Origin of the sequence: Streptomyces sp. 15-116A, from assembly GCF_025290915.1 — a bacterium.
Classification (GTDB): Bacteria; Actinomycetota; Actinomycetes; order Streptomycetales; family Streptomycetaceae; genus Streptomyces.
This window is the reverse complement of the sequence record NZ_JAOCQE010000005.1, coordinates 1-56,523: the sequence shown is the minus strand read 5'-3', so window position 1 is coordinate 56,523 and position 56,523 is coordinate 1. Positions and strand designations below refer to the sequence as shown.

62 protein-coding genes (1 of these 62 only partly in view) are annotated in these 56,523 nt (G+C 69.6%); 30 read left to right on the top strand and 32 right to left on the bottom strand.

Annotated elements, in window-relative coordinates:
- The 6 genes from N4P33_RS02070 to N4P33_RS02045 all read left to right on the top strand — a co-directional run.
- A protein-coding gene (locus N4P33_RS02070; protein WP_260824393.1) for a hypothetical protein crosses the window boundary here: on the top strand, positions 1-74 show its final stretch. 1,027 nt of this gene lie to the left of the window's left edge; 74 of the gene's 1,101 nt are visible here — the last part of the coding sequence; its start codon lies beyond the left edge, outside the window; its stop codon occupies positions 72-74.
- A gap of 233 nt (positions 75-307) precedes the next feature.
- Positions 308-2,248 (top strand): ABC transporter ATP-binding protein, encoded by a 1,941-nt coding sequence (locus N4P33_RS02065; RefSeq protein WP_260824392.1) that lies wholly within the window; start codon positions 308-310, stop codon positions 2,246-2,248.
- A gap of 94 nt (positions 2,249-2,342) precedes the next feature.
- On the top strand, positions 2,343-3,815 hold the full coding sequence (locus tag N4P33_RS02060) for an NUDIX domain-containing protein (protein ID WP_260824391.1): 1,473 nt from the start codon (positions 2,343-2,345) through the stop codon (positions 3,813-3,815).
- A 17-nt stretch (positions 3,816-3,832) separates the two neighbouring features.
- Positions 3,833-5,068 carry a M15 family metallopeptidase gene (locus N4P33_RS02055; RefSeq protein WP_260824390.1) on the top strand — a complete coding sequence of 412 codons (1,236 nt, stop codon included), beginning with the start codon at positions 3,833-3,835 and terminating at the stop codon, positions 5,066-5,068.
- 72 nt (positions 5,069-5,140) lie between these two features.
- The gene (locus tag N4P33_RS02050; RefSeq protein WP_260824389.1) at positions 5,141-6,043 is read left to right on the top strand and encodes an NUDIX domain-containing protein; all 903 of its coding nucleotides are present in this window, start codon (positions 5,141-5,143) and stop codon (positions 6,041-6,043) included.
- 32 nt (positions 6,044-6,075) lie between these two features.
- Positions 6,076-6,816 (top strand): bifunctional 2-polyprenyl-6-hydroxyphenol methylase/3-demethylubiquinol 3-O-methyltransferase UbiG, encoded by a 741-nt coding sequence (locus tag N4P33_RS02045; protein ID WP_260824388.1) that lies wholly within the window; start codon positions 6,076-6,078, stop codon positions 6,814-6,816.
- A 637-nt stretch (positions 6,817-7,453) separates the two neighbouring features.
- On the opposite strand, the gene N4P33_RS02040 is transcribed toward N4P33_RS02045, so the two are convergent.
- A complete protein-coding gene (locus N4P33_RS02040; protein ID WP_260824387.1) occupies positions 7,454-8,299 on the bottom strand; it encodes a helix-turn-helix transcriptional regulator in 846 nt (281 codons plus the stop codon).
- A gap of 308 nt (positions 8,300-8,607) precedes the next feature.
- Here N4P33_RS02040 and fabG point away from each other — a divergent pair, with 308 nt between their 5' ends.
- From fabG to N4P33_RS02020, 4 genes are all read left to right on the top strand, one after another.
- On the top strand, positions 8,608-9,330 hold the full coding sequence (gene fabG / locus N4P33_RS02035) for a 3-oxoacyl-ACP reductase FabG (protein ID WP_260824416.1): 723 nt from the start codon (positions 8,608-8,610) through the stop codon (positions 9,328-9,330).
- A gap of 149 nt (positions 9,331-9,479) precedes the next feature.
- The gene (locus N4P33_RS02030; protein WP_260824386.1) at positions 9,480-9,998 is read left to right on the top strand and encodes a hypothetical protein; all 519 of its coding nucleotides are present in this window, start codon (positions 9,480-9,482) and stop codon (positions 9,996-9,998) included.
- Positions 9,985-11,262 carry an MAB_1171c family putative transporter gene (locus N4P33_RS02025; RefSeq protein WP_260824385.1) on the top strand — a complete coding sequence of 426 codons (1,278 nt, stop codon included), beginning with the start codon at positions 9,985-9,987 and terminating at the stop codon, positions 11,260-11,262. Before N4P33_RS02030 ends, N4P33_RS02025 begins: the two co-directional genes overlap by 14 nt.
- 5 nt (positions 11,263-11,267) lie before the next feature.
- Positions 11,268-11,714 (top strand): NUDIX hydrolase, encoded by a 447-nt coding sequence (locus tag N4P33_RS02020; RefSeq protein ID WP_260824384.1) that lies wholly within the window; start codon positions 11,268-11,270, stop codon positions 11,712-11,714.
- Positions 11,715-11,784: 70 nt separating this feature from the next.
- Here the strand turns inward: N4P33_RS02020 and N4P33_RS02015 are convergent, their stop codons facing one another.
- Complete coding sequence (locus N4P33_RS02015; protein ID WP_260824383.1) at positions 11,785-12,672, bottom strand: helix-turn-helix transcriptional regulator; 888 nt, start codon at positions 12,670-12,672, stop codon at positions 11,785-11,787.
- A 650-nt stretch (positions 12,673-13,322) separates the two neighbouring features.
- Here N4P33_RS02015 and N4P33_RS02010 point away from each other — a divergent pair.
- The 9 genes from N4P33_RS02010 (at position 13,323) to N4P33_RS01965 (ending at position 21,788) form a co-directional block, all read left to right on the top strand.
- On the top strand, positions 13,323-14,219 hold the full coding sequence (locus N4P33_RS02010; protein ID WP_260824382.1) for a helix-turn-helix domain-containing protein: 897 nt from the start codon (positions 13,323-13,325) through the stop codon (positions 14,217-14,219).
- 2 nt (positions 14,220-14,221) lie between these two features.
- A complete protein-coding gene (locus N4P33_RS02005) occupies positions 14,222-14,935 on the top strand; it encodes a hypothetical protein (protein ID WP_260824381.1) in 714 nt (237 codons plus the stop codon).
- 160 nt (positions 14,936-15,095) lie between these two features.
- Positions 15,096-15,737 carry a WhiB family transcriptional regulator gene (locus N4P33_RS02000; protein WP_260824380.1) on the top strand — a complete coding sequence of 214 codons (642 nt, stop codon included), beginning with the start codon at positions 15,096-15,098 and terminating at the stop codon, positions 15,735-15,737.
- The gene (locus N4P33_RS01995) at positions 15,734-17,452 is read left to right on the top strand and encodes a hypothetical protein (RefSeq protein WP_260824379.1); all 1,719 of its coding nucleotides are present in this window, start codon (positions 15,734-15,736) and stop codon (positions 17,450-17,452) included. Before N4P33_RS02000 ends, N4P33_RS01995 begins: the two co-directional genes overlap by 4 nt.
- Positions 17,449-17,640: a hypothetical protein gene (locus N4P33_RS01990; RefSeq protein WP_076683664.1), complete on the top strand. Its 192-nt coding sequence runs from the start codon at positions 17,449-17,451 to the stop codon at positions 17,638-17,640. Before N4P33_RS01995 ends, N4P33_RS01990 begins: the two co-directional genes overlap by 4 nt.
- Positions 17,641-18,224: 584 nt before the next feature.
- Positions 18,225-18,620 carry a plasmid mobilization protein gene (locus tag N4P33_RS01980; protein ID WP_061446781.1) on the top strand — a complete coding sequence of 132 codons (396 nt, stop codon included), beginning with the start codon at positions 18,225-18,227 and terminating at the stop codon, positions 18,618-18,620.
- The gene (locus tag N4P33_RS01975; RefSeq protein ID WP_260824377.1) at positions 18,617-20,359 is read left to right on the top strand and encodes a relaxase/mobilization nuclease domain-containing protein; all 1,743 of its coding nucleotides are present in this window, start codon (positions 18,617-18,619) and stop codon (positions 20,357-20,359) included. The genes N4P33_RS01980 and N4P33_RS01975 overlap by 4 nt, the downstream gene beginning before the upstream one ends.
- Positions 20,360-20,572: 213 nt before the next feature.
- Entirely contained in the window at positions 20,573-21,016 is a 444-nt protein-coding gene (locus N4P33_RS01970; protein ID WP_054100437.1) for a hypothetical protein, read from the top strand.
- A gap of 79 nt (positions 21,017-21,095) precedes the next feature.
- Positions 21,096-21,788: a hypothetical protein gene (locus tag N4P33_RS01965; protein ID WP_061441543.1), complete on the top strand. Its 693-nt coding sequence runs from the start codon at positions 21,096-21,098 to the stop codon at positions 21,786-21,788.
- Positions 21,789-21,959: 171 nt separating this feature from the next.
- On the opposite strand, the gene N4P33_RS01960 is transcribed toward N4P33_RS01965, so the two are convergent.
- From N4P33_RS01960 to N4P33_RS01950, 3 genes are all read right to left on the bottom strand, one after another.
- Entirely contained in the window at positions 21,960-22,781 is an 822-nt protein-coding gene (locus N4P33_RS01960) for a DUF317 domain-containing protein (RefSeq protein ID WP_061441544.1), read from the bottom strand.
- Positions 22,782-22,796: 15 nt separating this feature from the next.
- Entirely contained in the window at positions 22,797-23,087 is a 291-nt protein-coding gene (locus tag N4P33_RS01955; protein ID WP_061441545.1) for a hypothetical protein, read from the bottom strand.
- 105 nt (positions 23,088-23,192) lie between these two features.
- A complete protein-coding gene (locus N4P33_RS01950; RefSeq protein ID WP_061441546.1) occupies positions 23,193-23,546 on the bottom strand; it encodes a DUF317 domain-containing protein in 354 nt (117 codons plus the stop codon).
- A gap of 278 nt (positions 23,547-23,824) precedes the next feature.
- On the opposite strand from N4P33_RS01950, the gene N4P33_RS01945 reads away from it, so the two are divergent.
- Positions 23,825-24,685 (top strand): abortive infection family protein, encoded by an 861-nt coding sequence (locus N4P33_RS01945; RefSeq protein WP_061441547.1) that lies wholly within the window; start codon positions 23,825-23,827, stop codon positions 24,683-24,685.
- Between the two features lie 141 nt (positions 24,686-24,826).
- Here N4P33_RS01945 and N4P33_RS01940 read toward each other — a convergent pair whose 3' ends face one another.
- The 7 genes from N4P33_RS01940 to N4P33_RS01910 all read right to left on the bottom strand — a co-directional run bounded on the left by N4P33_RS01940 (position 24,827) and on the right by N4P33_RS01910 (position 30,633).
- The gene (locus N4P33_RS01940; protein WP_061441548.1) at positions 24,827-25,702 is read right to left on the bottom strand and encodes a LysR substrate-binding domain-containing protein; all 876 of its coding nucleotides are present in this window, start codon (positions 25,700-25,702) and stop codon (positions 24,827-24,829) included.
- Position 25,703: 1 nt separating this feature from the next.
- On the bottom strand, positions 25,704-26,903 hold the full coding sequence (locus N4P33_RS01935) for a low temperature requirement protein A (RefSeq protein WP_061446782.1): 1,200 nt from the start codon (positions 26,901-26,903) through the stop codon (positions 25,704-25,706).
- A 253-nt stretch (positions 26,904-27,156) separates the two neighbouring features.
- Complete coding sequence (locus N4P33_RS01930; RefSeq protein WP_061441549.1) at positions 27,157-27,471, bottom strand: nuclear transport factor 2 family protein; 315 nt, start codon at positions 27,469-27,471, stop codon at positions 27,157-27,159.
- Positions 27,472-27,566: 95 nt separating this feature from the next.
- Positions 27,567-28,316, bottom strand: coding sequence for an SDR family oxidoreductase (locus N4P33_RS01925; protein WP_061441550.1), 750 nt, complete (start codon positions 28,314-28,316; stop codon positions 27,567-27,569).
- A gap of 334 nt (positions 28,317-28,650) precedes the next feature.
- Complete coding sequence (locus N4P33_RS01920) at positions 28,651-29,382, bottom strand: hypothetical protein (RefSeq protein WP_260824376.1); 732 nt, start codon at positions 29,380-29,382, stop codon at positions 28,651-28,653.
- A 162-nt stretch (positions 29,383-29,544) separates the two neighbouring features.
- The gene (locus N4P33_RS01915; RefSeq protein WP_061441552.1) at positions 29,545-30,417 is read right to left on the bottom strand and encodes a DNA ligase; all 873 of its coding nucleotides are present in this window, start codon (positions 30,415-30,417) and stop codon (positions 29,545-29,547) included.
- A 42-nt stretch (positions 30,418-30,459) separates the two neighbouring features.
- Positions 30,460-30,633: a DUF6233 domain-containing protein gene (locus N4P33_RS01910; RefSeq protein WP_258566236.1), complete on the bottom strand. Its 174-nt coding sequence runs from the start codon at positions 30,631-30,633 to the stop codon at positions 30,460-30,462.
- A gap of 1,059 nt (positions 30,634-31,692) precedes the next feature.
- Here N4P33_RS01910 and N4P33_RS01905 point away from each other — a divergent pair.
- The 4 genes from N4P33_RS01905 to N4P33_RS01890 all read left to right on the top strand — a co-directional run bounded on the left by N4P33_RS01905 (position 31,693) and on the right by N4P33_RS01890 (position 34,979).
- Positions 31,693-31,998, top strand: a complete 306-nt coding sequence (locus N4P33_RS01905) for a tyrosine-type recombinase/integrase (RefSeq protein ID WP_313904430.1) — start codon at positions 31,693-31,695, stop codon at positions 31,996-31,998.
- A 548-nt stretch (positions 31,999-32,546) separates the two neighbouring features.
- Complete coding sequence (locus tag N4P33_RS01900) at positions 32,547-34,100, top strand: tyrosine-type recombinase/integrase (protein ID WP_199560838.1); 1,554 nt, start codon at positions 32,547-32,549, stop codon at positions 34,098-34,100.
- Entirely contained in the window at positions 34,003-34,455 is a 453-nt protein-coding gene (locus N4P33_RS01895) for a transposase (RefSeq protein WP_260824414.1), read from the top strand. Before N4P33_RS01900 ends, N4P33_RS01895 begins: the two co-directional genes overlap by 98 nt.
- Entirely contained in the window at positions 34,452-34,979 is a 528-nt protein-coding gene (locus N4P33_RS01890; protein WP_078884524.1) for a DUF6262 family protein, read from the top strand. The genes N4P33_RS01895 and N4P33_RS01890 overlap by 4 nt, the downstream gene beginning before the upstream one ends.
- Positions 34,980-35,332: 353 nt before the next feature.
- Here the strand turns inward: N4P33_RS01890 and N4P33_RS01885 are convergent, their stop codons facing one another.
- The 20 genes from N4P33_RS01885 to N4P33_RS01790 form a co-directional block, all read right to left on the bottom strand.
- Positions 35,333-36,364: a SpaA isopeptide-forming pilin-related protein gene (locus N4P33_RS01885; protein WP_061441556.1), complete on the bottom strand. Its 1,032-nt coding sequence runs from the start codon at positions 36,362-36,364 to the stop codon at positions 35,333-35,335.
- Between the two features lie 33 nt (positions 36,365-36,397).
- Positions 36,398-37,144: a DUF317 domain-containing protein gene (locus N4P33_RS01880; protein ID WP_233520688.1), complete on the bottom strand. Its 747-nt coding sequence runs from the start codon at positions 37,142-37,144 to the stop codon at positions 36,398-36,400.
- 101 nt (positions 37,145-37,245) lie between these two features.
- Complete coding sequence (locus N4P33_RS01875; RefSeq protein WP_061441558.1) at positions 37,246-37,734, bottom strand: hypothetical protein; 489 nt, start codon at positions 37,732-37,734, stop codon at positions 37,246-37,248.
- Between the two features lie 28 nt (positions 37,735-37,762).
- Positions 37,763-38,629, bottom strand: a complete 867-nt coding sequence (locus N4P33_RS01870) for a DUF317 domain-containing protein (RefSeq protein WP_061441559.1) — start codon at positions 38,627-38,629, stop codon at positions 37,763-37,765.
- Positions 38,630-38,657: 28 nt separating this feature from the next.
- The gene (locus tag N4P33_RS01865; protein WP_260824375.1) at positions 38,658-39,287 is read right to left on the bottom strand and encodes an HAD family phosphatase; all 630 of its coding nucleotides are present in this window, start codon (positions 39,285-39,287) and stop codon (positions 38,658-38,660) included.
- Positions 39,284-40,435 carry a hypothetical protein gene (locus N4P33_RS01860; RefSeq protein ID WP_061441561.1) on the bottom strand — a complete coding sequence of 384 codons (1,152 nt, stop codon included), beginning with the start codon at positions 40,433-40,435 and terminating at the stop codon, positions 39,284-39,286. The genes N4P33_RS01865 and N4P33_RS01860 overlap by 4 nt, the downstream gene beginning before the upstream one ends.
- A complete protein-coding gene (locus N4P33_RS01855) occupies positions 40,432-41,676 on the bottom strand; it encodes an acetyl-CoA carboxylase biotin carboxylase subunit family protein (protein WP_061441562.1) in 1,245 nt (414 codons plus the stop codon). The genes N4P33_RS01860 and N4P33_RS01855 overlap by 4 nt, the downstream gene beginning before the upstream one ends.
- Before the next feature lie 50 nt (positions 41,677-41,726).
- Entirely contained in the window at positions 41,727-42,029 is a 303-nt protein-coding gene (locus N4P33_RS01850) for a hypothetical protein (protein WP_054100383.1), read from the bottom strand.
- Positions 42,030-42,058: 29 nt separating this feature from the next.
- On the bottom strand, positions 42,059-43,246 hold the full coding sequence (locus N4P33_RS01845; protein ID WP_289625165.1) for an MFS transporter: 1,188 nt from the start codon (positions 43,244-43,246) through the stop codon (positions 42,059-42,061).
- A 44-nt stretch (positions 43,247-43,290) separates the two neighbouring features.
- Positions 43,291-43,806 (bottom strand): hypothetical protein, encoded by a 516-nt coding sequence (locus tag N4P33_RS01840; RefSeq protein WP_061441564.1) that lies wholly within the window; start codon positions 43,804-43,806, stop codon positions 43,291-43,293.
- Positions 43,803-44,645: a helix-turn-helix domain-containing protein gene (locus tag N4P33_RS01835; protein ID WP_061441565.1), complete on the bottom strand. Its 843-nt coding sequence runs from the start codon at positions 44,643-44,645 to the stop codon at positions 43,803-43,805. The genes N4P33_RS01840 and N4P33_RS01835 overlap by 4 nt, the downstream gene beginning before the upstream one ends.
- Before the next feature lie 47 nt (positions 44,646-44,692).
- Positions 44,693-45,106, bottom strand: a complete 414-nt coding sequence (locus N4P33_RS01830; RefSeq protein ID WP_061441566.1) for a hypothetical protein — start codon at positions 45,104-45,106, stop codon at positions 44,693-44,695.
- 10 nt (positions 45,107-45,116) lie between these two features.
- Complete coding sequence (locus tag N4P33_RS01825; protein ID WP_061441567.1) at positions 45,117-45,560, bottom strand: hypothetical protein; 444 nt, start codon at positions 45,558-45,560, stop codon at positions 45,117-45,119.
- Entirely contained in the window at positions 45,557-46,039 is a 483-nt protein-coding gene (locus tag N4P33_RS01820) for a hypothetical protein (protein WP_061441568.1), read from the bottom strand. The genes N4P33_RS01825 and N4P33_RS01820 overlap by 4 nt, the downstream gene beginning before the upstream one ends.
- A gap of 96 nt (positions 46,040-46,135) precedes the next feature.
- Complete coding sequence (locus N4P33_RS01815; RefSeq protein ID WP_061446785.1) at positions 46,136-46,456, bottom strand: SH3 domain-containing protein; 321 nt, start codon at positions 46,454-46,456, stop codon at positions 46,136-46,138.
- 181 nt (positions 46,457-46,637) lie between these two features.
- A complete protein-coding gene (locus N4P33_RS01810) occupies positions 46,638-47,381 on the bottom strand; it encodes a hypothetical protein (RefSeq protein WP_061441569.1) in 744 nt (247 codons plus the stop codon).
- A gap of 25 nt (positions 47,382-47,406) precedes the next feature.
- Positions 47,407-48,105, bottom strand: coding sequence for a hypothetical protein (locus N4P33_RS01805; RefSeq protein ID WP_061441570.1), 699 nt, complete (start codon positions 48,103-48,105; stop codon positions 47,407-47,409).
- Positions 48,106-48,123: 18 nt separating this feature from the next.
- Positions 48,124-48,609, bottom strand: a complete 486-nt coding sequence (locus tag N4P33_RS01800) for a hypothetical protein (RefSeq protein ID WP_054100375.1) — start codon at positions 48,607-48,609, stop codon at positions 48,124-48,126.
- Positions 48,606-49,157, bottom strand: coding sequence for a DUF4913 domain-containing protein (locus N4P33_RS01795; protein WP_061446786.1), 552 nt, complete (start codon positions 49,155-49,157; stop codon positions 48,606-48,608). Before N4P33_RS01795 ends, N4P33_RS01800 begins: the two co-directional genes overlap by 4 nt.
- Before the next feature lie 251 nt (positions 49,158-49,408).
- Entirely contained in the window at positions 49,409-50,164 is a 756-nt protein-coding gene (locus N4P33_RS01790; RefSeq protein WP_061441571.1) for a site-specific DNA-methyltransferase, read from the bottom strand.
- Positions 50,165-50,676: 512 nt separating this feature from the next.
- Between N4P33_RS01790 and N4P33_RS01785 the strand changes: the two genes are divergently transcribed.
- The 6 genes from N4P33_RS01785 to N4P33_RS01760 all read left to right on the top strand — a co-directional run bounded on the left by N4P33_RS01785 (position 50,677) and on the right by N4P33_RS01760 (position 56,479).
- Positions 50,677-51,798 carry a C40 family peptidase gene (locus N4P33_RS01785; protein ID WP_061441572.1) on the top strand — a complete coding sequence of 374 codons (1,122 nt, stop codon included), beginning with the start codon at positions 50,677-50,679 and terminating at the stop codon, positions 51,796-51,798.
- A gap of 138 nt (positions 51,799-51,936) precedes the next feature.
- On the top strand, positions 51,937-52,251 hold the full coding sequence (locus N4P33_RS01780) for a DUF6112 family protein (protein WP_054100372.1): 315 nt from the start codon (positions 51,937-51,939) through the stop codon (positions 52,249-52,251).
- The gene (locus tag N4P33_RS01775; protein WP_061441573.1) at positions 52,251-52,943 is read left to right on the top strand and encodes a hypothetical protein; all 693 of its coding nucleotides are present in this window, start codon (positions 52,251-52,253) and stop codon (positions 52,941-52,943) included. Before N4P33_RS01780 ends, N4P33_RS01775 begins: the two co-directional genes overlap by 1 nt.
- A 36-nt stretch (positions 52,944-52,979) precedes the next feature.
- Complete coding sequence (locus tag N4P33_RS01770; RefSeq protein WP_061441574.1) at positions 52,980-54,362, top strand: hypothetical protein; 1,383 nt, start codon at positions 52,980-52,982, stop codon at positions 54,360-54,362.
- 81 nt (positions 54,363-54,443) lie between these two features.
- The gene (locus tag N4P33_RS01765; protein WP_260824374.1) at positions 54,444-55,916 is read left to right on the top strand and encodes an SCO6880 family protein; all 1,473 of its coding nucleotides are present in this window, start codon (positions 54,444-54,446) and stop codon (positions 55,914-55,916) included.
- A gap of 101 nt (positions 55,917-56,017) precedes the next feature.
- Entirely contained in the window at positions 56,018-56,479 is a 462-nt protein-coding gene (locus tag N4P33_RS01760; protein ID WP_061441576.1) for a DUF6238 family protein, read from the top strand.
- Positions 56,480-56,523 lie beyond the last annotated feature (44 nt).

Genomic DNA, 56,523 nt, shown 5'->3' with positions numbered 1-56,523 from the left:
CCCTGACAGGCGCGGTCAGCAACGCCGAGCGGGAGCTGGAAAGGCTACTGCAGGCCGATTCCAACCCCGGTTAGGAGGCGGGCGACCTGCGGTGCCGAGGCGTACTGCCCACGCGGTGACGGTGTCGGCGTTTCGGCCATTTCCTGCCCGCAGCCGCTCCAAGCCAGACCAGGGATGTGGCGCCTGCGGGTTCCACGGACGCAGGCAATTACGGGCTTTCCAGCACGACCGAATGACGTGTGTTCGATATCGCAACCGCGTCGTTAGACCTCACGACTCAGCCGCAGCGACCGTCCTAGGGGGAACGATGACCTCGGCCATTACGCAGGACCAGCCGCCGCAACCGCCCAGGGGGACCGCGCCGGACGGCGAACAGCAGGATGCCGGTGTTCGAGAAGAGGAATACCTCTACCGCGACGAGTCCAGGCTCCAGGCCGGCTCCCTGCTGACCTCCCGAACCATGGCGCGGCGCCTGCCCTCGCTGGTGAGGCGCTCGATGCAGATGGCCTGGCGCGTGGACCGCGGCGCCACCATCGGCCTGTTGATGTGCCAGATCGGAACCGGCGTCCTCGCGGCCCTCGGCCTCCTGGCCGTCACGGGCACGATCACCGCGCTGGTCTCCTCGGGCGACATCACCGAGCGGCTGTGGGACGCCGCCCCGCAACTGACCGTGATCGCCACCGCCGCCGGCCTGCGCGCGCTGATGGGCATCGCCGTCGTCTGGCTCACCGGGCGTCTGCGCCCGGTGCTCGGCCGGGCGGCGGAGCTGACGATGATCGAGGCCGCGCTCGGCGCGGAACTGGCCGCCAACAACAAGCCCGGCTACAACGACGCCTACGACATCGCCGACCGCGGCGCCCAGGTCACCCCCGACCTCGTCGAAGAAGCCCAGGACGTGCTCGCAGCGACCGCCACGCTCGCGGCCGGCGCCACCGTCCTGACCGTCCTGCACCCCCTACTCCTTCCGCTGCTCTTCCTCGCGTGCCTGCCGCAGGCCGCCGCGTACGTCCGCTCCGCCCGCGTGCTCTACCTCGCCGGACTGGAGACCTCCGGGCGGCGCCGGATGCTGGGCAAGCTCCGCTGGCACATGGCCTATCAGGAGTCGAGTGAGGAGATGCGTGCCTGCCTGGCCGGCCCTTTCCTGATCGGCCGGTACCGGCGGCTGGCCGCCTCGGTCAACGACGCCGAGCGCAAGGCCGCGAACACCGGTGCCTGGATGGGGCTGGCCGGAGCCGTGGCCGGCGGGGTCGCCTCGACCGCGGTGTGGGCAGCGCTGTTGTGGCTCCTGGCCTCCGGGCGGATGAGCCTGGCGGCCGGCGGCGGCGCCGTCTTCGCCCTGCAGACCGCCACCGGCTCGGTGCGCGGCATCATCAACGGCGGGGCCCGCCTAGTGCGCACCGGCTGGTACGTACAGGACTGGCAGCGGTTTCTCGACAACGCACACGGGCAGGCCATGGCCGACTCCCGCGGCACCACTCCCGTGACCGCAGTACCGGAGCGCTTCGAGGTCCGTGACGTCACCTACCGCTACGACGGCGCCCCGAAGGACAGCCTGAGCGACGTCTCCCTGCATGTGAAGCGCGGGGAGATCGTGGCGCTGGTCGGGGAGAACGGCTCCGGCAAGACGACCCTCTCGCGCCTGCTGTGCGGGTTGCTGCTGCCCACCGAGGGCGACGTGGCCTGGGACCACGCCTCCACCGCGGACCTGGACCCGTGGGGATCGTGGGAGCACGTCGCGCTGGTGCCGCAGAAATTCACCTACCTGCCGCTGACGATGCGCGACAACATCACCTTCGGGCAGGGCGACACCAGCGACGCCGCCCTGCTCGCCGCGTGCGAGGCGTCCGGCGCCGCAGAGATGCTTCCCAGGCTCCGCTCGGGCCTGAACACCCTCCTGACCAGCGAGTGGTTCGGAGGACAGCAACTCTCCGGCGGGCAGTGGCAGCGCCTGGTCCTCACCCGCGCATTCCATCGGAAGGCAGCGCTGCTGGTGATGGACGAACCCACGGCCGCCCTCGACGCCCGCGCCGAGCACCGGATCTTCGCCGGCCTGCGCGAACTGGCCAAGGACCGCGCCATCCTGCTGATCACGCACCGCCTCACCAACGTGGCCGTCGCCGACCGGATCGTGGTCCTGGACGAAGGGCGGATCGTCCAGGAGGGCACCTACGCACAACTTACGCAGCAGCCGGGGCTGTTCCGGTCCCTGTGGGAGCTGCAGCGCCGGATGAGCGGCGACGCCCCTTGATCACCGGGCCGCGCCGGGCCACCGGTCCGCCGGATAGAGGCACCAGCCCGTTCCCGCTACTCCCTCCGCCCCACGTCCCTCTGAGGTAGTCCCCATGTCGTTGTCGCACCAGCACATCCGCACCACCGTCGATACCTACCTCGCTCGCCACCCTCACGAGCGCGAGCAGCTCAGCGTCCTCCTGGACGCCCTCGACCGGCCTGGCGAGGACATCGCCAGCCGCTCGACCTTCACCGGGCACGTCACCTGCGGCGCGATCCTCGTCGACCAGCTCGGCCGCGTCCTGCACGTGCTGCACCTGGCCAGCGGGAAGGTCCTCGCCCCCGGCGGACACACCGAGCCCACCGACGACTCCCTGGCAGCGGCGGCTCTGCGTGAACTGCACGAGGAGACCGGGATCCCGGCTCGGGCCGTCACTCCGTGGCCGGGCTACGAGATCGTGCCGCTGGACATCGACATCCACGACATCGACGCCCATCCGGGCAAGGGCGAGCCCGGACACCAGCACTTCGACCTCCGATTCCTCTTCCGTCTGCAGACGACCGAGGTGCAGGTCGTGCCGCAGGAAGAGGAGGTCAGCGGCATCGAGTGGCGTCCCGTGGACCGGGTGACCTCCCCGACACTGCGCGAGAAGCTGCTCAAACTGCCGCTCCAGGTCGAACCGGAGACAGCCAACGCCTCGGCCCTGATCTACAACGACCGCGGCGAGTACCTGCTCCATCTCCGCGACTACTTCCCCGGTCAGATCTGGGAGCCGGGCATGTGGTCCCTGCTCGGCGGCGGCCGAGAGCCCCGGGACGCCACCCTGGAACACACCGTGCGGCGCGAACTGGCCGAGGAAGCCGGCCTCGATCTCGCCGACCTGTCCCCGTTCGCCACCGAGTACGCCTCCCACGGCGACGGCACGACCGTACCCATCGCCATCTACGCTGGCCGCTGGAACGGCGACCCACGCGAACTCCACCTGACCGAAGGAGTAATGCTCGCCTGGTTCGCCCCCGACGACCTTCACCGCCTGCGCATCGCGGACACGACCAGCGACCTCGTACGGCGCCACGCCGCCAGCTTCCCGGCGGCGCAGAGCGGGCCCGAGCCCGAGGACCAGCGTCTGGCTTCGCCTCACGGCACGGTCCCCCACATCATCGGCGTCCACCTCTACCTGGAACGCCCCGATGGGACGGTGCTGCTCGGGCTGCGCCACCCCGACTCCGCGTTCGCGCCGTCCACCTGGCACGTCCTGGCCGGCCACTGCGAGCAGGAGAACTCCATCGACTGCCTGATCAGGGAGGCGAGGGAGGAAGCCGGGCTGCACATCGAGCGCCAGGACGTGGAACTCGTCCACGTCGTCCACCACATCGGTCAGCCCAGGAACCCGCCCCGCATGGGCCTGTTCTTCCGCGTCCGTACCTGGAGTGGCGAGCCGGTGCTGCGCGAGCCGGACAAGTGCACCCAGTGGAAGTTCTGGGACCCCGCCGCCCTTCCCGATGACCTCGTCCCCTACACCCGACTGGCCATCGAGAAGATCCAGAACGGCGAGCTGTACAGCGAGACGGGCTGGCCCGCATGACCAGCGCATCCAGTCGCGTGCCCACTGCGACAGCGACCGGGCGTCCAGACACCCGGCTCGTGGTGCTCCGCGGCAACTCGGCGTCCGGCAAGTCCAGCGTGGCCCAGGGCCTGCGAGATCACTACGGCCGCGGTATCGCGATCGTGGGCCAGGATGTGATCCGCCGGAACGTGCTCAGGGAACACGACACCGCGCGCGGCGCCAACATCGCCTTGCTGAGCACGATCGCCCGCGCCGCCCTCGACGCCGGCTTCCACGTCGTCCTCGAAGGGATCCTGTACGCCGACCGCTACGGCCACATGATCACCTCTCTGGTACGAGATCACCGCGGCGTCTCCAGCTGCTACTACCTGGACGTACCGCTGGAAGCGACGTTGGTACGGCACGCGTCGAAGGCGGATGCCGCCTACCTGACGCAGGTCACCGACGCCCATCTCACCTCCTGGTACCGCAAGCTGGACCTGCTGCCCGGCGGTCTGGAAACCGTGATCCCAGCCGACAGCACGCTGCGCGACACCGTCGCCCGGGTCGTACGCGAGACCGGTCTGACCGCTGCCGCCCCCGCCTCGCCGCCTCAGCGCAATCCGTCACAGGGAGACTCGGTCATTCCTCCGGTGTTGATGTCCGATCCGCAGGTCGCGGCGATCCCCGTGCGCGAGTGCGGAGAGCCGCTCGTCGACGTGCGCGACCACGACTTCCGCGTCGACCCCCGCAAGCAAGACCCGCTGGGGGCGTTCGCCCACGTCCGTGAAGGCATCCTGGCCCGGTTGAAGCACGCCCGCTCGCTCCTGCCCGCCGGCACCGACCTGCTGTTCATCGAGGGCTACCGGCCACTGGCCCTCCAGCAGCGCTACTTCACTGATTACCGTGCGGAGCTGGCCGCAGCTCACCCAGACTGGACACCTGAGCAGCTGCACCAGGCCGCCAGCCGGTACGTGTCGCCGCCGGAGATCGCGCCTCACTCCGCGGGCGCGGCCGTGGACGTGACCCTCGTCGACCAGGACGGCCACGAACTCGACCTCGGCACCCGCATCAACGCCTCCCCCGAGGAGAGCGATGGCACCTGCTACACACACGCCGTGAACCTCAGCGCCCAGGCGCGCCACCACCGCACCCTGCTGCTCACCGCCATGGAGGGCGCAGGTTTCACGAATTACGGGACCGAGTTCTGGCACTTCTCGGCAGCAGACCGGTACGACGCCCTGATGCGGCAGGAGCCGCACGCGCGCTACGGACCGGTCGAACTGCCGTAGCTCGCCCGTGGACTCATCCACGTCGCGCCCAACGACCGCAGCGGACGGAAAGCATCGAACACGGAGGCACGTATGCCTGACGACACCCAGCAAGCCATCCCAGCCGTCCCGAGCCCGGCGGCCGGAGACGAAACGCCCGAGCATCACATGCACCTGCTCGGGCCGTACTACCGGCAGGTGGAGGCGGGGCGCAAGACGATCGAAGTGAGGGTGGCCACCCCGAATAGGCGCGGCATCAGCGTCGGCGAGACAGTCGTCTTCCACGACCGGGACACAGACCGGGAACTCGACGTCATCGTGCAGCGGATCACCCCCTATCCCTTCTTCGATGACCTGCTCCGCTCGGAGGACACCTCACGTATCAACCCGGACGGGTCGTCCGATGAGCTGCTCGCCGACCTCCGCGGCATCTACCCGCCGGCCAAGGAAGCCCTCGGCGTTCTCGCCCTCGCATTCGACCACCGCCCTGCCCGGCCGGGCCGCCCCCTTCCGATGAAACCCGAGGAGTACGCGCAGACCATCCCCCATCACACGGTGTACGGCTGCCTGTACATCCGCGATGAGCATGACCGTCCTGTCCAGCTCCGCTCGGTCTACGGCTCGAGACTCTGGCAGTTCCCCGGCGGCAACCTAGACGCCCTGAGCGAAGACCCGCTGCAGACCGCCCGACGGGAGACAGTCGAGGAGACCGGACTCGAACTCGCCCTCAACACGCCGCCCCTGCTGCTGACGCACTTCCTTCACGCCGGACCACGCCAGCCGCTGAACAAGGTGGGGTTCATCTTCGACGGAGGCCAGCTGACCGCCGACCAACTCGACCGGTTCCGCCTCGACCCCGCGGAACACGACATGTGGGCCGTCCACGACCTCTCGACGTGGCAGGAGCTGATGGCCCCGCGCGCCTTCGCCCGCCTCGACGCCGTCGAACAAGCCCGACGCGGCGAGGGCCCCGCCTACCTGATCACACACACCTGACCCCTTGAACACCCGCCCACCAGGAGGCAACCATGCCCGCCGAGGACACCAACACCCGGGCCTGGCAGATCTACGGCCAGCGCCAACTCGCTCGGGCCTTCACCCCGCCCGTCCCCGACCGGCTCAGCTGGACGCCCTGGGAAGGCACCGGACCAGGAGCGGAAGTCCTCGGTGACGTCACCGGCCGCCGCGTCCTGGACATCGGCTCCGGAGCCGGCCACCACGCCGTCCACCTCGCCCAAGCACACGGAGCGCATGTCACCGGCATCGAGCTGTCCCCGACCCAACACGAACGCGCCGTCAGCACCCACACGGACCTGAACGGCGTAGAGTTCGTCCAAGCAGACGTGGTCGAGTACCTGGCCGAAACCGAATCGTTCGACGCCGCGTACGCGATCGGGACGCTCGCCTTCATCGACCCGCACCGCTCACTGCCTGCACTGCGCAATGGCCTGCGCCCCGGCGCCCCGCTGATCCTTTCGCTTCTGCACACCGATCTGCACGGCCACGGTCCATCCACGGCAGTGGCGCCGCGCGAGCAGATGATCCTGCTGCGCGACGGCCCGCCGCTGCCGACGCAGATGTGGGTCCTGTCACCGCAGCTGTGGGAGGGCCTGCTCACGGAGTACGGCTTCCGCGTCGAAGCCATCGATCTTTTCCCGCACCCTGACGAGAACGCCACGGTCATCCAGCAGCTCATCCGCGCCCGGCGCCTTCCCGATCGGCCGACGCGCGTCTCCAGCCGACCCCGCTCGACAGCCTCAACCGGCTAGGGCATCGCGCAGTTCCCTGACGACGGGTCCGCGATGGGAACGGTCTGGGATGCAGCGGTACAGGTCCTCTGTCCGCTGGTGTACGAGTCCGGCCGTATCGGGCGCGATCGATAGGATGGCCGGGCTCGACCGCCGGCCCGGCGGCAGGCCCACTCCTCTTGGAGGACCCTGCAGTGAGCCAGCCCCGTTCCACCCGAGCGGCGGTGTTCTCTGCCGGGTCTTGGCCAGGCGGACCAGGTCGGCGATCGGGGTGTCGGCGGGCAGGCTGGACAGCCAGTACTCGGTGGGCGCCTCGGCGTCTTCGGGCCACTCGATCAGTAGCCAGCAGTCGGGCAGGATGCCGTCCCACCAGCCCTGTTCGGCCGAGGCGGCGGCCCGGATCGGACGCTCGCCGGCTTTGCCGGCGGGACGGACGCCCAGGGCGGCGAAGCGGGAACGTAACGCGCCGCGTAAGCCCTGCCGCCAGGTGAGGGAGATGAACGCTTCCTGGCCCGCTGGTCCTTACGCGACACCGGCGCGAACACATCAGCCACGCACACCGCGAACTTCGCCCGGACACGGTTCACTTCATGTGCATCCATCCACCCAACATGCCCCGGAACAGGCCGAACCCGAAGATCTAACGGAGTCCCATTAGTCAGCTCTCAGTGTCTCGACCCCAGCGAGCCGCAACTGACTCTGCGGGTGTAACGGCCATCAAGCGGCAGGACGGGAGTTCCATAGGGGTGAAGGCAAGGAAGCGGACGGTGAATTCTTTTCCGCCTTGCCGCGCCAGGTAGAGGCGCCGCGGCCGGTGAGACGCGGGATGGGTGATGCTGGGTAGGTTCGGAGCGTCCCACAGTTTCCGGGCAGTTGCGTCGCTGCGCACGGTATCGATGACGGCTTGAAGACGTTCGTCGGTGTGGTATTGCTCGGCGTGGAAACGGAGTTGGGCGATCATAGGTAGTGCCCACTCGTCCTGCCAGTCGATGAGTTGTGTACGGGCTTCGGGCCAGGTGAGCACCCATTCCATAACGTTGAGGCCGTACATCATCCACGGGAAAATATCCAGCGTCTTGGCGTTGTAGGCCAGGATGTCCCACCGATGGTCGCTGAGATAGAACGCCCAGGTCTGGGTGTTCTCGACGAGTTCGCGGACCGCGTCAGGAAGCAGGCCGGTCAGCGGGCTGATGGGCGCTTCGGTTGGGGTCTGCCCTCGGGTGATGCGGTAGACGACATGCCATTCCTCTGCGGTCAGGTCAAGGATGCGTCGGACAGCCTGCAGGAGGGTGTCGCTGTAGTTCGCCGGCCGCCCGGATTCCAAGGCGTTGTACCAGCGACGGCTCACGCCGGCCAGCTTCGCCGTCTCTTCCTGTGTGATTCCGGGAGCGGACCTTTCTCCGAATGCCGCCGTGAATCCGGGAATGTCCGATGTGTCACGGCGCGAGCGGGCTTGCCGCAAAATATGGGTGATGATCGACTGCCCTGCCACATCGGCCTTCATAACGTTCCAATAACTGTCTAGGTTGAGGTCCAGATCACATTTCCGGTTCGCACGACACTACCCGAGCAACCTGATCTTCGAGTCAATCGATGCTGCATTTCGGGAAGTTGACGATACTCATCATGTCCGAATGAGGGACCGGAGGCGCGTCTGACCGGAGGAATGGGAACTGTCAGTTCTCACCATCAGGATAAGCACATGCCGCGTGCCCCCGAGGCCCTCGTGATGCCGCCTTAAGGTCACCAACATCACCGCCGGTGCAATACTCGTACGGCGGAATCAGCTCGCTGACCGGTTTAAGGATCTTGATGTCGCGCTCCGTTTTTGTTATTGGTGGGAACCGTGGAATCGGTCATGCCACCGTCCGCGCATTCCTCAAGCGCGGTGACACCGTCGCCTTCACCTACCGCACGGGTGGGCCCGCACCCGATCTCGTCCTGGACGGTGCCATGGCAGTGGAGTGCGACATCACCGACCCCGAGCAGGTTGAACTGGCCTTCAAGGAGGTCGAGGCCGACCAGGGGCCGGTCGAGGTCCTGGTGGCCAACGCCGGCATCACCCGCGACAGGCTGCTGCTGCGGATGTCGGAAGAGGACTTCGCCACCGTGGTGGAGACGAACCTCACCGCCTCCTATCGGCTGGCCAAGCGGGCTACGCGGAGCATGCTGAAGGCCAAGTGCGGCGGCCGGATCGTCCTCGTGTCCTCCGCCGTCGCGCTGAAGGGCGAAGCCGGGCAGACCAATTACGCGGCTTCCAAGGCGGGCCTGATCGGCTTCGGCCGCTCGCTGGCGCGGGAGCTCGGCTCTCGCCAGATCACCGTCAACATCGTCACACCGGGCCTGACCGACACCGACATGGCTGCGGCACTCTCCGAGGAACGCGTTCAGGAGATCCTCCGCGATGTTCCGCTGGGCCGTATCGGCAACCCGAACGAAATAGCCGCGACCATCTCCTTCCTGGCCAGCGAGGAAGCCGCCTACATCACCGGCGCAGTGGTGCCGGTCGACGGCGGCACCTCCATGGGGCGTTGATCTTGTCTCGAGTGCGAGGCGCGATGGGGTGGCCGAAACTTCACGGCGGCCGGGCCCAGTCTTCGGGCACCGGCGAGCCGACACGTTCAGGCGGCCGGGCAGGCTGCCGGCGTACGCTGCGACAGGAATGTCAGGACCTGCTGGAGCAGATGCCGGTGCCGCAGCCGTTCACGTTGGACGGTCTGATCGCGGGCATTGAGGCCGAGCGCGGCCGACGCATCAAACTGGTCGCCATCCCCGACCGCCTGCTGGCTCATACCGACGTGTGTGGCCTGTGGCTCCAACTGGGCGCCGCTCCGGTCGACTTGATTCTCTACGTGGAAGGCACCACGGCCTTCCATCGGATGAGGATCATCCTCCACGAGCTCGCCCACCTGTGGTGCGACGACGTGAGCGAAGCCGGCATCGAGCAACTTGCCCGGCTCCTGTCGGACTGCCCTCCCGACGTCGTGGACCGCCTCACGCAGCGCGGCCGGGTCATGGCCCGCCACCGCTACGACTCCCCGGTCGAGAGGCGGGCCGAGATGCTGGCCGATCTGCTGCACCACGAGGCGTACAACACCGACTACATCGAGGACCCCGTGCTCCGGCATCTCGACGAGGACCTGTCCCGTCTGAACTTCATCCCCCGCTCCCGCACCTTCCGGAAGAACCGTGTCCGTCTCTGATGCGTTCGTCGCCTTGATCATCGGGCTCCTGCTGCTGCAGGCTGCCGTGCGGTCGCCGGCTGTGCTGCGCGGTCGGAACCGCCAGCGCAGCCTGTGGGGTGCCTTCGCCGCATTTGCTCTCGCGTGGTGGCTGCGCACCGACACCGGCCGCGCCGTGATCGACACACTGGGCGTCAACGACTTGCCTACCCTGCTCAAACACACCTTGGCCATCGCCGGGATCTGCGGGCTGCTGACCTACGTCACCGACGTCTACCAGGACGAGGACGCAACTGCCCGCCACATCAAGATCACCTCCGTGGTGCAGCGCACCGCCGCACGCGCCTCGCTTGCGACTGTGCTGTGCCTGGCCGCTGTATTCTTCCTCGCCCTCGACCGCTCGAAAACCGGAGTCGACAACCCGTACTTCATGGGCCGACACGTCGGAGAGCCGACGCTGGTCGTGTACCTCGGCCTGTTCAACGCCTACACCGCCGCGGCCGCCGCGGTGTGCGCCTACCAGTGGGGCCGGGCCACCCGCCTCGCCCGCCGCCGCAGCCTGCGTACCGGCTTGATGTTGATGGCCATCGGCATGACCATGATGGTCCTGTACGCCGTTCTGCGTACCGTCTACCTTGCGGCGATCACCCTCGTCCCGGCCACCGCCACGGCCGGCGCCGCCCAGGAGCACGTCACCGACACCGTGCTGTATGCCGGGTTCCTGCTGTGGCTGCTCGGCTCCATCACCCCCGCCACCCACGCGCTTGGCGCCCGGGCCCGCGCCCTGAAGTCCGTCATCGGACTTCACTACCTGTGGCGCGACCTGGTCCTGGGTATCGATGGCATCGCCCTGCACCAGCCGAGCAGGCTCCTGGGCGGACACCGCGCCGCCTCGCTTATCAACACGGTGCGCGACATCGTCTCCCACGACGCCAGCCCGCAGATCCGCCTCGGCCGCTACGTCACCGAGATCCGCGATGCCACCCACGAACTGCGCCGCCGTGCTCCGGCCGACCTTTTCCAGCGTGCCCACCGGCTCGCCGAAGCTGAGGGTCACACCGCCACGGATGCCGACGCCGCTGCTGAGGCGTACTGGCTGAAGGCAGCGCTCACCACGGTGAATGCCCCCGCCGGCGCACCCGCCGCCTTCCACACCGCCGGCGACGACTTCGCCTCCGAAGTGGCATGGCTCTTGCGGGTCGCCCGCGCGTACCGCGCGGCCTCCCCCCACACCGGAGCGATCATGGATGCCCTGGCTCCCGTCCCCCTCCACAGCGCAAGGTGATAACCATGAGTGCTCTGACTGCATCGGCCGCCGCTCTGTTCTTCAACCAAAACGGCGAGGTCCTCATTGTCAACCCTACGTACAAGGACCATTGGAACCTGCCCGGCGGCGCCGTCGACATCGACCAGGGCGAAAATCCGTACGACGCTGCCGTCCGCGAGGTCCGCGAAGAGCTCGGTATCACCCCGCCCATCGGACGTCTGCTGGTTCACGCGTGGCTCACCGTCCCGGACAAGGGCGCGCAGGTGCTCTACGTCTTCGACGGCGGTGTTCTCAACCACGACACCCAGGCGGCGATCACGTTGCAGGCCAGCGAGCTGAGTGAGTACCGGTTCTGTCCGCCCCACGGTATGGAGGATGGTCTGATCCCGCCGCATCTGGCCGACGTGTGGCAGCAGGCATTGATCGCACACGTTGAGGGCCGGATCACGTACGTCCCCGTGCGTCTGTGACCAGCTGGCGCAGCCGCGCCAACACACGTCGGTCGGGCAGCCCAGCAACGCTGTCAGAACGTCTGCGGGTTTATCCAGGGGTGGGATGATCGCGGTGAGCGAGAGCTTCCGAGCGGGCCTTGGCGACCTCCTTGTTGATGAACGCCAGCAGCTCCGCCGACAGTCCCTCTTCCTCGCCGCCGCGGGCAGCGATCGCGGCAACCTGGCTCTTGAGGACCAGCGTCTCCGCGATGACCCGCTGAACGCCGGCATCGCCGGACCGGAAGATGAGCGGCGTGGTGTCCAGAGCCTCCGCGAGCGCGCCGAGAATCTCGTCGGACGCGTCCGTCGCGGCGCCCGTTCGCAGGCCGCGCACCAGATCTTCCGTCAGAACCTGGGCACCCGTCCTGTCGTTCCCGCGGGCAGCGATCTCGGCATCAGACAACCGCGCCAGCGACTGCTCCAGCAGATACGTGATCTTTCCGCCGAGGGTGGCCGGCAGCGTAGTTCCCTCACCCGACCCGGGATTGGCGGGTTCCGGCTCGTCCGGCTCCGGCACGTCACGCCCGAAGGAGCGCTCCTGCGCCCGTCGCAGCGCCGCCACGCTCACCCCGTAGGCATCGGCGAGCGGCTGCTCGTACTCCTGCGCCAGCCTTCGCTGCCCGTTCTCCGCGGCAGCAACCGGCCCCTGGGTCCTGGTGTTGGTCAGCTCCCGGGTCGCGACCTGGGAGTAGCCGGCATCGGCGCGCAGATCCGCAAGATCGGGACGCCCCTCCCGCGGGAAGAGCCCATCCAGCTCCCGCTTCACCGCCTCCGCCAGCCGTGGCAGCTTCTCCGGGTCCGGCCTCGACCGCCCCGTTTCCCAGGCACTAACGCGGACAGCGCTCACCCCCACGGCGCGCGCGACATCGCTCTGCCTCAAACCTTCCTCGCGGCGTGCGAGCAGCAGGCGCTGGGCGTCGAACCGGCGGGGCGGCATGCAGCACATCCTTCCTGGTCCGATGAGGCAAGCGTTATGTTCCTGCCGCTTGATCGACAGATCAAACAAGGATAGTTTCGTTCCATCGATCAGGGTGACTTGTCAGCTTACCTCTGAGCCGTTGTGGCGCGCACTCAGGCGAAACGCTTCTGCGCGCCTCACGCCGAGGGTCACCGCATGTCCCACCTGGTCCGCTACCGCAAGTACGTCGACCTGGACGACTTCTACAGAGTTTAAGAACCAAGTCTGGATCTTGACGCAGGGTCGTGCGTATGTTCGTCGTCCCCCGGGCAGCCCGCCCGGCATGACAACCACGAGGAGCCACAGCATGCACGTACTTCGGACCTCGTAAGCCGGCATACAGCGACGGCGCCCGAGAGCGGCAACTCTCGGACGCCGAACGCCTCACGGCTGGACCGCCCCGGCAAGGGCGGAAGTCGCCACCATCACCACGCTGATCCCTTCCACGGGGCGTCTCAGCGTGGCAACACAGAAGGAGATTCTTGCATGCGCTCCGCCCTGCGCAAAAGGCTCGACGGACCGGCCTGCGCGGCAGCTAGCTCCGCCTCGGCGCCTCAGCGCCCCGAGCCGGACCGCACCATCCTGGCCCCAGCGAGTCGCTGCTCCCGCCCGCTTCTCACGAGCGGCCGATGAGCAGCGAAGCCCGCGAGTGGGTGTGGGAGCACAGCTCCAGCCGAGGGGCCGCACGTCTGGTCCTGCTGTCGATCGCCGACCGGGTGGCCGACGATCAGTGCATCTCCTGGGCCTCGCTGTCCAGCCTGGCCAAGCGCACGAACGCCTCGGTCTCCACGGTGCGCGAAGCCGTCGAGCGCCTGCTCCTGGCCGGCGAGCTGGAACAGCTCGACGACCTGGTGGGCCCGCAGCGCAGCACGGTCTACCGCCTGCCTCTCGCCGCCGAAGCGGTCGCCCAGGCGCTGAGAGAGCAGCGGGAGGAAGCGGGCGACCCGGCGGTGCCGGACGAGCCCGCTGACCCGGCGAAGCTCCGGCTGTCGGCCCTGCGCCGGTACGGCATCCGCCCGCGTGAGGTGCCGGAATCCCCCACGAGGGTCCGGAAACCGGCAGTACCGGAAACCGGCAGGCCCAGGCGGAAACCGGCACAGCGGCGTACCGGCCACCGGCACAGCGATGTACCGGCCACCGGCACACAGAACCGTAGTGAACCTGATTTGAACCGGAGGTACAGCAGTGGTGGTGCTGCCGTCCTCCCGGCTGCCGAGTGGCAGGTCGACTCCGCCACCCACACCTGGGCCCGCCAGCAGGGACACCTCGACCGCCTCGGCGAGCAGGGCCTGCAGGCCGCCGACGCGAAGTGGCGTGCACACCGGGCAGGACATGCTCCGAGGCCAGCGGAAGCCTGGGCTGCCGACTGGCGAGCCTGGGTCACCCGGGAGCACGCCCCCAGTCGCCCGAACCTCTACGCCGTGCCCGGCCAGCACACCGCCGCGCCCGGTGGCATGACGCGGGCCGAGAAGCACACCGCCGCCCTTCTCGCCGCTCTGGACGAGCCGACCGGAACGGAGGGCTGACCGTGGACCGCCGCGAGATCGCCGCCCTGCTGGCCTACATCGGCCGACTCGACCCCCGCAGCATCCGCACCGACGAGGGCGAGGCCCGCGACCAGTTGGCCCAGTGGCACGAGCTGCTCGGCGACGTGCCGATGGCCACCCCGCACGGCTGGGACGCCCGCGCCGCCGCCCGCCAGCACTACCGCGCCTCGCCATACCAGATCCAGCCCGCGGACGTGGTCCGCCCCTGGGAGAGCTACCGGCGCAACCGCCTGGCCCTCCACTGGGACCCCACACCGTCCGCGGACCCGGATGACCAGGCCGCCTGGACCGCAGAGCTGGTCGGCACCCGCCACGCCGTCGCCGCCGGCACAGCGCAGCCCGCGTATGCCCCGGCCATCACCAGCAGCCAGGAGGGAATCAACCCGAGGCTGCAGGCTCGGCTGGACCAGATCGGCTCCTGCATACCGCCCGCCGCCCGAGCCGCTCTCGCACCGTTCCGGCCCGCCCGGGCAGCACGCGAAGCCGCCGTCGCACAGGGGCTGCCCGATGCCCTGAGCGTGCGATGCGAGTGGTGCTTGGCCCCGGTCGGCGAGCCGTGCCGGCGCCGCCGGATCGGCCCCAACGACGGGGTACGCGCCATCACGCCGCGCGCCACCCCGCACCCCGGCCGTGTGGATCTCGCCGCCCATCAGGCCCAGCACGCCGAGCAGGCCCAGCAGCCCGCCCTGGCCTGACCGGCGCCTCCGGCGCGTGCATCCCGTCTGCTGCACCGCCGCAACCTCACCGTCCCGCACCGGCTGCGGCGCACGCCCACGCGCCGCAGCCGGCGCCCGACGCCGCACCCGCCGCGCACTGCGTTAGCCGGCCGGTGTGGCAGCACATCGGAGACTCGCCTTGCGCCACATCACCACCCACGACGCGCCGGCCACCGGCCTGCGCGGCATCGCAGACACCAGCTGGCACGTCCGCGGAGCGTGCCACGGCATGGACGTCGAGGACGCCGACGCCGTGTTCTTCCCCGGGCCCCGGGATCACGAGGAGATCGCGGAGGCGAAGGAGCTGTGCGGCTGGTGCCCCGTCCGCCGCGCGTGCCTGGGCTTCGCCCTGGAGAACGTGCTCAAGGAAGGCGTCTGGGGCGGGCTCACCGAAGCCGAGCGGCGCCCGCTGCACGACAACCTGCACCGGCGCCTGGACTACCGGCGTGTGACCGCCTTCTTCCAGGGACGCGACGTGCACCTGACGGAAGCCGAGCGGCAGGTGGCCATCGACCACGCCTACGTCCGGGGCTGGCAGCCCGACCGGCTCGCCGCCGCCCTTCAGATCAGCCACAAGCACGCCCGTGACCTGCTCCGGCAAGCGGCCAACAAGGTCTTCGACCGCGACCGCAATTACGGCGTGCCCCGCCGGAAGAAGAAGCGGAAGAAGACCTCCAAGGCCAAGGGCATCCCCGCGCCCGCAGCTCCCGGCACTCAGCAGCCGACAGGCCGCCTGGCGGCGTCGACCCCGGCGCACGCCCCTCTCGGAAAGGCAGCATGACCCACCCTGTCCTCGCCTTCGGTGCTACCTCGGACCTCCCTCTCCTCCTCGCCGCCGTCGTGCCCGCCGCCCTCGCCCTTGTGCTGACCGCCTGGGCGGTCCGGCGCCGGGGGACTCGCTCGCAGAAACGTCTCGGCGGCCCGGCGGTCAAAGTCGCCGCCGTCGCCGCCCTGGGCTGCACCGCCTACAGCGCCGACACCAGCTGGCGCTTCGCCGCCGACTACCTCGACATGGCCGGCACCGCCGAACGCGCCGGCATGTTCGCCGCCGCCGAACTCGCCCTGTTCGCCACGGCGCTGATGGCACGGCAGAACCTCGCCGTTCAAGGCGCCCCCGGCCTGCCGGGCACGCTGGTCTGGGTGATCACCACGGTGCAGGTGATCCCCGCCTACGCTGAGAGCGGCCCCATCGGCGGCACGGTCCGCGCCTTCGTCGGACCGGTCATGGCGGCGATGCTGTGGCACCTGGCCATGGGCATCGAACTGCGCCTGCGCACCCCGGGTGCAGCCTCGCACGGACTGCTCGCCGTCCTGGGCCGGGAGGCACGCGAGCGGCTGCTGTCCCGCCTGGGCATTGCCGCGCGGGACCGGGACGCCGCGCAGATCACCCGGGACCGGGCCACCGCCCGTGCGGTCACCCTCGCCGCCCGCCTCGCCGAGCGCACACCCGAGCAGCAGCAGAGCCGTCGCGGCCGGCGACTGACGCGACGCCTGTCGAAGGCGGTCGGCAGGGCTTCGGTCGGCACCGACCCTCTCCAGCGGGCGCAGCTGCTCGACCAGCTCGCCGCCCGGCGACACGCGCTGGCGCTCGCCACGGTCCCGCTCCCTTCTCCCTGGTCCCCGGCGCACAGCAGCGCATCGGCGGCCACGGTCCCCGCACAACCGACATCCAATGTGACGGTCCCCGCCCCCGGTCCCGACGAGCCGGTCCGGGACCGAGGACCGAGGTCTCCTCGGGGATCCGTCCCCGAGAAGGCGGACCCGGAAGCCGAGGTCGGCGCAAGGACCAAGGGCGACGCAACGGGGACGGCCGCGGGAACCAAGCCCTCTGAAGACGGTGCGGTCTCGGGGACCGAACTCGCCGGACCGGAAGCCGCAGCGCGGGACGCAGCGGCCGTGAGGACCGACCACAGCACGCGTGAAGTAGCAGCTCAGGACCCGGATTCTCATCGGGGACCAGGCAACACGAAGACGGGGACCGAGGCCACCGAGGACCGAGGACCGACTGCCCCACAGTCCGGGACCGAGACCACCCAGGACCGAGGACCGACTGCCCCACAGTCCGGGACCGAGACCACCCAGGACCGAGGACCGACTGCCCCACAGTCCGGGACCGAGACCACCCAGGACCGAGGACCGACCGCCCCACAGTCCGGGACCGAGACCACCCAGGACCGAGGACACAAGGTCCCTCGCCGGAAGCCGACCAGGACGTCCCGGACGAAGAACAAGGACAAGCGTGCCCGGTCCCGCTCTCCGCAGACGGAGCGCCAGGCACGCGAGCTGGGTGAGTCCGAGCGCCAGCTGGTCCGAGAGGTGCGCCCCCATGTTCCCGCCCTGCTCGAACGGGACGGGAACGGTGCGATCACCCGGGTACAGCTGCGCGAAATCATCCGCCGCCAGGGCCTGACGGGTGTCGGTAACGACCGACTCGGCCTGGTCCTCCAGGAGCTGCGGAACGAGGACATGACGACGACGAGGAGTGCCGCCCGATGAAGACCTGCCACCAGTTCAAGACGGTCCGCTCGGAGTACGAGCGAGAGATCGGATTCATGCTCGCTCACTCCGAGCGGCATGCGGGCAGGCCGGCGGCGAAGTCCAGTGCGAAGCAGGCAGCCTCGGCGAAACAGCGGATGGCCCGCGCGCTCAACAGTCACGTCGGCCGCTGCCCCGAGTGCGGCTGAGCTGGCAAAACCCCCACTCAGGGCCCGTATCCGCAAAGGTGGCCCGGCTCAAGCCGGGCCGCCGCCCCTCTTAGGAGGTGCGCCATGATTCCTTGTCCCCCTCGCTTTTCCGGGCCCACCACCGCCGAAGCCGATGCCTGGGCAGACGTCCTCGTCCGCCGACAACTCCTCCACGCCGTCGTCCTCACGCCGACCGGACAGTGGCTCGTCCAGGACCGTCCCAACAAACCGGTCCGCGTCCTTGCCAGCCCCGCCGATGTCCTCGCGCTGGCCGCAACCATCCAGCAACGCACCCGCTCTACGAGGCCCGAATCCCAATGACGAACGCACCCAAGACCGGTACCACCCCGGAACGTGATCCCGACTCCAACTCGGTCTCGGGGCGAGCAAGTTATCGCAAGAGCATTGCTCCCGAGGGGAGCAATGCTCTTGCGTTCCCCGCCCCTGGAGTGGCGGGAGCGGAACGGCACCGGGGGGCGCCGATCCGTGAGGATGCGACCGAGGGCGGCTCGCATCCCGAGGGGCAGGACCAGCACGCCTGCCACAGTGCGCACTGCACGCACACCGCCCCTTCAAAGCCGCATGTGCAACAGCGTGAGCGCCTGCGCGACGAGAACAAGCGCATGCGCCAGCCCAGCTGCCGCATGAACGACGACGAGTACCAACTCCTAGCTCGTGCAGCCGCCGTGTGCCACATGAGCGTCGCCAGTTTCCTCGCCCACGCCGCTCTCAAAGCCGCCCACGATCTCGACCGTACGGCGGCGGAAATCGCCGCCCAACGAGAAGTCCACAACGAGCTCTTCGCTGTGCGCCGGCACCTCGGCCACATCGGCAACAACGTCAACCAGGTAGCTAAGGCCGCCAACTCCGGTGCCGACGTCCCCTACGCCGAAGCCGTACTCGGCGCCGTCCAGCGCGCCACCCAGCGCGTGGACGCCTTCATCCAGCACTACCTCGACACCGAAAGGCGAACCGGTTGATCCCTCGCGTCCACAAGCGTGGCTCGAACACGTTTGGCCTGCTCATCTACCTCTACGGCAAAGGGACTCATGAGGAGCACGTCGATCCGCATCTCGTGGCGGCATGGGACAGCTTCGCTCCCGACCCCGGTCGCGATCCTCAAGCTACGAAGAGACAGTTGCAGCAGCTCCTGGACCAGCCCGTCCAGACGCTCGCGGAGTCGCGCCGCCCGGCCAAGCACGTCTGGCACCTATCCGTCCGGGCCGCACCCGACGACCTGGTTCTCTCCGACGAGCAATGGGGGGAGATCGCCCGACGCATGGTCGCCGCGACCGGCATCGCTCCGGCCGCCGACGAGGCGGGATGCCGCTGGGCAGCCGTGCGCCACGCCGACGACCACATCCACATCATCGCCACGCTCGTCCGCGAAGACGGCCGGCGCCCCCGACTCAACAACGACGCCAAGCGATCCCAGGCCGAAGCCCGCCTGATCGAAACCGAGTACGGGCTCAAGCAGCTCAGCACCGGGGACGGGACCGCAGCACAACGACCGACCAGCGCCGAGCGCCACAAGGCCCAGCGCCAGGGCCGCGAGCGCACCGCCCGCGAGGAACTGCGGGAATCCGTGCGGCGTGCGGTGGCCGGCGCGAGAAGCGACGAGGAGTTCTTCGACCGCCTCGCCGCCGCCGGCCTGCTGATCCGCAAGCGCGCCGCGCCCTCCGGTGACCTGCTCGGATACAAGGTCGCCCTGCCCGACGACCTGAACAAGGACGGCGAACCGGTGTTCTACCCCGGCGCGCGCCTCGCTCCCGACCTGTCCTTGCCTCGCATCCGCGAGCGGTGGTCCGGTGATGCGCAGGATGTCCCTGCGGCCCGGCGGGACGAAGCGATTCGTACGGGGCCGGGCAGTCCGGCCTCCGCGCGCCGCGGCACGGCATCGGCCGTGTGGCAGGCCGTGCTCGTCGGCGACCACGGCGAGGACGGGGTCGCCGCCGCCCACATCGCCGCGGTCGGCGAGGTCCTGGACGCCCTCGCGAAGACGTCCGCCGCTCACACCCGCCGCGAACTGCACGACGCCGCAACGGCCTTCGAACGGGCCTCGCGCTCTCACGTCCGCGCCGTACGCGGGCACGATCGAGCCCTGCGACAGGCCGCCCGCGACCTCGTCCAGGGCGGCCCGGCCCTCGGCCGCGGTGAGGACGGAGCCACCACGGCGATGGCGATCGACATGCTGTTCTTCCTGATCACCGCCACCGCGCACTGGCACGCCCGGAAGGGCCACGCCCAGCAGGCCGAGGCCGCCACCCGAGCCGCCGAACACCTGCGCACCGCTTACCAGGCCGCCTCGGCCCAGCCGCTCGGTGTGCTATACCAGCGCGGCCGACGTCTGAGCCGGCCGATGCTCCAGCGGCAGACCGCGCTGCTGCGCGAGGCGCTCCCGGAACTGGCCGAGCAGATCCTCGCCGAACCCGGCTGGTACGCCCTGGCCGCGACCATCACGGAAGCCGAAGCCGCCGGCCACAACCCGGCCGCCCTCCTGCCCGACGTTGCCGCTCGGCGCGAACTGGGCACCGCGGACTCCATCAGCGACGTGCTCGTATGGCGGATGCGACGGACAGCCGACCTGCCCGCCGATGCCTCCCAGCTTCCCGAGACCAGCACCGCAGCGAACCGGTCCGCGACGCGCAGGGCGACGACCAGGCCCTCCACGCCCGGCAGGCGGCGCAGCGGAGAGGAGTCACCGCGTCAGGCCCGATAAGTACACCAGACGGCACGCAGGCTCCCCGGATCGCCGCTGTGCCGTACCGAGACATGCGTCGTGGCCTCCTCGTCACCCGGGCAGCCGAGAGGCCACACCCGTGCTGACCTGGCCGAAGGGACTGTGGACGTTGTGAATTGAAACCGCCGACGGCGTGGGGCACGATCATGAAGACGCGCAGGACGAGGTGCCGAGGTAGAGGAGGACGCCAGGGTGTTTCACCGAATACGCCGCAGGGCCAAGGGGCCGAGCGAAGCTCAGAAACGGTTCGCCGAGCTGCACGCGCAGATGCAGGGACAGGTCCCGCCCGGCATCGGAGTGCCGGCGCCCGAGCCGCAGCCCGCCGAGCCGACCGCCATCGTGGACGACTTCCTCCCGCCGGAGCTGCGGGTGCCGAGCCACGACCAGGTCGAGGGCAAGATGATGCCGTGGAAGCAGCCCCTGGTCCTCGACGGCGAGATGGCCACCTGCGCCGAGTGCGGCGCGTACCGGGACTGGCTCATCCTCTCCACCCGCGGTGAGATCTGGCTGCGCTGCCGGGCCGGACACCAGCAGCTGGAGACGCGCATCGACACCGCCTGGTACAACCGGCACTCCGGGCCGGCGGACTCGACGCACGCCACGTTCGAGGACTGCCTGCGCCACCTCGGGCACTGACCACCACTCCTACGACCCCACCGGGCCCGCGGGCCCGCACTGACCACCCGTCGCCTAGCACCAAGGGGTCAGTTCCGTCATGCGCGTTCGCGTCGCCACCACCGCACTCGGCATCACCGCCGCCCTCCTCGCCGTGCCCGCCTGCTCCACCGACACCCCCGGGTCCAAGCACCGGACCGCCTCCTCCCGTACGGGAAAGCCGACCGAGGTCGCCCAGGAGCCGGCCGCGCTCTCCTCGGCCGCGCTCGAGTCCCGCCTGCTCGACCCGCGCGACCTCGGCAGCGGCTACCTTCCCCAGCCGGAGCGTCCGGCCCAGCACGATGACGTCACCGTCCTCGGCTGCCCGGCCCTGAGCGAGCTGGGCGGTGACGCGGCGACTGGCGGCACACTCGCCTTCCCGCACAAGGCGAAGGCGGACTTCACCTACGGCTACAGCTCCTCGGAAATCTCCGAGGAGCTGTACAGCGACAGCGTGAAGAAGCTCTCCGACGGCACCGGCCGGATCTTCGATGCCATGACAGGCTGCCCGGCCTATCAGGTCGTCGCCGGTGGCACCCAGGTCGACGTGACCTCGCAGAAGCTGCCCGCGCCCAGCGTCGGCGGTGATGAGCAGTGGAGCCTGCTTCTGACGTACATCGCCGGGGGCCGGAGCACCGTGGTCAAGCAGACCGCGATCCGCGACGGCAACCTGCTGCTGGTCCTCTCCGGCTCCCCGGCCCTCGTCGACCGCCACCTCGACAAGGCCCTCGCCAAGGCCACGGCAACGAGCTGACCTGCGTGCACGTCACGCTGCTGCCTCCGACCGTCGCGGTCGGGGGCAGCAGTGCGTTATGGGCTAAGCACTAACGACCCGACCGGCCACTTCGCCCGTGAAACAAGAAAGTCCGGCACCCCCAACTGGGAGGATGCCGGACTGCGATCGTCGAGAGGGGTGCGCGGGACGTTAAATGGCCGGCGCGCGCAGGAGGCGCTCCTGGGTGGCCTCGGGCAGGACCCGCCGCAGGACCGGTGCGGTCGAGCTGAGGGAGGCGGCGAAGGCGGCGACGAGATCGTGCGGGACACTGGCGGCGAACGAGGCCACCCACAGAAGCGGGGCGCCGAGTACGGGCTCGGCCCACGCCTGCCATCCGGCCGGCCTCGTCTCGTCGTCCCCGGCGGACAGGGCCCGTAGGTCGCCGTCCTGGATGAGGGGCGGCACCTCCCCCAGGCTGATGTGCGAGGTGAACGTCGGGTCCATCGCCGCCGCCTCGGGCTGGTCGATGTCGCGGAACCAGCCGTGGGCGGCGACAGCGTCAAGGACCAGCTCGGGTCCGGCGAGCGCCGAGGCAGGCTGGTTGCTTGCGTCGAGCGCGACGAGGAAGTCGACCACCGCCTCGCCGGGGACGTCACGGGTGAAGTAGGCCGACCACTGGGCGAGCGGGCTGCTCGCCTCGGCGCGAGCGGAGATCTGCCAGGCGACCGGCAGCCCGCCCAGGTGGAACGGCTCGTCCGCCAGCCCCCACTGGGCCCAACGCAAGGCGTCGGGGCTGATGTGCAGGACGGTGCTGCGCAGGACCTGGCGGTCCTCCGGTTCCTCGTCCGGCTCGTGCCGTCCGCGGACGATCGTCAGGCTCGTCCAGCCCAGGCCGGCGAGTGCGTCGGCGACGACGTCGTAGAGGCGTCCGTCGTCACCGGCTAGGTGCCGGGGGCCGACCCAGAACGCGGGCTGGCCGCCGCGCGGGGCGGACGGGTCGGGCGGAAGGTCGGGGTACAGGGGCGCCTCCAAGGGCTCGGTGCGTGTCTAGTTGCCGCCGGCACGGCGGCGAGGGCGGCGCGGGGGCGCCTGGACGGGGCCCTGCCACGTCAGGGCGATGGCGACCTCCGGCGGAAGGTGGCCGAGCTGTGCGTCCTCGTCCTGCCCTTCGGCGAGGTAGACGACGGTCTGGCCGGTCTCGTCGACCGACTGCAGGACCTGCGCCAAGCGGTGCGCCATCGGGAAGAACGGGTTCATGGCCTGGCGGACCGGAGCGCTCCGGTCGCAGCCGGACAACAGATCGATGAGATCGCCGACGGTCATCTCCGGGGACGTCACGGACAGCCTCCTGGGGTTCGAGGGAAACGGGGGCGGTGGAGCCGGGCCGGCCTACGGCACCGCCAGCGCTTATAGGACGGGCGCTATGTATCGGTGGCCGCGCTGTCAGAGGCGGCGTGAGGTCTGCAGCACCCTCGCCACGGTGGCGGCGACGATGTCGGCCGGCGTCTCGGTGTCGAACGACATGTGGTAGCCGCGGACTTGAGCGGTGCCGGTGACAGCGATCTTCCACCCCTCGCCGTCCGTGCCGGGTCGGCCGTGCGGAAACCAACCGAGGTAGAACCGGCCGTCCTTGGAGCTGACGTGCACGTCCGCGCGATCATCAACGATCAGGTGGAAGTCCTCGGCCGAGAACTGGTCCAGGACCAGAGTCGGCTGACCGGGGCCGAGCTGCCACTCCCGCAGTCGCAGGGCCTCGACAGTGGTGGAGAAACCGGGGCCCGCAGGGGCTACGGTCACGAGCAATCACCTCTCTGACCTGGGGTTTCTTGCAAGGTCGTCTACGTTGACATGCCCTCGCGCCCGTTGGCCAGTCTTTCCCAGAACATTCCTGTCTGCCCCCGGCGAACTGCCGTCCGTCGACAGTGTGGCATCTCAGATTCCGTGGCCGAATCTCACGACCAACGGTTAAATCAGCCACAACCACAGACTGGTTGGCTAGACAGGCTCGGCATGGATCAGACATCACCTTGGGAAAAGACAGTGACGGTGTCAGGGTCTGCTCCTATCTTCAGACCATGACCGTCACCGCACGGCGGGAGCTGGTGAGCCCGGCGACCCGCAACGCCTTCCGCTCTCTGGCCACGGACCTGACCGTCCGGATTGTCGCCGAACTGTGGGAGGACCACGGGTTCGCGCCCATCCCGCCAGATGAGCTGAAGTACCAGGATTCAGGCCAGCGGCGGACTGAATTCATGCTCTACGCGGAGGGTGTGGACTGGTCGGATCCGAACCAGGTTCGACGTGTACTCCTGGTCTTCGAGGACTTCATCCGCGCGTACCGGAACCCGGACGATCAGGGAACTCCTAAGTGGCTTGACGACATCAGGGTCCGCTTGGAGCGGGACGGCTTCACTCTCGATAAGGAGGGGAGGATCTCCTGGTCCAACCCGCCAGTGCTGGTCCGCGACCTCAGCACCCTGAGCGACGCCTCCGGCATCACGATCGAGTTGGAGCGCATTCGGAGGGACCTGACCACCGATCCCCATGGGGCCATCGGCGCGGCCAAGCAGCTCATCGAGGCAACGGCGAAGACCGCCCTTGGGGAGCTGAACATCGAGGTCGACCGGAACGCCGCGCTCCCGGCCCTGATCAGCACGGTCCAGAAGTCGCTGAAGCTCGACGCTGGCTCGGCTCCTGATGGGCCGGACGGCAGCAAGGCCGTGAAGAGAATCCTTTCGGGCTCGGTGAACATCGCAGTCGGCGTCGCCGAACTGCGCAACCAGGGCTTCGGCAGCGGTCACGGTCAGGCGAGCGCACCGTCTGGGCTTGGAGTGCGTCATGCCCGCCTGACGGTCAATGCTGCCGTGACCTGGTGCGAGCTGATCCTCGACACGCTCTCGGACCCCGCCGCGCCGTGGCGCAAGACAATGGTCTGATTACTTCGCGAAGAGGGCCAGGTTTCCGGGTGGAGCAGATCGCGCCACCCCGCGGGCGTGAACTCAGCTCGCCGACTTGGCCCTCCCGCCACCGGTCCCGGCGGGCCTACGAGTGGGTCCAGGCGCACCGATAGAGCCAGATTAGATCCTCACGTGGGTGAGGAAGGTGGTGCGGCTGGGGCATGTGGTGTGCGGGAGGTAGAGCGCGTGGAGTGGCGCGTGGATGGGGGGTTCGAGGGTGAGGACGTGCGCTTTGCCGCCCGCTGCGGGGCCCGGTGGTGTGGTGACGAAGGCGATGTTGCGGGTGCCGATGACTGCTGTGATGGGGGGTGTGCCTTGGCGGGCGGTGCGTTCGCTGTTCGGTTCGAAGCCGGCGTTGCGGCAGTGGTCGATGAGGAGGTCGGTGTAGCCGGAGCGGCCGGGGGTGCCCCAGACCAGGAAGGTCTCATGGGCGAGTTCGGGCAGGGTCACGGATGTGCGGGCGGCCAGGGGGTGGTCGCAGGCGACGGCGATGTGCAGGCGATGGTGGCCGAGGGTGGTGCGGGTCAGACCGTGCGTGGGCGTCATTGCGCGGCACAGTCCGATGTCGAGGTCGCCGGCGAGGAGGGCGGCGGTCAGCTCGGAGGGGTAGCGCTGGTGGATCTCGGGGGTGATGTCGGGGTGGGCTTCGGTCACCGGTGCGAGCAGGGTGACGAGTTCGTCGCCGGTGACGGCGGGGGTGTAGCCGATACGCAGGGCCTGGGTCTCGCCGCGTCCGATGTGCCGGGCGCGGCGCAGGGCTGCGCGGGCCATGCCGTTGAGGACACGGGCGTCCTCGATCAGGGCCGCTCCGGCGGGCAGCGTGGTGACGCCCGCGCTGCTGCGCTCCAGCAGCGGGACTCCGACTTCGCGTTCGAGGGCCCGGATGGAGGTGGACAGGGCCTGCTGGGACAGGTGGAGCCGGGCGGCTGCGCGGGTGAGGCTGCCTTCCTCGGCGACGGCGATCAGGTGGTCGAGTTTGTTCAGGTCCAGGCGCACCTCAACGCCTCTCGGATCGATGGCGGACAGTGAAGAGGTTGGCTGTCAGCGTGGCGGCCACCGCCAGGCCCATGCCCAGGATGGCGCCGCCGATTCCCAGGGCGGGTGCGCTGAAGCCCAGAGCCAGGACCACGAGTGCACCGGCGAGGACCAGCAGGGCGTGTCCCACCGCTCCGGTACGGGTGGCCCGGTGCAGTGCCCCCAGCATCAGGAGCGCAATCGCCACGGGGACGGCGACCGACAGTCCGGCACCCCGGGTGGAGAGGTGTCCGTGGTGTTCGGCGGCGTCCAGCGCCGCTTCCAGGCCCGCGCCGATCGCAGCCAGCGCGGCGAAGACCACGTAGTGGCCGTACCCCCAGACCAAGGCGGTGCGCAGCGTGGTCAGTCGCGCTTCGTTTCCGGTGAAGTAGATCCACCACAGGGCGAAGACGAGCAGCAGGCCGCCGATCGCGATCAGGAGAACGGGGGTGGACAGGCCGTGGTCGGCCACGGCGGAGCGGACGGCGGCGAGTGAGCCGAGGATCACCTCGCCCAGGACGATGATGGTGAAGAGGCTGTAGCGCTCGGCGATGTGACCGGGGTGCCAGCTGGTGGGGTGGCCCCGGTATTCGGCCCATGCCGGTACGGCCAGCTCGGCTGCGACCAGGATTAGGAAGGTGGTCCAGGCCCAGGCGTCGGGTGTCCACAGGCGGGCGATCCAGCAGATCTGCACCGCGGTGATACCGGCGGCGTAGTGCAGTGCGCCGCTGCGGCCCTCGGGGTGCTCGATGGCGGCGCGCAGCCACTGAGTGACCATCGCGAGCCGCATCACCACGTAGCCGATCACGACGAGTGTGAAGTCACCGTCCTCGAACACGGCGGGCACACCTGATGCCAGTACGAGCACGCCGGCCATCTGCAGGAGCGTCAGCAGCCGGTAGGGCACATCGTCGGTGTCGTAGGCGGAGGCGAACCAGGTGAAGTTCATCCACGCCCACCAGATCGCGAAGAACACTGCCGCATAGGCGGCCAGCCCGGAGCCGACATGGTCTTCGGCGAGGGCGTGATGAAGCTGGGCCGCTGCCTGGGAGACGGCGACCACGAAGGTCAGGTCGAACAACAGCTCCAGCGGCGTAGCCGCGCGGTGCTCCTCCCTAGGATCCCGCCCGCGCATCACCCGCCGCAGCAGTCCCGTCGGGGCGACGTCAGCCTGGCCGCTCATCACGTCTTCCTTCCGCATTCGGCCGTCGTCATTGACCGGTTTCTGTCGCGCGCGAATCGGCGGCGTGGGTGGCATAGACGACGTACTGCACGCATCCCCCGGTACCGCCTGATAGCCCGCCCGCCCGCCGGCCGCGAGCTGGGCCGGCATGGCACGCCCCCCTGGCCACGAGCTGGGCCGCTGAGCAATCCGTGCTCCCGGGCGGGTGTTCCCGTGGGAGCCCCGTACCCCCCAATGGCAGAGGAAGACCGCGTCAGCCTTGGCCGGTCTCGAAGCGGCTGATGCGGCCGTTGGTGACGGTGAAGGCCCACCGCGTGCGCATACTGCCCCAGGTGGCGTTGGTATACGTGGCTGTCAGGGTCCGGCCGTCGGCGGAGACGTCCTCGACGTCCATGCGGCCGTTCGAGGAGAAGATCTCACGCTCCGCCCACGCGACGAGGTCACGGTCGGTGCCGTCGTCGGACATGGTGGCGTCGTCGGTCAGCGCGGCGAAGAAGGCGTCCTTGTCGCCGGCGTTGACGGCTGCGACGAAGGCGGCCACCGCGGGGTCACTCGGATGTGCGGTCATCACGACCTCCTGGTGTTTCGCGCGAGGCGCCGACGCGGGCGAACCCGGCCGTGCCCGGGGCCGGACGGGTCGCCCGCGTCGGGAGGGGTACGAGGTCAGCGGGTGGTGTAGCCGCCGTTGGGGAACATCGTCTGACCGGTGAACCACCAGCCTTCGGTGGCCAGGAACCTGATGATCGGGACGATGTCCTCGATCTGGGTGAGCTGGTTGCCCATCGCCTGCGACTTGTGGAACTCCACCCGCTCCGGAGTTTCCTGACCGTAGAAGAACGGTGTGTCCATCGGTCCCGGGGCCACCATGTTCACGGAGATCCCGCGGTCCGCGAACTCCTTGGCCGCCGCCCGGGTGAAGTGCTCCAGCGGCGCCTTGCCGCCGGCGTAGGTGGAGTAGCCGTCGGTGAAGGCGGCCAGCAGCGACGTGCCGATACTGATGATCTTGCCGTGGCCGTTCAGTCGGCGACCGGCTTCCTGGATGAAGAAGTACGCCGCCTTGGCGTTGATGCCGAACATGCGGTCGTACTCTTCCTCGGTGGTCTCCAGGATCGGCTTGCGCAGCACCATCCCGGTGGTGTTGACCGCGATGTCGGCGCCGCCGTAGGTGTCCACGGCCGTGTCGAAGAGCCGCCGCACGTCGGCGACCTTCGTCAGGTCGCCCTGGACGGCGACGGCCTGCCCTCCGGCCTCCTGGATCGCCTTGACCGTCTGCTCGGCGTCGCTCTCAGAGCTGTGGTAGTGCACGACCACCTTCGCCCCGGCCTCCGCGAACGTCCTGCTGAGCAGCCCGCCCAGGTTCTTCTCGCCACCGCCGACGACGGCGACCTTGTCCCGCAGCGTGTTCTCAGTCATGCTCCGCACTCCCTCACGTCCTTGTCGGCGATCGTCTTGATCACGTTCCACAGACGAGCCTAGGCGGACATTCCGGGCATCGGGTAACAGAAGTTCTGGGTCGCTCCACAAGCATCATCGGTACCCCCAGTCAGCGGATCGGAGCGCCGGAGAGCGGCTGGCTTCCTCCTTTCTCTCGACGTCGCCCCGACGCCGTCAAAGGTCCATATCCGCAGCTGGCTGTAGACGCCCCCGCCAGTTGCCGCATTTCTGCGGCAGGCGAATCCACTACTGCCTGCGGACCGAGAAGGGCGCCGGGTTAGCAGGCAGCTCGCCTCACGCGCTGGCGGGCTGGTCATGAAGCGCTAGCCCGCCAGGAGCCACGGAGTTCGGCAAGACGCCTGCGCATTGCACCGCGCTGCTCCTCAAGATCCTGCGAGGCGGGAGACAGGAGATAGACATTGTCTCGGTAGGGACGGAACCCCAGGCTCTCCCACCCCTGGGCGATTTTGGCGTTCACGCGGTCCCACTCGGCTCTGGCCGTCAGCCGATGGCTGCTGAGATCGGTGATGCCGGGCGAGCAGGCGACGGCGCGGCAGCCGGCCATGAGCCGGGTGATCACCTCGCAGGCAAGCACGGCCGCCAGGCCGTGCCCGCGCCATGGCGGATCCAGCGTCACGCGATTCATGACGAGCAGCGCTGAGCCGACGTACTCCAACTGTTCGCTGACTTCGTCGGTGAAGGAACCCGTCTCGGGATCAAGGAGGACCTGCGCGGTCTCGTGCAGTTCCTCCGACTCCTCCTCCATGGCCCAGTAGGCGTTGCGGCCCCGGTCGAGGTGCACCCGGTAGAACGTCATGGAGCCGACGGCTACGTCCTCGACTGTGCACGAGGAGCAATCAGCAGTCGTACACCCGCTGGAGCTGACCGGCTCGTGATGTTCACCATGAGCGCGTCGGCGGTGCAGGACGGCCACGTTCCAGCACTCCAGCGTGTCCGCCTGGGGAGTGTCCCAGAGTCCGTCGTCGTAGGAGATGCGCAGGTGTAGCTCGGAGGGGTCGCCTGGCAGCGGGGAGGGCTCGGTCACGGCCGCAGCGTAACGAGGTGTCCGCGCGTTCGTGGATAACGGAGGCCCAGCTCAGAGGTGGCGTGCCCACACCCACGCCGAAGCGAGGAGTTCGTGCGCTGGGACCCGCGGTCCTTCGCCGAGCTGAAGGCCAGCTATTCCTCCCGATTGGTTCGCGGCAGCTCACCGCACGCGCGTCACGGTGACCACGGCATGCCTCGTCGTCCCCGCCAGCACCTCGACGAGTAGTCCGGGCTCCGCCGCCGTGAACGACTCGCCTCCGGCCGCCCGACCTCGCGCGGCCGGGGCAACATCGACCAGCGCCGCCGCGACCTGCGCGGCCAGCTGCGCCCCGAGCCGCTGAGACAATGCAACACGGCCGTCAGGCAACCGCACTGCCAGCGCCCGCGGCCGACCCGCCGCCCCCGTGAACCCCACCACCTCCGCGTCGATCGTCTCCGCGTGTCTGACCTTCTTCCACGACGACGACCGACCCGCCCGGTACGGCGACCGCCCCGACTTCGCCACCACCCCCTCCACACCGGAGCCGGTCAGCGTCTCGTACCAGACCCGGGCGACCTCCACGTCTTCCGTCGCCGACACTGCCTGGATTGGCGACCCCTCCGGCAGCCCGGCCACCATGTCCAGCATCAAGGCGCGCCGCTCCTCATACGGACGCCCCCTCACGTCCCCGGTGGGCAACGACAAAACGTCCCACACGATGAGCAGCGCAGGGTGCCGCGCCGCCAGCTCCCGCGACCGTGCAGGCGAGGAAGCCGCCCGAGCCTGAGCGGCCTCGAACGACACCTGCCCGTCAACCACGACGACTGCCTCGCCGTCCAGGACGACACCAGGCGGCAGGGCCATCCCCGCCACGGCAAGATCCATCCAGGGCGTCGTCACGTCCCGACCCGACCGCGCTTGAAGTCGAACCGTCTCAGCCAGCCGCCACAAAACTGTCCGGTGACCGTCGAGCTTCACTTCATACCACCAGCGCGGCCCGGTCGGCAGTTGCGGCACCAGCTCGGCCAGGGCGACGTCGACAGGGAACTCCACCCCGCCACCCTCAAACGCCGCCCGGACCGCCCGCGCGCCGGACTACTCCAGCAGGCCCAGCCGCGTGTCCGGCCGACACTTCGAGCACGCCGGAACCTGCTGACGTATCGCGTCGCGTGCCTGCTCCCGCGTCGCCGGCATCTGGCGCTTACCCGGGTCCCAGCAGTCCCCCGTGTGCACCGCCACCAGGCTGCTCCGGTCAAGGCCCCGCTCGATCAGCCACTCCGGGGGCGGCAGTCGCCGCTCCTCGGCCTGCCGTCGCTCGGCCTCGCGACGCTCCTCGTCCGCGTTCTCTGGGGGTTCGGGAACCGTGGTGTGACGTCGTGGTCAGCCCCCTCGTTGGGCCTGCTACGACGGTTCTCGGGGGGTGTGGCTCTGCGGCGGATCGTTGCGATTGGCTCGTGGAGAAGAGGTACGGATGCGTGCTTTCCCTGTGCGGATGCCTTCAGGCACCCGGTACTGGACTGTGGTGGACGACGACCTGGTGTCGGTCGACGAGGCGGATCGGTTCCTGCGGGAACTTCGGCTGGGCCGCGGTCGCGCGGAGACAACGACGAAGGCGTACGCGGAGAGCATCTGCCTGTTTTTGACCTGGTGCTTGCTCACCAAGCGTGACTGGGGGACTGCGGCCCAGGATATGGGACTGTTCATGCTCTGGCTGCGGTGGACGCCCGGGAACGGCGGCGAGCGCCGCGTCGTCGTGCCGGGCCCCGGCTCGAAGCCGGTCCGCACCGATGGACGCATCAACAAGGTACTCACTGCGGTCCGCGGATTCCTCGCCCACGGGGTGGTGAACAAGAGCGTCCCGGGTTGGATCCTTGAACAGATCTACGAGCTCGGCGACACGAACGACCTGCCGTCCGAGGCCCGTGGTGAGGACAGCAGTCTGCGCTACCGGCTGCGGGCCCGCCATCGGCTCCAGGAGCCGGAGACCGATGTCGACCGGGCCAGCGACGAGGAGATCGTGGCCATGTTTCTGGCCTGCCGATCAGCCCGGGACCGCCTGATTGTCCTGCTACTGGCCCGAGTGGGCCTCCGTCGAGGCCAGGCAGCGGGCCTGCGGCGGACGGATGCCCACCTGCTGATGGACTCCCGGTCGCTGGGCTGCGACATTGAGGGCGCCCACCTTCATGTCGTCCGGCGCCAGAACGTCAACAATGCATGGTCGAAATCCCGGAAGTCGCACGCCCTGCCCGTGGACTTCCTGGTGGTGCAGGCATTCGACCAATACATGCTTGAACGGCACGGGCTGCTCGGCGCGGCGGCAGCGACTTCATCCTGGTCAATCTCTTCCGCCCGCCCTATGGCTCGCCCGTCACCCCAGACGCGATCGGCGAGCTCGTCGAGTCGCTGGCGAAGAGGGCTGGACTCGGGCGGAATATCGCTCCGCACATGTGTCGACATGCCATGGCCAGCAACGTCAGTGACGCTGGTGGCACTCTCGATGAGGTACAGGCTCTCTTGGGACAGAAGCACCCGAATTCAGCCCGGCCCTACCTGCACCCCAAACCGTCCCGCTTGCGTGCAGCCGTTGAGCGGGTTCCTTCTTCACGGACTGTGATCGACGGGGTGAGGAAGTGAAGGCTTTCAGTGCTTCCCACTCTCCGGTGGACCGTGGGCAATCCGCCCGGGATCTGATGGAGAAAGTGACCCCGGAATTCCTGACCATGGTGGGCTGGGATCCCGCAGTCAGGATTGTCGTCTTCCCCATTGACCACCCGCTTGTCGGTGCCACGACCTGTCTACTATCCGACTGCAAGCAGCGACTGCAACACGCCAAGTATCACGGGCTGTGCGGTGGGTGTGGGAGGAGGTGGGAAAAAAGCGGGCTGACGTTCGAGGTGTTCGTGGCTACAGTCGGACGGCGATGGCGAGGAATCGGGGTCTCCAACTGCCATGTCCCCAAGTGCGCTCGACCTTGGGAGACGGCCCCCGGGCGCTTGTGCTATGTGCATCGTCTTCAGTGCAATCGCTCTCGTCTGTCACTGGAAGAGTTCATCCGAAGCCCGCAGGCTCAGCCTCTGCGGGCGTTTGGCCCTTGCCTGGTCGAGGCATGCCTTCGTGACCGGGCCCGAGAGGCTCCCCCTTACTGCCGCGCGCACGAGCATCGATGGCGCAAACGGCGCCCCGTGGACGAAGATGCCTGGCGGCGGACCGAACCAGCCGTCCCCGAACAGGGCGTCATCAACCTGCGCGGCCTGTCCGACCATGTCGTTTCCGAGTTCCTCTATGCGATGCAGGAATGCCTGGCTGCGGGGGTGAAACTGCATGACTATCAGCTGCGGCCACTCTGCGACGCGGTTCGTCGACAGCAACTTGACTCGCTCGGCCAGTTGGATAGCGGCGATCTCTCGGGCAGCTCAAGAAGGTGGGCCACGACCTTCCTCAAACACGTCACGCATGCCTGGCTATCGGCAGAAACGGAACGGAAAAAGGACACTTGGATCGGGTCGGTCTTTGGCCTGAAGGGCCGCTTGCACTTCGAGGCGATCACCCAACCGTGGTTGCGCGAGGCAACGAAGGCATGGGCTCTGGATGACGTTCCACGTCGTCGGGGCCCGACCGCCACAGGAACGGTCCAGCGACAGATCAATGCTGTGGCCCGTCTCTCCGAGAGTTTGCGGCTCAACCGGTCTGACAGCGGTGCGGATCTGCGTCTTCTCACCAGGGAGGACATCACTCTCTTCCTCAATCGACTGCGGTACCTCCGGGAGAGGGGGGAGATCGCAGCGTCCCGCCACTGCGAAGATGCCCGTGCCTGCCGTCGATTGCTTAGCCGTATGCGGACCCTGGGTCTCACGCAGCGGGGCCAGATCCTCCACGGGCTGGCGGACGACTTCTGTCTTCGCGAAGGAGATATTCCGGATGACCCAGAGGACACTGAGGCTGGCCGGGATCTTCCGCTTGAGGTGATGCGTCAAATCTGCGCCCACCTAGACATGATTGCAGACACGCAGAACCGCACAGCGATTGAGCTGCTGATCGATACCGGTCGGCGCCCGGGCGAGATCGCCAAGCTACCTTGGGACTGCCTTGACAAAGATGGCGATGGACAGCCTGTTCTGATCTATGACAATCACAAGGCACTCAGAAACGGGCGGCGCCTTCCCATCTCCGAAAACACAGCCGCCCTCATCGTGACGCAGCAGCAGCGAACCAGGGCTCGATTCCCTCATACTCCCAGCAAAGACCTCCGGCTGCTGCCTTCCGTGGTGACCAATCCGCATGGCACCAAACCGATGGCGCACAACACGATCGGGGACCAGCACCGAGCCTGGGTGACTTCCCTTCCCGAGATCCTCGTCCCCACCATGGTCGAGATCCACGGCGAGCGGGTGACGAAGATGCTGCCTTTCGACAAGTCGAAAGTTGTTCTCTACGCCTACCGGCACACCTATGCCCAGCGGCATGCCGATGCCGGAACCCCGGTCGATGTCCTCAAGGTCCTGATGGACCATCGCCGAGCTCGGCACTACGCAGCGTTACTACCGGATCGGTCAGGAGCGACGGCGCGAAGCCGTCGACCGCGTCACGACGATGCAATTCGACCGGCACGGCAAACGCGTCTGGCGCACAGCCAAGGCCCTGCTCGACTCCGAGCACGCGCGTCGGGCCATCGGCGAGGTCGCCGTCCCCTACGGCGTCTGCACCGAACCGTCGAACGTCGCAGCCGGCGGCCATGACTGCCCAGTCCGTTTCCGCTGCGTCGGCTGCGGCCACTTCCGCACGGACATCTCCTACCTGCCCGACCTGGAGGCATACCTCGCCGACCTGCTGCGGAACCGCGAACGCCTGGCCGCCTTCGCCCACGCCGACGGTTGGGCGAGGGATGAGGCGATGCCCTCCGACGAGGAGATCACCCGAGTCCGCCGCCTGGTCCGCCGTCTCAAGGAAGACCTCGATGACCTCACCGACGACGACCGCCTGAAGATCCAGGAGGCCGTCACCCTCGTCCGCCGCAGCCGCCAAGTCGTCTCACTCGGAATGCCCCGCATCCGCCAGCCCCTGCCCGACATCCGCCCGGAGCGAACCGTATGACCAGCATGATCGAGGGGCGCCGAGCCGACTCGGCCCGGCGCCGCGAACGCGTCCTCAAGGCCCTCGACGCCGCCCTGCGGGCCGACGAGGCAATCACCGTCGCTTCGCTCGCCCGCACGGCGCGAGTGGACCGCACGTTCCTCTATCGCCACCGAGACCTGCTCGAACGCGTCCATGCCGCCGCTGCGGCCCCGCCGTCGGAAGGCCGCCAAGCCGCCGTGAGCAGGGCCTCGCTCCAAGCGGACCTGGCCAATGCTCTTGAGCGGAACACCCGCCTGCAGACACGGGTCCGACAGTTGGAGAAACGGCTCTCCGAGTCAATGGGGCAATCAGCCTGGGCTGACTCCGGACTCGGCGCCCCCGTTGACGTCGATCAACTGCAACGACAGATCACGAGACTGGAACAACAACTCGCCGATGTGCAGGGCGAGTTGGGTGAGCGAACCGATGAGCTCGACGCGTCACGAGCCGCGAACCGAGAACTGACCCGAGCACTCAACCACGGCCCTCGGGAGACTCGCTGAACTCACCCGATCCGGCGATAGCACCACACCTGTTGCGCTGGATAGAGTCACAGACACTGGCGCTGAGCTGCATCAACGTGAGATCTCTGCCGCGGCAACAGCTCGAAGCCCCAGAGAATCGGCGATCCACCGGTCTAGCTGCCGAAGGCTCGCCCGCGCCTGCTGCTCGACCACGCGGCGCGTGAACTGCAGCAGTTCCAGACGGGACGGAGTATCGCTCACACGTTCGATTATAGAGGGGCGGTTCACAAACACCGAGGCCCCCACATCCAGGAGGACGCTGTTGGCGGTCGCGAACAGCGTGTCCAGCTGGGGCTGCGGGGGCTCCGTGTAGTGAAGAAGGGTGGGTGCGGTCAGCTCCCGGTGTTGTCTTCTGTGTGGCTGTCGGTGCGACTGCGGCGTGCCACGGTGAGGGCGCCTCCACCGGCCGCGATCAGAACGGCCGCGCCGCCGATCAGCCACGGCGTGGCGTCAGCACCGGTGTGGGCGAGGGAGCCCGTCGGCGTCTTCGGTGTGGAGTCGCCGACCGGGGTGGCTGCGATGGCGGAAGTGTCGGTTTCCGGTGTGTCGCTATCCGTTACGGACGGCGTGGCCCTGTCCGTACCGCTGTTCGGCTTGCCTGGGCTGGAGGAGGGTGTGTCGGTGGGCGTGTGCGTGGGCTTACCCGAGGGTTCAGGCTTCGGGGTCGTGGTGGTCTTGGCGTTGGTGACGGTCACGGTCACCGGGTCGCCGGGAGCAGCGGTGAACGTCTTGGTGGGCTTGTACAGGTCGTAGCCGGCAGGGGCTTTGATCTCTTTGACCCAGAACTGGGCCTTCCGGCTCGACATGGGCAGCTCTCCGGAGGCTGTGCCCTTAGCTCCCGTGGTCAGGGTGAGCAGCGTCGAGGTGCCGGTGCCGATGTTCACGGTCGCGCCGGACAGGAGCTTGCCGGTCTTGTCGTCCTTGGCCTGCAGGAGGACCTTGGCGGCCTTGAAGGGATCGGTGATCGTCAGCCGGGTGGTCGCGCCGGGGGTGACGATGACGTCCTGGTCGGCGACGACCTCGTGGAGCGGGCTGCCGGAGGCCGTCTCCTTGAGCCGGTAGACGCCGGGCGCGAGGTCGGAGAAGGTCAGCTTTCCCTGTGCGTCGGTCTTCCCGTGTCCGGCTTCCTGGCCGGCGGAGTCGAGCAGCAGGAACACGGCGCCGGGGGCGCCGGGCAGGGCGTCTCCGGCTGTGTCCCTGGTGGTGATCTCGACGCTGCCCGCGTCCGCAGCCGGAGTCTCGGCAGCGGCGGAGGCTGAGGGGGTCGGTTCGGTGGGCTCGGCACTCGCGGCCGGTGCCCAGGTGAGGGTGCCGGCCGCGGCGACGGCGATGGCGGCGGCGGATCGGACGAGATGTGCGTGCACGAGGAAGGGGACTCCTTGATCGGTCGGGGGAGGTCAGCGGGCGCGGCCGGCGGGGTGGGGTGCGGACGGCAGAGCGGGCGGCAGATGGCTGGGCGGCTGCGGGGTTGCAGCCGGTGCGACGTAGAGGTGACGACGGGTGTGGAAGGGGATCTGCTTCACGGCCCGGTGCAGCGGTTCGGTGGAGATCAGCGAGGCGGTGAAAGCCGCGGCGAGGGTGGTGGGCGCGCCGGCAGAGAACTGGGCCTGCCAGTGCGGCTCGCTCGGGTATCCGCCCCACGCCCGCCAGGCCGGACCGTCGGACCCAGTGGTGGCGTACCGGTGACGCACACCGCCAAGGCCCTCTGGTGGCAGAAAGGTCTGCGTACCGTCCGTTTTGACGCTGTGGCTCCAGCCGTGGGTGAGGAGCGGCGTGTACACCTCGTGCGGGGCCGTCGGATCCTCGACCAGGTGGTTCTTGTCGCTGTGGCGGTCTTCGAGGTACAGGTCGAGCAGTTCGGTGTGGACGTCGCGCAGGAGTTCGGCGGGGGTGGTGGCGTCGAAGGTGATCTCCCAGGCCCGCGGGCCGAAGGGGGCACGGTCCATGCCGATGGTCCACGTGTCTGCGCCTCGCTCCTCGGGCTTGGGAGCGAAGCGGGTCCACAGCCGGGCGCAGGGGCTGATGGCGAACACCATCCCTTCGAGTCCCTGGTGAAGGTGCCATCCGTCGTCGAAGGGGAAGGCCCAGATCGTCTCCAGGTCTGCCTGGCCGGGACCGGCGAGGTGACGCGGGAGAACTCTCACGGTCTGGGCAGGGTCGAGATTGTTGAAGGGGTCGCGTGGTGGGTCGGGCAACACGAGGAGATGCTCCTGCTGAGTAGGTGGCGCGGGGAACGGGACGAGGCTCAGCGGGTGCGGGCCCCGGCGGGGACGGTCGGCGGAGCTGGAGTGCTGCGCGGCGTGGGGCCGGCCGCACGCTTGGGCGCGGAGGCAGCCCAGGCGCCGGGGAACCAGACGGCCGTGTACTGCTCGATGGCGTCGCGCAGCCCGGTGGTGACGGCTCCGTCCCACGGGGGGCGGCCGGGGCGGTGGTAGGTGCCGAAGGTGCCGTACTGCTTGGTGTTCGGAGGGGTGTTGGTGGCTTCGTCGCGGCGGTGGAAGGTTCCGTGGTCCACGAAGCTGAGTGCCACCGCGTCGATCTCCCCGCGTTCCGGGTGGACGACTGCGACACGCAGCCCGCCGTAGGTGTCCGCGTGGATGGTGCGGGTGAAGTCAATCCGCAAACGCAGCGGCGTGCCCGGCACGGGGGCGGCGTAGTAGGTGTTGCCCACGACGGCGTGCTCGTGGAAAGGAAGGCACAGCTCGGTGAAGAACTCGGGAGCCTGCAGGAACACGAGGGTCTCCGGTCGGAGTTGAGTGGAGTCAGCGGCGTTGGCCGGGCAGGGCATGTCGGCTGGTGGTGCTCCAGCGCGGAACGCTGGCCGCGGGAAGCGCGGCCGGGCGGCGGGACGCTGCGGCCCGCCGGACGTCGAGCGGGGTGGGCGTCGGCGGAGAGGGCGGGTGGATCGGGGAAGTCTGGGCGTGGTCCTTGACGTAGCTGGAAGTGTCGTCCCGCCATCGAGGCAGGGGTGCGGGGTCGGCCACGGCCTCGGTCACAGCTCGCAGAAGGGCTGCGGGGGTGTCGGTGCTGGCCGTGGCGTACCAGTAGGGCCGAGCTGAGGAGGTGCCGGCCCACAGGTGCCAGCGCGCGTCGCGGGTTTCCAGCTCGATCGCCGGGTCGAGGTCGCCGGTGGTGTATTCCAGCGTGGCGAGCCCGTCGGGTGCGGTGATGGCGAAGGTCCTTAGATCCGGGCGGTCGAAGCACCAGCCTCGATTGATGAGCGGGTCAACGGCCTGGAACGGGTCACGGTCGGTGCTTCCGGCAAGCGGGCGGGCAAGGTAGCGGTCTGGGCCCTGCCGGTACGCCTCGGCGAGGGCGGTGGTGAAGGCAGTGACGAACTCCGTGGGCGCGCTGTCGTTGAAGCAGACGCCCCAGGCCGGTGGGCCGAAGGCGTCCTTGTAGGCGTTGATGCGCCACAGGCCGTCGTCGTCGCCTTCGGGGAGGTAGCCGAGGCGGACCTTGCCGTCGAGGGCCGTGAGGTAGGCGTTGCCGAGGTGGTCGTGGTGCAGATCCCAGCCGAGGTCGCGCAGCGGGTCGAGGCCGGGGTCGCTGACCGCGGTGGAGCGGGCCAGGTGGCGTGGGGAGACGTAGACGTCGCCGTCGATGGTGTCGTGGTCGTCGTGGGGCACTGAATCCTGGGGGGGAGGAGGAAGCGGGTCAGTTCGGGGGCTGCAGGGCGGCTGCGAGGTCGGTGGGGTGGCCGGTGTAGTGCAGGGTGCGCAGGCCCAGGTGGCGGGCTGCATGGCAGTTGTCGTCTCGGTCGTCCACGAAGAGGACGCGGTCGGGGTCTGCGGCGCCGGTGGCGTTCATCGCGTGCTGGTAGGCGGCCGGGTCGGGTTTGCAGACCTGGAGCCGGGCCGAGTAGAAGGCGTGGCTCATCAGGCGGCGCCACGGGCGGCGGTCGAGGACATCGCTGAGGTGGCGGGGTGCGTTCGACAGCAAGACCAGCGGCAGCCCGGACTCGTGGGCCTGGTGGAGAACATCGATGACGTGATCGTCGATGGACGTCCACGTGTCGGTATCGGCGTCGCGGAGTCCACGCAGCCTGCGGGCACCGGGGTGGTGGCCGAGGACCGTGGCCCAGTACGCGAGGTCGCTGAGGTGGCCTGCGTCGTAGGCGGTGCGGGCGTTCCAGAAGGCGTTCTGGAAGGCGGGGAGGCCGTCCTCGGGCCACAGGGCGGTGCGGGCCAGGCGGAGCCACTGGTCGGTGGTGGGTTGCAGGCCGATGACGCCGTTGTAGTCGAGAATGACGGCGTCCAGGCCCGCGTGGGCAGTGGTGGGCGTCAAGGGGTGGTGTTCTCCAGGGCGCGGTGGGCGAGGACGGCGACGGCGGCTGCGAGGAGGGCGGGCAGCAGCAGGGCCGTGGGCAGGGTGGTGGCGCTGGCCAGGGCTCCGATGAGGGCCGGGCCGGCGAGGAGGCCGAGATAGCCGGTGGCGGTGACCGTGGCCACGGCCTTGGCGCCTCCGGCGCCGGCCGCGGTGATGAGCGAGGGGACGGTGGTGGACAGGCCGAGTCCGAAGACCGCCCAGCCCGTCAGCGCCAGTGGGGTGCTGTTCCCGATGACGCCGATGGTGAGTCCGGCCGTGGCGAGAAGGGCTCCGGCCCGTACGACTGTCGGGGCGCCGAAGGCAGCGGTGAGCCGGTCACCGGTCAGCCGTCCGGCCGCCATGGCCGCGCTGTACAGCGCGAACGCGGTGGCGCTCGCGGCCGTCGGGGCGCCCAGGGTGTGCAGGTGCACGGCGGCCCAGTCAGCGGCGGCTCCCTCGCCCAGCAGGCTCGCAGCGGCCAGGGCGGCCAGAAGCCAGAGCTTCCCCGGCGACGAAAGCAGGGGCAGCTTCCCGGCGCCAGCGCGCATTGCGGGTCGCTCTGCGCCGCTCAGGCTTCGGGTGACCGGCACCGCTGCGACAGCGGCCCCGGCCAGGAGGGCGCCTGTTGCGGTGAAGAGTGTGCTGTGCGGGGCCTGGGCGGTGAGGGCGGCCAGGGCGGCGCCGGCGAGGGCGCCGAGGGAGTAGGCGGCGTGAAGACCAGACATGATGGGCCGGCCGAAGGCGTTCTGGCAGCGGACGGCCGCAGTGTTGGCGGCCACATCGAGGACGCCGTGCGCGAGACCGAACGCGAGAGCCGCCAGCAGCAACGCGGACAGACTCTCGCCTTGTCCCACGAGGACGAGGCACCCGGCCAGGGCGATGGACCCACTGGTGAGCTGGGCTGGTAGCCGCGCCGGGCGGGCGTAGCGGCCTCCGAGCTGCAGTCCAGCGACCATGCCGACGGCGGCGGCCAGCAGGACCAGGGCCAGCCCTGCGGTGCCGAGGTGGGCAGCCTGCTGCACGGCGGGCATCCGGGCGCCCCACACCGCCATGATGGCCCCCAGGCCGAGGAAATAGCCGGTCAGCAATGCCCGGCTATGCCGGTCAGCCGCAGACACCGCGCTCACGCCGCAGCGCTACGGGGGCCGGAGGTCCGGTCGAGGACCGCGGTGACGGCACGAGCAGCCTGGTCGGCGCGTGCACGCGCCTGCTGGCCGGTGGTGGCAGTGGTGATGAGGTAGCCGATCCGGCCGGTGTACAGGTTTCCTCCGTCGGCGGGGAGGAGGAGCTGGTCACCGGGGCGGCACTGGTAGTGCACCCGGTCCAGCCACGTCGGGCGGGGCCCGTCGTAGGTGAGGTGGGTGAGGGTGCCGGAGGTGTCCGGATAGAGGAGCCGGATGGCGGCGGCCGAGGACCTGGTGGGCGTGAGGTCGGGGGTGCGGTCGCAGGCGATGTCGGCGGCGGCACGGACCAGGTCGATGCCGGTGGCGAGACGCACGAGGTGGCCGATCATGTCTCCGGCCAGGCGAGCGTTGACCTCGATGAGGCGGGGCCTGCCGTCGACGAGGCGCATCTCTATGTGGCTGACGCCGTCGGTGATGCCGAGGGCGTTGATCGCCGCCCGGGCGGCCGGCGCGACGGTCTCCCGGAGCGGGTCGTCGGCGTCCACACTGTGGGCCAGCTGCTCGAAGTGCGGCGGAGGGCTGATGGTCTTGCGGTTGACCGCCACCACCGTGGTGGCGCCGCGGTAGGTGACACACTCCACGGAGATCTCCGGCCCGTCGAGGAACTCCTCGACGAGGACGCTGGTGCTCTCGGTGCCCTGACCGGCCGTCCGTTCGGCCGCCCGGTAGGCGGCCGTGAGCTGGTCGCGGTCATCGACGCGGAGCACGCCGATGGCACCCGCGTGTGAGGCAGGCTTCAGCACTACGGGATAGCCGATCCGGTCGGCGGCGGCTTCGGCCTCCTGCCGGGTACGCACGCTCACCGAAGCGGCCGAGGGCACGCCGTGGCGGGCGAACAGCGACCGAGCGGTGGCCTTGTTGCGGCACCCCTGCATCACTTCGGGCGAGGTGGTGGACAAGCCGAGCTGGCGGGCGAGTCGGGCGGTCGGGACCACACTCCACTCGTCCCAGGTCATGACACCGGCGAGGTCGTGGCGTGCGGCCAGGGCCCGGCCCCCCGCCAACAGCGCGGCAGGATCGCTGAGGTCCACGACGGCGTGATCGGTGATGTGTGGCTTCTCCCACGAGGGTTCGGTGCCGGTGAGCAGCACGACTCTGTAGGCGTCGGCGACCTGCTCAAGGCAGTAGCCGCGGTAGTTCTCATCTCCGGGAGCGACGACAAGTACAACAGGGCGAGCGGGCAAGAGGGAATTCTCCGTATCAAGGGACGGCAGGGCAGGGAAAAGGGGGTGTCTCAGGCGGCGCGGCGCCGGCGCAGCTCGAACGCGTGGGACCAGTGGGGGTGGTCGTCGATGAGGCGACGGGCGTAGAGAGCGGTGAAGTTGTTGTTCAGCCCGGCGACGCCGTACGGGAGTTGACGTCGCAGGTCTTCGAAGAGGTCCTTGAGGCTGATCCGGGTGGCGCCGGCGGCCAGGCGGCGGGCGGCCATGCGTTCGAGGGATCGGTACACGTGCGGGTTGCGGGCGTCGAAGGCGTGGAACTGCTCGGTGATGGTGCGGCCGGTCGCTCGGTGCGACCCGAGGGCGGCGATGGTCATAGGGGTCCTCCACGGGCGGGACAGCCGGGTCAGGCGCGCAGGGCAGGGTCGGTGCGCAGGCGGGCGAAGGCGCAGAACAGGCCGAGGGTTTGCAGGGCGGCACAGGCGGTGATGACGTGGCCCAGCGCGTCGGGCGGGGTGAGCGCGGTGAGCACGCCGGCGAGGGGGAAGGGCAGCAGGAGGATGAGGATGGTGGCCGACAGGGTGCTGCCGAATGCCTCCGGGGGGATCAGGCGGGAGCGCAGGGTGCGCAGGACGACCGCCAAGCCGCCATCGGCTGCCATCAGGACTGCGACCATGACCAGGTAGGACAGGTAGTCGGGGGCCAGGGCGGCTGCGAGACAGGCGAGCGAAGCGATGACGGAGCAGGCGACTCCCACCGGCCACAGGCCCAGGCGGTCCAACGCGAACCGACAGACGGTGACGGCCACCAAAGTGGCCGCCGCTGCGGCGGACCACACCAGGCCGACGGCCGTGGTGGACTGCCCGAAGTGCTGGACGACGATCACCGGACCGGCTGCCTGGAGAAGGCCGATAGACAGGTTGGACAGGGTCAGCCCGGCCACCAACCAGCCGAGCGCGGGGAGCGCGCGGATGGTGCGCCACCCGGTGACGAGCCCGGCGCCGGGCCGTCCCTTCGGCGCGCGGGCCGGGGCCACGGGTGAGGGCGGTGTGCGCAGGGCGAGCAGCGCGGCAAGCAGCGAGAGCACGGTGACCACCGCGAGCATCGACGGCGGCCCGGCGAGCAGCAGCACGCCGGCGAGCGCCGGTCCGGCCAAGGTCGCCGTCTGGTCGATGCCGAGCAGGGCAGCCTGGACACGGTGAGCCCGAGGTCCCGCTCGGCGGCCGGCGGCGGCACCTGCAGTCTCGACGGCGATGTAGCTGAACTCAGTGAGCACACCGGTCGCCGCCGCCAGCACCATCACCGTCACGCTCGCCGCAGCACCGGACGGGTAGAGGTACAGCAGGACAGCGCCGGCGGCGAGAGCCAGCGCCCGTCCCAGGGAGGCGAGGTGGAAGACCACCGAGGCGCCGCGTCGGTCGACGATCGGCCCGGCCCACCCGAACGCTGCCAGGCGCGGGATCCACTCCAGGGCGAAGGCGGCCCCTGTCAGTACGGCGGATCCAGTCGTGGCCAGAACGAGCAACGGGATGCCGTAGGTGGACATCGCGAATGCCAACGCGTCCGCCGTGCGCGGCAGGTAAATGCTGCTCATCAGCCCTGCCGTGTGGCGTGCGTGCCGGGGTGTGACCGCTGCGCTCACGCGGCCCGCTCGGGCTCGGCCCTGGTCACCTGGGGGTTGCCGGCCAGCCACTGGATCAGGTGCGTGCGGACGCGCGCTAGGTCCGCCTCAGCCTCCGCGCTGATCGGGTGCGCGTCGGGCAGGGGTGCGGGGCGGTCGGCGTTCCCGGGGGTGAGTGAGGGTGCCAGCAGGCCGAGAACGTGCTGGATGCGGCTGCTGAACTCGCAGACGGCGGCGGGGGCCGAGTGACGCCGCGCCCACCGGGCTAGCGCGTCGTACAAGTCGGCCAGTTCCATCCCGGAGTCCGTGAGTTCCAGACCGGCGCCGGACGCGACCCGGACGAGGCCGTGGGCACGGGCCGTGTCGGATGCACTGCGCAGTTGGTGCGCGGAAAGGTCGGGCAGGGTGCCGGCGAGCCGTCGCGGCGGTATGGCGCCGTTGTCGTCGATCTCGGTGATCAGACGGATCAAGGAGCGTGAGGCCAGCAGGTCGATGACCTGGCGCGCTTCGGCAGGGGGGAAGGAAGTGCTCATCGGCGCGGGCCTCCCGCCGGGATGGCTGCCGTCGGGCGGCCGGTGGCAGCGTGCGAGAAGAGGTCGCGGTGGTGCCACACCGGGGACGACCCAACCGCCCGAGCAGGTGGAAGCGCCACGGGCGCCGGCCGTGACGGGCTGCTGACCCACGGCCTCGGCGCGCTCTTGGCCTGCGGCTGCCCCCAGACGGGGTGGCTGGCTGCCTGGTCGAGGGGTTGCCCGGCGGACCAGGCGGACAGCGTGCCGAGGACGGGGCCCAGGGCGTCGCCGGCGGCGGACAGCCGGTAGGGCCGGCCGTTTCCCTCGGTATCGGCCAGACCGTCGGCAACGAGCTGGCGCAACGGCGGATAGATGTTGGTCCAGTCGCTGCTGGGCATCACGATCCGGGCCAGAACCCGGCCACTGACCTCCTTACGCGACTTGAGCACCCACAGGATGGCGGCAGCATGGCGCCGGGTGAGCAGGGTGAGGCTGTCCTCGATCTGCTCGATCGCGGCCAGCGGGCGCTCCGCCTTCTCCAGGTGCTCTTCGGCCCAGGTGACGATCATCGGCAGGATCGGCAGCAGGGCAGTGGCTCGCTCGGTGTGGCCGTAGGTGACGTGCCGTGCGGTGTGTTCGGTGCGCTCGACGAGACCGGCGTCGCACAACGACTTCAACTTGGGGTGGAGCTGGCCGTTCTGCAGCCAGGACACCTTGGCCGCCAACTCGCTGTAGCGCAGCGGCGGGCCGGAGAGGGCCAGCAGGATCCTCACGTTCCAGCGCGGGGTGATCATGGCGAGGGCCTCGGTGACCCGGGCGATGTCGGCGTCGGCATCGGGGGGCAGAGCGGTGATGGCCAAGGGAGGAACTCCTGGGTGAAAGAAGGGGGAATCGCCTGGGGGTCGGGTCAGCGGCTGTGCGCCGCGCTCTGCGCCATAAGGGGCGCGGCCGGAGCAGGCGGCGCGGGAGTCGGAGAGGCAGACGTCGGGGCCGGGACGCGGGCCAGGCTCTGCAGGACGGCTGCGACCGATGTGGCCTGGGCCTCGCGGACGGCGACGGCTTCGGCGAGCCGGCGGGTGCCGTCGAGGAGGTGGGACACCTCGTGCGGGCCGATCTGCCGCTCGGGGTGGACGAGCCGGGCCAGCTGGTCGCGGTGGAAGTCGATGCTGCGCTCGGCCAGGGCGAGGGCGCCGTGCATGCCGAGCAGGGCGGACAGCATGCCGGGGGGCTGGTCCTGTGCATGGGCTTCGAGGTCGGCGAGCGGTGCGCCGTACAGGTCCTCGATCCGGTCGGCTATGTCGGTGGACGTGAGGTGGGGCAATCGGGGGCTTTCACGGTCGGCGGGCCCGGGCCGCCCCGGCACGCTGGGGTGCCGGGGCGGCAGACGGGGGCAGGGTGGCGGTGGCCTTGAGCTGTGCCGTGCGAGCGGGCCGGGTTTGCTTTGCAGGCGGGGGCATGGTGCGCAGCAGCTCGCCGAGGGCTGCGCGGTAGCCGTCGCGGGCCTCCAGTGCTGCTTCCAGCCACTGCGCGTCGAAGCGGAGCTTGTCCGCCGACAGTTCGCCCATGTCCCGCTCGGGGTCCATGTCGGCATGGACGCGGTCGCGGACGCGGGCGACCTGCTCCTCGGTGAGCGCCAGGAACGAGCGCAGCTCCAGGGCACGGGCTAGCTCGGGTGAGGCATCGTGGCCGGCAGCAGCCTCGTACAGCTCGGGTACCGGGTTCCCGAAGACCTTCTGCAGGTCGGTGTCCATGGTGCTGGCCTTGTCCCGGCTCATCGGGCGAACCTTGCCGGCCGCCACGCCGACGCCGGCGCGGGTGTCCCTGCGGGACGATGGGGAGCGCTGGTCTGCACTGCCGGGCCGCTTCGGGGCCGGATGCGGGCCAGGCGCTCTGCGGCGAGGTCCTTCTTTCCCGGGGCGTCCGGGTCGAGGAGCCACCGCACGACCATGGCCCGGCCGTCGCGGGTGGTGACGGCGGCGTTCACCCGATGGGCGAGGCCCATCGTCGGGTCGTCGACCTCGCTGGGCTGGGTCTCAAGGGCGGCGAGGAGGTCGTCCTCTGCGCGCTCCAGCACGGACTGGGCCTCGACGAGAAGGCCGTGCCACTTGACGACGTCGGTGGCGTCGGGGTTCGCGGTCGGAGCGGCGGCGACCGCGGCCTTCAACTGGTCCATGCCCATGCCGAAGCGGGCCTCGATCCGTTCGGTGAGCACGCCCACGACATCCGCAGACTCCTCGGATATGCCGTCGGTCAAAAGGGATCTCCTGTTCTGGAAAGGCCGGTGCCTGCGGAATGTGAGGGGCGGCTGTACTCGATGCCCCCGCCGCTGGGCGGGACGTGCTGGATCCAGTCAGTCCAGACACATGCGGACGTCGCGGTAGACGTAGGTGCCGGAGACCCAGCCCTTGACGCCGGTCGTCTTGTCCGTGATGTAGAGCCAGTTGCCGCTCTTCTTGGACACGCTGAACTTGTGGCTCTTGTAGAGCACGCCGAGCGCGGTGGACTTCGAGCTGGCCTTGGACCGGATGGTCACGGCGTTGGTGTGCACCGTGTACGGGAGCGGCGGCAGGTTGTGGCAGCTAACGGCAGGGGTGGCGGTTGCTGCGGTGGGTTCGGTCGCGGCGCTGGCGGGAGTGGCGGACAGCGCCGGCAGCGCGAGCGTGCCGAGCATCGCCGCGGATATGGCGATTCGGGTGGAGCGCATGCGGAAGAAACCTCCGTGAAGGCGCAGGGAATGCGGGGAAGTGGCCGCGGGAGTTGTCCCCGGCGGCTGTATAAGAGTCCGGAGAATCGGCGGTTTGGCTAACCGGCGATCGTCGGCTATGTTGCGCCGCCCGCGACTGGAACAGCGCTCAGCGAGAGCGGCCGGGCGGATGCGGGGCAGGGGCCTTCGCTACACCTGCCGGGCGGCTGGGGGTGACTGCCGGGCGGACCGGCGGGAGCGGCCCGGCCTTGCCGGTGAGGCGGTCGTCGCACCACTGCAGGGCCTCTCCGGCCGTGTCGAAGCCGCCCTCCCGCAGGGTGTGCGTCCACGTCTCGGTATCGACCTCCTCGACCACCACGCGGAACGGGCTGGGGACTTGCTCGTCCTGTGCACGCAGTACCACGACGATGACCATGTCGTCCGGGTCGTCGCTGGTGTAGGAGTAGCCCATGGCGTAGTGGTCGCCGTCGCCGACGAGGCGTCGCTCTAGTGCTCGCGTGGCCTCGTCCGCCGGTGGCGGGCCCAGTTCGGGGTGGAGGCCGATGGCTTCGGGCGGGCAGCCGCGGTGGATGAGCCAGGACTGCGCCATCGCGGGCAGCGGCAGCTGAGCGTGCTCGAAGCTGAACATGCGCTTCTCGTGGTCCCGTTGCAGATGCACGGCGAGCACCTGGGGCATGCCGGGGCGTCCCCAGGTGGCGGTTCGGTCGAACAGCACGTAGTAGCTGTTCGGGCCGTCGTGGTGTTCGGCGAGGGGGACGAGCATGTCCTCGTGGACAGCGACCTTGCGGTAGAAGTCGAGGTACCTCTCCTCGTCGGAGTCGAGGTCGTCCAGCTCGAAGTCGACGTGGGGGATGGTCTTCCGGGCCGGCGCCGGTTCGGTGGGGGACAACAAGAGCCTTTCGGTGGATCGGTGCAGTTCAGCGCCGCTTCGCTGGAGTGGACGGCGGGGCACCGGGGCGAGCCGGGCTCGTCGGCGCATGCGTTGCAGGAGTCCGGCGGGCGTCCAGCAGTGCGGCTCGTCCGGCGTCGGTGAGGGAGACGGGCTGGCCGGCGTGCACAGGGTGGCTGGTGTCCCGGACGGTGAGGCCGGCGCGTTCCAGCTGCTGCATCTGGGGATAGGGGATGCGGGTGCCGGAGGAGGCGGTCACGGACAGTCGGCCTGTCAGCAGGTGTTCGTGGAGCTTGGCACCGCCGGCGATGGCGAGCAGTGCCGCCCGGTCGTCGGTCGAGAGTCGTCCTTCGTCGGGCGTCGATGCTGCGGCGGCGGCCTCGATGGGCTCCAGGGCGGCGAGCACCTCTTGGGCGGCGGCGTCGCGCGCGTTGGCGGCTTCCTCCAGCTGGTCCACGGTGCGGTCGATGCGTACGAAGAGGGCACCGTCGACAGGGAACTCACCGCTCGTGAGACGGTTGAGCAGCTTGAGGTAGAAGGTGACGCCGATCTGGGCGCTGGCCAGCGTGCGGTGCCGGTCGACCAGCTGGGCGTGCGGGTCGTCGAGGGCGCCGCGGTCGCGGTAGGTCCACAGGGTGTCGATGTCGTGGCCGGTGACCGCTTCGAGGCGGTGGTCGAGCTGCGTGACCGCACGCCGGGTGGGTGTCGGCGCGGGTTGAGGGTGCATGGGCGGCGCTCCGTGCGTTCAGCGGGTGGGATGGTGCGCGGGGTTGGGTGCGGGGCGGGGCAGGCCCGGCAGTGCGGCAGGCGGCGGACCAGGCCGGGGCTTGGGAGGACGGGTGGTCAGCTGCGGGGAACGCGAGCGGGCCGCGTGCGTCCGAGCGCTCAGCGGCCGGCGGGTCATCCCCAGGCGGCGGCCGACCTCGTCGTAGACGTCGTTGCCCGCACGCGGCCGTACCGCGACGACGTGGATCTCCTTGGGGTGGGCGGATTCCGCGGGCGCCGGGCGGACGCCGTAGACGACGCGCCAGTCCTTGCGGCGGTCCACGAACAGCTTCCGGAATCCCTCCAGGTCGCCGTCGAGGCGCTGTCCGAAGCGCTGGGCGTTCACGACTTCCTGCAGGTAGGCGAGGGTGAGGTCGCGGATATCGCTGGGGGCCTGAAGGAGATCGGTCAGCGCGCGAGGGTCGAAGCTCAGTCCGAAGGCGGGCTGTCCCGCTCCCGCGGTCATGGCGTCGGCTCGCCCGGCTCGGCAGTGCCGGCGCCATCCGCCGTGGCCGCGGTCTCGGTGCGCACGGACGGCGGCGGGCCGGGCAGGAGACGGTGAGCGGGCCGGTCGGGGGAGGTCATGCAGGCCGACAGCGGTCCGCCCGGCGCGCGAATCGTGGCGACGGCGTGGGTGAGGAAGTCGCGGTGCCACACGAACAGGCCGGAGAGCCCGGCTTCGGGGTCCTTGTGCTGCTGGTAGGCGAGCCACAGGGCGTGGAGCCAGGCCACGACGTCGTCGTGCTCCTGCCACTGCAGGCACCAAGGTGCCGCGGTGGTGACCTCCGCTCCGTAGACCGGGAGGAAGAAGTCGTCGACCCAGTCCGAGAGGGCGTCGAGTTCGTCTTCCCGTTCCTCCCCGTCGAGTTCCAGGATCGGGCGAGGCTCCGGCGGAACGGCGGCCGGAGGCCCGCCGAGTCCCGGCATACCGAACGCGGCGAACGGTGACCCGCTCGGCGCCGGCGCGGATGCGAGGTGGTCGAGCTGCTGAGCCTGTTGCGCCGACTGCTCCATGAGCCGCCGCACGCTCGCCTCGATTCCCTCCAACTGCGGATCCGGAATACGAACCGGCTCCAGCTCCCCATCGTCAGACGGCCTTGCGGATTCGGACATTGAAAGTTCAGCCTCCTACGAGACACGGGTTGGGAGAAAGGCGAAGGCGTCCTTGCACGGACCGGGCAGTGAAATTGCACGTCCGCTCCGGCGGTGCTCCGCCGGCGGCTCAGCAGGGAGCCGGTTGCGTTGGCGGCAGGAGAGGACGCGGCTCAGGTGGCGAGGACCACGTCGTCCTTGGTGAGGGTGGCGCGGATCGTCTCGGTGAGCCGGTCGGCCGCGATCGCCGCGTAGTGCTCGGTCTTCTCCACGCCGATGAAGTCCCGGCCTTCCAGCAGGGCGGCGACGCCCGTGGAGCCGGAGCCGGCGCAGAAGTCGAGGACCGTGCCGCCTTCGGGGCTGATCTTGACCAGCTCGCGCATCACCTCGACCGGCTTCTGCGTGATGTGCTGGCGCTTGGACCCCGAGGGCTGCGAAGCCGAGTACATACCCGGTAGGTAGACCGGGTTCCGGGAGCCGTCGATCGGCCCCTTGGACGCCCAGACGATGAATTCGCAGTTCTGGGTGAACCGGCCCTTCTGGGGCCTGGCCTGCGGCTTGTGCCAGGCCAGCACACCCCGCCACAGCCACCCGGCCGCCTGGATCGCGTCCGTCGTCGTGGGGAGCTGGCGCCAGTCGGTGAACAGCAGCGCGGTCCCGCCGGTCTTCGTCAGCCGGTGCGATTCGGTCATGATCTGCGTCAGCCAGAAGCCATAGGAGCGCTGGTCCATGTTCTCGCCGGTGAAGTCGGCAAGGTCGTTCTTGGAATCGGCGGAGGTGTACTTCTGCTTCGCGGAGCGGGTGGTGCGCTCCTTCGCGGTCCGGCCGCCGCTGTTGTACGGCGGGTCGGTGATGACGGAGTCGACGCAGCCGTCCGGTAGGCCGGAGAGAACGGCCAGAGCGTCGCCCTGGTGCAGGGAAAAAGGCAAAGAGGAACCCCTATTCGGGTGCGGAAATCGCGGAGGGAAACACCGCCTCGCACAAGCGTCCTCGCGGGCCGGAACCGGGCATGCAGAAGCCCGTGGCCGCAGACCGAGGAGGGCGAGGGGGAGTCAAAAAACTGTAGAGGCGAATCCGCCGACGACCAAGAAACCCTTACCGATGTACCGGTTTTCGGCACCTCACGCCGAGCTTTTTGGTCAACCGCCGATCCGCACCTACTGTTTTTGAACCGCCCGGCGCACACCGCCGCTGGCTACATCCTCGCCACACCTCATGGAGATACCCCTGCCCCGGCACACCTAGCTCACAGCCGGCCGCGCGGAGCGAGCGGCAACTCCCCCGCACCGGCCCGCCTCCGATCGCCCACCCCGGCTGCCGCGCCCTTCCACCACGCCTCGCGAACGCGGCACGCCGGACACCACATCCCGAAGGACTCGTTCATGACGTCTGACCACCCATCCATGCCCGAACCCGCTGACCGGCGAGCGGTCCGCTCGGGTTGAAGGCACTCGCCGCCGGCATCGGCGTCGTCTTCCTCTCCCCGATCCTGCTCGCCGGCGCCGGCATGATGCTCGCCTCCTCCGCCGAAGCCGTACAGAGCAGCAGCTCCTTCAGCAACTGCCTGACCGACATCGACAGCGACAAGGTCGCCGAGCAGGTCACCAAGATTCTCGACGGCGCGTCCGGCAGGGACGTTGACATTGAGGGCCTGGACCTGCCCGCCGAGCAGGTCCCCAACGCGGCGACGATCGTGGCCGCCGGCCTCTCGCTCGACGTTCCCAAGAAGGGACAGATCATCGCGCTCGCCACGGCGATGCAGGAGAGCCGGCTGCGCAACCTGGGCTACGGGGACCGCGACTCCCTCGGTCTCTTCCAGCAGCGTCCGTCCCAGGGGTGGGGCCGCGCCCAGCAGATCCGCGACCCAACCTACGCGAGCGAGCAGTTCTACAAGCACCTGCTCAAGGTGGACGGCTGGCAGCAGATGACCGTCACCCAGGCCGCGCAAGCCGTGCAGAAATCCGGCCTGCCGGACGCGTACGCGCAGTGGGAGAACCTGGCCACCGCGTTGCAGGCCGCCATCGTCAAGACCTTCCCTGGCGCCGGGGATGCCACGGATGACAAGGACGAGAAGCCGTCGACCAGTACGACCGGCTGCGCGCCGGGCCAGGACGGTTCCGGCTTCGGCCGCATCCCCGAAGGGAGCGTCCCCAAGGGCTACTCGATCCCCAAGGACGCCGACCCGAAGGCCCGTAAGGCCATCGAGTGGGCGATGCACCAGCTCGGCACGCTCTACCAGTGGGGCGGATCCTGCACCAACGCACACGGCCCCGACCCCATGGGCCGCTGCGACTGCTCCAGCCTGATGCAGCAGGCGTACGCCCATGCTGGCATCACGCTCACCCGCACCACATACACGCAGGTCAACGAAGGCAAGGCTGTCTCGCCCGCTCACCTCAAGCCCGGCGACCTGATCTTCAGCCGCGGTACCGCCGCACGGCCTGAGCACGTCGGCATGTACATGGGCGAGGGCCTCGTGATTGAGGCGCCACGCACCACCAAGCCGGTGCGGATCACCCCGATCAAGGACTGGGACATTCTCGCCGTCCGCCGCGTCCTCTGACGCCGCCCCGCCCGGTGTCAGCCCGGGCGGGCCGGGCTGACGCGGCCACTTCCGTGCCCTTCGCTCGCCTCTCCCTCCGCTTTCACCTTCCCGTTGGGCCTCGCCGGGCCCGCGTATGCAAGGAGCCTCGCACCACCTATGTCCGTCCCTCTCGCAGACCGCGTCATCCAGCTCGCCTACGACCCAGGAATCACGCCCAAAGGCGGCGGGCTGCCTGGCCTCGCCGTGCTGAAGAACGTGGTCAACAGCATCAACATGTTCGGGATCATCGCCGTCGTCGGCGCCCTCGCCGTCTCGCTAGGCGTATGGGCCTGGGGCCACCACACCGGTGGACACCAGGCCGAGGCCAACGGGAAGAAGGGCGCCGTCGTCGCCGCCGGCGCCGCCCTCGGTCTGGGTGCCGCGAACGGCATCGTGGCCTTCTTCTCCGGCCTGGGATCGCAGGTCCACTGATGCGGAAACGCTTCCCCTCCTCTTCGCTGTCCTCGTACGGCTCGGGCTGGTCGACGAACCAGCGCATCGCGATCGGCGCCACCGTTGTCGCCGTTCTACTTGCCCTCGCCGGGGTCGTTGCCCTGCTGACCGGCGGTGGCAACAGCCAGCAGACTCCCGATGCCGCGCCACCGGCTCCCACGGGCGGCCCGTCCCACTCCGAGGCTGCTCCCAAGCCTTCCTCCGGGTCCGGGTCGGTGCCCAAGCCGCCGCAGATCGCCGAGCCGGTCGCCTACGCCAAGGCAGCGGCCCAGATGCTCTGGTCCTACGACACCCGCGACACCAGCCGCGACCAGCAACTCGCCGGCATGCGCGCCTGGATGACCACCGAGACCAAGTACGCCGACTGGACCTCGGTCGCAGGCCAGGTCCCCGACCCCGTGCTGTGGTCACGGATGGCCGACCAGGACCAGCACGCCACCGCCCACATCACCGAAGGCCACTACCCCGGCGCGTTCAAACAGGCCCTGGCCGAGGATCCGTCCGCGATCACCGAGGCGTACATCTACGTCGTCACCGTCAACGGCAAGCAGACCCTCAGCTGGAAGAAGGGCGGCGGCGGAGCCGAGGAACGCGCCGTGACCCTGGCCGTCCAGTGCCGCCCGAACCACGACTGCACCCTGGCCGCCATCGCACCGAGCGTCACGCAGTGACCCGCGTCTGAGACACGAAAGAAGGAGTAACTCCTCGTGGGTTTCTGTGATTTCCCCCTGGCGGACAAACTGTGCGCCGTCGGCGACGCGGTGGACTTCGCCTCGGACCCGGGCAAGGCCATCGGTGACTGGATGGCGAAGTCCGCCGGTGAACTGGCAGCCGCCGCAGCCGACCTGGCCGCCGAAGCCGTCAACACCACCACCAAGGTCGATCTGAACGCCGGGTGGTTCCGCGACAACTACGAAATGCTGTTGCCGCTGGGCCTGGTCCTGCTGGTCGCCACCTTCTGCGCGCAACTGGTCCGGGCCGCCATCAGACGCGACGGGCAAGCCCTTACCCAAGCATTCACGGGCACCGCGTCCGGAGTCCTGTTCGCCTTCTGCGCCATCGCCCTGACCACAGTCGCCATCGAGGTCGTGGACGCCGTCAGCGACGGCCTGTTCAAAGCCGCACACCTGAACATCGAATCGGCCGTGCGCCGCGTGGTGAAGGTCAGCCAAATCGGGGCGCTGTCCGGTCTCGGCTGGCTCGTCCCGGTCGTCACCGGACTCGGCGCCGCCATCGGCGCCTTCCTCTACTGGTGCGTGATGATGGTCCGCAAGGTCGGCATCCTCGTCATGGTCACCCTCGCGGTCTTCGCCTCCGCCGGCGGCGGCTGGGAAGTCGCCCGGCGCTGGCGCAAGGGCTGGATCGAAGCCACCGCCACCCTCGTCGTCTCCAAGCTCCTGATGACCGTCATCTTCGTCCTCGGTATCGCCGCCATGGGCAAGACCGAAGCCAATGACGGCATCGCCGCGCTCGCCGACGTCATGTCCGGCATCGTGATCATGGTCCTGGTGCTGCTGTGCCCGTACGCCGTCTTCAAATTCGTGCACTGGGCGGCCGACGGCACCGACGGCGAGTCCATCCACCGTGCCGGTGGCGCCGGGGCCCAGATCGCCAAGGCCCACGCCGAGAAGGCCGCCCGCAAGGCCGCCGCAGCCGCAGCCACCGCCGGAACCGGTGGCGCCGCAGCCGGAGCAGGTGGCGCTGCCGCCATGGGGAGTGCCGCACCGCAAGGCCCCGACGGCGGCGGATTCCCCGGCGACATCGCCACCGACCCGACCGGCGGCGAAGGCAAGGACGGTTCGCAGGGCGGTGGTACGGGAGGCTCGCCCGGCGGCGATGCCGTCAAGTCCGGCCTGGAGAAAGCCGTCCAGCCCGCGCCGACCAGCGTGTCCGACGACACCAGCGGCCAGGTGGGAGGCAGCCCTGGACCCGGCGGATCCGGCGCGCATGCCGCGTCCGGCCAGGGCGGCGGATGGCAGACCACTCCGCCGACAACGACACCGCCTCCGCAGGGCGCACCCCCGTCCTCCGGCTCACAGGACGCCGCGTCGAGCGGGTCGGCACCGCCGCCGCCTCCGACCGGCCTCTGATCCCTGCCCGACGCCCGGGGGCGGGACGTGCACACCACCTCCCGCCCCCGGCCTCCACCCGCGCCTCCAGGACCCGCCCCCATGACTGACCTCTTTGTTGCTCCGGTCACGGTGAAGTTCCCCCACCGGAGCCGCCGCGGCATCCTCCTCGGCCTCTCCCTGCCCCAACTCGTTCTCGTCTCCTGCACACTGGCCCTGCTGCTGCTGACGGTGATCTCCACCGGGCTACTCGGCGCCGTTGCCCTGGCACCGCTGTGGGCGGCATCCGGCGCACTCGTCGCCATCCGCCGCCACGGCCGCTCCCTCATCGACTGGGCACCGATCGTCACCCGGTACGCGCACCGCCGCCGCACCGGCCAGACCCTCTGGCTCGCCCGACCTGTCACCAGGCCCCGGCAGGACGGCCTCCTCCATCTGCCCGGCACCGCCGCTTCCCTCAAAGTCGTCACCCCCGGCGATTCCGCCAACGGAGCCGCCGCCGTCCACGACCCGCACCAGCAGACCCTGACCGCCATCGCCCGCGTCACCAGCCGTGCCTTCGCCCTCCTCGACCCAGCCACCCAGAACCACAACGTGAGCAGCTGGGGGCGCGCGCTGGCAGGTATCGCCCGCACCGGGCACGTCGCCACCGTGCAGGTCCTGGAGCGCACCGTGCCCGACAGCGGTGACACGCTCACCCGCCACTGGACCCAGAACGGGCAGCCCCAGACCCCCGTCGCCGGACAGATCTACTCCGAACTGGTCGCCTCGGCCGGCCCGGCCGCCGCTCCGCACGAGACCTACCTCGCCATCTCCCTCGACCTCAAGGCCGCCCGGCGCCTGATCAACCAGACCGGCGGAGGGCTGCCCGGGGCATTCACCGTCATGGAGCAGACCACCGCCTCCATCGCCCAGGCCGCCCGCAACGCCGGCCTGATGGTCACCGGATGGCTGAGCGCGCGGGAGATCGCCGCCGTCATCCGCACTGCCTACGACCCCAAGGCGCTCGCCGCGCTCCAGCAGTGGTCCGAGACCGGCCGCGCTGAGGCCGACCCCGCAGCCGCCGGTCCCGTCGTGCAGTTCGAGGAGTACGACCGCCTCGCCACCGACAGCGCGCGGCACGCGACGTACTGGGTGGAGAACTGGCCGCGCACCGAGATGGGGGCAGGGTTCCTGCACGGGATCATGTTCACGGCCGGCGTGCGCCGCACCCTGTCCCTTGTCTACGTGCCGCAGGGGCTCGAGTCCGCACTGCGGGACGTCCAGCGCAAGAAGGCCGCGATCATCGCCGACGCCAACGAGCGCGCCCGCCGCGGGCAGGTCGACTCCGAAGAGGATTCCGTCGAGTACGCCGACGTCAAGACCCGCGAACGCCAGCTCATCGCCGGGCACGCGGACGTGGCCCTGACCGGCCTGGTCACCGTCACCGCCGAGACCGACGCCCTCCTGGACGCCGCCTGCGCACAGATCGAGACCCACGCCGTCACCTCCGGCGTCGATCTTCGCAAGCTCAACTACCAGCAGCCGGACGCCTTCGCCCTCTCCGCGCTTCCGCTCGCCCGCACCGCCCTGTGAACCAGCAGCGCCCGTGCACGCCCTGACCCACTGCACTCCGGATCACCCGCGACGGGACGCCCCTTCACCACCCTGCCGACCGGCAGGAAGGACCACTACCTTTGACCTCTCCCCCGCGCCCCGACGACGCGCACCCCTACCTCCGCGCCGCGAGCGCCGGCATCCGCCACCACACACGCGCCCTCACGCCCTCGGACGCAGACCCGCCCAGGCCCGTGGACCGTCTGCACCTCGATGTACTGCACGCCCACCTCACCGCTCTGCTCCAGCTTCTGGACCGGCTCGCCGACCACACCCGGCCCCCGCACCCGGCCGCCGGACGTCACCTGGCCACCGCCCACACCAGGCTCTGGCAGGCCACCACCGAAGTCCACGCCGCCTTCCACCTGCTGCCCGGCACACCCCAGGCCGACGCCGAGACAAGCGCCTGCCATCCAGAGCGGCTTCCCGAGGGCCTGCCCGTGCTGACGATCTGCCAGCGCCACCTCGCCGCCGGACACGTCGTCCGCCGCAAGACCACCCCCACCGACCTCCGCCCGCACGCCACGGCCTGCGTGCGATGAGCACCACCCGCAGAATCGAGGGGCCCCCGATGAGCCACCGGCCC

What these genes read in the sequence shown, in the direction of transcription:
- N4P33_RS01805 (WP_061441570.1), bottom strand. Translation starts at nt 48,105, where the DNA reads ATGCACCCTCAACCCGCGCCGACACCCACCCGGCGTGCGGTCACGCAG.
- N4P33_RS01965 (WP_061441543.1), top strand. Translation starts at nt 21,096, where the DNA reads ATGCGCGTTCGCGTCGCCACCACCGCACTCGGCATCACCGCCGCCCTC.
- N4P33_RS02015 (WP_260824383.1), bottom strand. Translation starts at nt 12,672, where the DNA reads ATGCCGCCCCGCCGGTTCGACGCCCAGCGCCTGCTGCTCGCACGCCGC.
- fabG (WP_260824416.1), top strand. Translation starts at nt 8,608, where the DNA reads ATGTCGCGCTCCGTTTTTGTTATTGGTGGGAACCGTGGAATCGGTCAT.
- N4P33_RS01995 (WP_260824379.1), top strand. Translation starts at nt 15,734, where the DNA reads ATGACCCACCCTGTCCTCGCCTTCGGTGCTACCTCGGACCTCCCTCTC.
- N4P33_RS01930 (WP_061441549.1), bottom strand. Translation starts at nt 27,471, where the DNA reads ATGACCGCACATCCGAGTGACCCCGCGGTGGCCGCCTTCGTCGCAGCC.
- N4P33_RS02060 (WP_260824391.1), top strand. Translation starts at nt 2,343, where the DNA reads ATGTCGTTGTCGCACCAGCACATCCGCACCACCGTCGATACCTACCTC.
- N4P33_RS01780 (WP_054100372.1), top strand. Translation starts at nt 51,937, where the DNA reads ATGTCCGTCCCTCTCGCAGACCGCGTCATCCAGCTCGCCTACGACCCA.
- N4P33_RS02065 (WP_260824392.1), top strand. Translation starts at nt 308, where the DNA reads ATGACCTCGGCCATTACGCAGGACCAGCCGCCGCAACCGCCCAGGGGG.
- N4P33_RS01795 (WP_061446786.1), bottom strand. Translation starts at nt 49,157, where the DNA reads ATGGAGCAGTCGGCGCAACAGGCTCAGCAGCTCGACCACCTCGCATCC.
- N4P33_RS01935 (WP_061446782.1), bottom strand. Translation starts at nt 26,903, where the DNA reads ATGAGCGGCCAGGCTGACGTCGCCCCGACGGGACTGCTGCGGCGGGTG.
- N4P33_RS01765 (WP_260824374.1), top strand. Translation starts at nt 54,444, where the DNA reads ATGACTGACCTCTTTGTTGCTCCGGTCACGGTGAAGTTCCCCCACCGG.
- N4P33_RS01775 (WP_061441573.1), top strand. Translation starts at nt 52,251, where the DNA reads ATGCGGAAACGCTTCCCCTCCTCTTCGCTGTCCTCGTACGGCTCGGGC.
- N4P33_RS01945 (WP_061441547.1), top strand. Translation starts at nt 23,825, where the DNA reads ATGACCGTCACCGCACGGCGGGAGCTGGTGAGCCCGGCGACCCGCAAC.
- N4P33_RS01840 (WP_061441564.1), bottom strand. Translation starts at nt 43,806, where the DNA reads ATGAGCACTTCCTTCCCCCCTGCCGAAGCGCGCCAGGTCATCGACCTG.
- N4P33_RS02040 (WP_260824387.1), bottom strand. Translation starts at nt 8,299, where the DNA reads ATGAAGGCCGATGTGGCAGGGCAGTCGATCATCACCCATATTTTGCGG.
- N4P33_RS02045 (WP_260824388.1), top strand. Translation starts at nt 6,076, where the DNA reads ATGCCCGCCGAGGACACCAACACCCGGGCCTGGCAGATCTACGGCCAG.
- N4P33_RS01990 (WP_076683664.1), top strand. Translation starts at nt 17,449, where the DNA reads ATGAAGACCTGCCACCAGTTCAAGACGGTCCGCTCGGAGTACGAGCGA.
- N4P33_RS02030 (WP_260824386.1), top strand. Translation starts at nt 9,480, where the DNA reads ATGCCGGTGCCGCAGCCGTTCACGTTGGACGGTCTGATCGCGGGCATT.
- N4P33_RS01815 (WP_061446785.1), bottom strand. Translation starts at nt 46,456, where the DNA reads ATGCTCGGCACGCTCGCGCTGCCGGCGCTGTCCGCCACTCCCGCCAGC.
- N4P33_RS01845 (WP_289625165.1), bottom strand. Translation starts at nt 43,246, where the DNA reads ATGAGCAGCATTTACCTGCCGCGCACGGCGGACGCGTTGGCATTCGCG.
- N4P33_RS01925 (WP_061441550.1), bottom strand. Translation starts at nt 28,316, where the DNA reads ATGACTGAGAACACGCTGCGGGACAAGGTCGCCGTCGTCGGCGGTGGC.
- N4P33_RS02010 (WP_260824382.1), top strand. Translation starts at nt 13,323, where the DNA reads ATGAGCAGCGAAGCCCGCGAGTGGGTGTGGGAGCACAGCTCCAGCCGA.
- N4P33_RS01825 (WP_061441567.1), bottom strand. Translation starts at nt 45,560, where the DNA reads ATGAGCCGGGACAAGGCCAGCACCATGGACACCGACCTGCAGAAGGTC.
- N4P33_RS02020 (WP_260824384.1), top strand. Translation starts at nt 11,268, where the DNA reads ATGAGTGCTCTGACTGCATCGGCCGCCGCTCTGTTCTTCAACCAAAAC.
- N4P33_RS01850 (WP_054100383.1), bottom strand. Translation starts at nt 42,029, where the DNA reads ATGACCATCGCCGCCCTCGGGTCGCACCGAGCGACCGGCCGCACCATC.
- N4P33_RS02050 (WP_260824389.1), top strand. Translation starts at nt 5,141, where the DNA reads ATGCCTGACGACACCCAGCAAGCCATCCCAGCCGTCCCGAGCCCGGCG.
- N4P33_RS01890 (WP_078884524.1), top strand. Translation starts at nt 34,452, where the DNA reads ATGACCAGCATGATCGAGGGGCGCCGAGCCGACTCGGCCCGGCGCCGC.
- N4P33_RS01800 (WP_054100375.1), bottom strand. Translation starts at nt 48,609, where the DNA reads ATGACCGCGGGAGCGGGACAGCCCGCCTTCGGACTGAGCTTCGACCCT.